The 44,763-nt window shown below is 43.4% G+C and carries 44 protein-coding genes (1 of these 44 only partly in view); 11 read left to right on the forward strand and 33 right to left on the reverse strand.

Annotated features, from left to right (window positions below; genetic code table 11):
- The 7 genes from rho to AC623_RS18590 form a co-directional block, all read right to left on the reverse strand.
- Positions 1-821: the 5' portion of a transcription termination factor Rho gene (gene rho / locus AC623_RS18565; RefSeq protein ID WP_049665330.1), read on the reverse strand. It extends 463 nt beyond the left edge of the window; 821 of the gene's 1,284 nt are visible here — the first part of the coding sequence; its start codon is at positions 819-821; its stop codon lies beyond the left edge, outside the window.
- A gap of 482 nt (positions 822-1,303) precedes the next feature.
- On the reverse strand, positions 1,304-2,269 hold the full coding sequence (gene glpX / locus AC623_RS18570; RefSeq protein ID WP_049665334.1) for a class II fructose-bisphosphatase: 966 nt from the start codon (positions 2,267-2,269) through the stop codon (positions 1,304-1,306).
- 106 nt (positions 2,270-2,375) lie between these two features.
- Positions 2,376-3,662, reverse strand: a complete 1,287-nt coding sequence (locus tag AC623_RS18575) for a UDP-N-acetylglucosamine 1-carboxyvinyltransferase (protein ID WP_049665335.1) — start codon at positions 3,660-3,662, stop codon at positions 2,376-2,378.
- Positions 3,663-3,787: 125 nt separating this feature from the next.
- Positions 3,788-4,435: a fructose-6-phosphate aldolase gene (gene fsa, locus AC623_RS18580; protein ID WP_049665338.1), complete on the reverse strand. Its 648-nt coding sequence runs from the start codon at positions 4,433-4,435 to the stop codon at positions 3,788-3,790.
- A gap of 74 nt (positions 4,436-4,509) precedes the next feature.
- Positions 4,510-4,656: a hypothetical protein gene (locus tag AC623_RS21630; RefSeq protein ID WP_156187086.1), complete on the reverse strand. Its 147-nt coding sequence runs from the start codon at positions 4,654-4,656 to the stop codon at positions 4,510-4,512.
- A 253-nt stretch (positions 4,657-4,909) separates the two neighbouring features.
- On the reverse strand, positions 4,910-5,773 hold the full coding sequence (locus AC623_RS18585; protein ID WP_049665341.1) for a class II fructose-bisphosphate aldolase: 864 nt from the start codon (positions 5,771-5,773) through the stop codon (positions 4,910-4,912).
- Positions 5,774-5,894: 121 nt separating this feature from the next.
- Positions 5,895-6,257 (reverse strand): response regulator, encoded by a 363-nt coding sequence (locus AC623_RS18590; protein ID WP_049665343.1) that lies wholly within the window; start codon positions 6,255-6,257, stop codon positions 5,895-5,897.
- Positions 6,258-6,438: 181 nt separating this feature from the next.
- Here AC623_RS18590 and AC623_RS18595 point away from each other — a divergent pair, with 181 nt between their 5' ends.
- Positions 6,439-6,960, forward strand: coding sequence for a DUF2529 domain-containing protein (locus AC623_RS18595; RefSeq protein ID WP_049665345.1), 522 nt, complete (start codon positions 6,439-6,441; stop codon positions 6,958-6,960).
- Between the two features lie 70 nt (positions 6,961-7,030).
- Here AC623_RS18595 and AC623_RS18600 read toward each other — a convergent pair whose 3' ends face one another.
- The 10 genes from AC623_RS18600 to AC623_RS18645 form a co-directional block, all read right to left on the reverse strand.
- Complete coding sequence (locus AC623_RS18600; protein WP_049665347.1) at positions 7,031-8,629, reverse strand: CTP synthase; 1,599 nt, start codon at positions 8,627-8,629, stop codon at positions 7,031-7,033.
- Positions 8,630-8,822: 193 nt separating this feature from the next.
- Complete coding sequence (gene rpoE, locus AC623_RS18605; protein WP_049665351.1) at positions 8,823-9,368, reverse strand: DNA-directed RNA polymerase subunit delta; 546 nt, start codon at positions 9,366-9,368, stop codon at positions 8,823-8,825.
- A 92-nt stretch (positions 9,369-9,460) separates the two neighbouring features.
- Positions 9,461-9,679 (reverse strand): hypothetical protein, encoded by a 219-nt coding sequence (locus AC623_RS18610; protein ID WP_049665353.1) that lies wholly within the window; start codon positions 9,677-9,679, stop codon positions 9,461-9,463.
- Between the two features lie 213 nt (positions 9,680-9,892).
- Positions 9,893-13,162 (reverse strand): fused isobutyryl-CoA mutase/GTPase IcmF, encoded by a 3,270-nt coding sequence (gene icmF, locus AC623_RS18615; RefSeq protein WP_049665356.1) that lies wholly within the window; start codon positions 13,160-13,162, stop codon positions 9,893-9,895.
- A gap of 12 nt (positions 13,163-13,174) precedes the next feature.
- Complete coding sequence (locus AC623_RS18620; protein ID WP_049665360.1) at positions 13,175-13,813, reverse strand: TetR/AcrR family transcriptional regulator; 639 nt, start codon at positions 13,811-13,813, stop codon at positions 13,175-13,177.
- A 153-nt stretch (positions 13,814-13,966) separates the two neighbouring features.
- Positions 13,967-15,106 carry an acyl-CoA dehydrogenase gene (locus AC623_RS18625; RefSeq protein WP_049665363.1) on the reverse strand — a complete coding sequence of 380 codons (1,140 nt, stop codon included), beginning with the start codon at positions 15,104-15,106 and terminating at the stop codon, positions 13,967-13,969.
- 14 nt (positions 15,107-15,120) lie between these two features.
- Entirely contained in the window at positions 15,121-16,257 is a 1,137-nt protein-coding gene (locus AC623_RS18630; protein ID WP_049665367.1) for an acyl-CoA dehydrogenase, read from the reverse strand.
- A gap of 35 nt (positions 16,258-16,292) precedes the next feature.
- On the reverse strand, positions 16,293-17,144 hold the full coding sequence (locus AC623_RS18635) for a 3-hydroxybutyryl-CoA dehydrogenase (protein ID WP_049665369.1): 852 nt from the start codon (positions 17,142-17,144) through the stop codon (positions 16,293-16,295).
- Between the two features lie 631 nt (positions 17,145-17,775).
- Entirely contained in the window at positions 17,776-18,954 is a 1,179-nt protein-coding gene (locus AC623_RS18640) for an acetyl-CoA C-acetyltransferase (protein WP_049665373.1), read from the reverse strand.
- Between the two features lie 252 nt (positions 18,955-19,206).
- A complete protein-coding gene (locus AC623_RS18645) occupies positions 19,207-21,387 on the reverse strand; it encodes a (Fe-S)-binding protein (RefSeq protein ID WP_082174483.1) in 2,181 nt (726 codons plus the stop codon).
- A gap of 213 nt (positions 21,388-21,600) precedes the next feature.
- Here AC623_RS18645 and AC623_RS18650 point away from each other — a divergent pair, with 213 nt between their 5' ends.
- Positions 21,601-22,794, forward strand: a complete 1,194-nt coding sequence (locus tag AC623_RS18650; RefSeq protein ID WP_049665377.1) for a phospholipase D-like domain-containing protein — start codon at positions 21,601-21,603, stop codon at positions 22,792-22,794.
- 49 nt (positions 22,795-22,843) lie between these two features.
- Here AC623_RS18650 and argS read toward each other — a convergent pair whose 3' ends face one another.
- Both argS and AC623_RS18660 read right to left on the reverse strand, forming a co-directional pair.
- Positions 22,844-24,514, reverse strand: coding sequence for an arginine--tRNA ligase (gene argS, locus AC623_RS18655; RefSeq protein ID WP_049665379.1), 1,671 nt, complete (start codon positions 24,512-24,514; stop codon positions 22,844-22,846).
- 72 nt (positions 24,515-24,586) lie between these two features.
- Positions 24,587-25,030 (reverse strand): DUF1934 domain-containing protein, encoded by a 444-nt coding sequence (locus tag AC623_RS18660; protein ID WP_049665382.1) that lies wholly within the window; start codon positions 25,028-25,030, stop codon positions 24,587-24,589.
- 157 nt (positions 25,031-25,187) lie between these two features.
- On the opposite strand from AC623_RS18660, the gene AC623_RS18665 reads away from it, so the two are divergent.
- A complete protein-coding gene (locus tag AC623_RS18665) occupies positions 25,188-25,529 on the forward strand; it encodes a hypothetical protein (protein ID WP_049665386.1) in 342 nt (113 codons plus the stop codon).
- 72 nt (positions 25,530-25,601) lie between these two features.
- On the opposite strand, the gene speB is transcribed toward AC623_RS18665, so the two are convergent.
- Both speB and speE read right to left on the reverse strand, forming a co-directional pair.
- Complete coding sequence (speB, locus tag AC623_RS18670; protein WP_049665389.1) at positions 25,602-26,489, reverse strand: agmatinase; 888 nt, start codon at positions 26,487-26,489, stop codon at positions 25,602-25,604.
- 31 nt (positions 26,490-26,520) lie between these two features.
- Positions 26,521-27,351: a spermidine synthase gene (speE, locus tag AC623_RS18675; RefSeq protein ID WP_049665392.1), complete on the reverse strand. Its 831-nt coding sequence runs from the start codon at positions 27,349-27,351 to the stop codon at positions 26,521-26,523.
- A gap of 189 nt (positions 27,352-27,540) precedes the next feature.
- On the opposite strand from speE, the gene AC623_RS18680 reads away from it, so the two are divergent.
- Entirely contained in the window at positions 27,541-29,595 is a 2,055-nt protein-coding gene (locus AC623_RS18680; RefSeq protein WP_049665395.1) for a transglycosylase domain-containing protein, read from the forward strand.
- A gap of 188 nt (positions 29,596-29,783) precedes the next feature.
- On the opposite strand, the gene AC623_RS18685 is transcribed toward AC623_RS18680, so the two are convergent.
- Entirely contained in the window at positions 29,784-30,290 is a 507-nt protein-coding gene (locus tag AC623_RS18685) for a YwhD family protein (protein ID WP_049665397.1), read from the reverse strand.
- A 28-nt stretch (positions 30,291-30,318) separates the two neighbouring features.
- On the reverse strand, positions 30,319-30,963 hold the full coding sequence (locus AC623_RS18690; RefSeq protein WP_049665399.1) for a site-2 protease family protein: 645 nt from the start codon (positions 30,961-30,963) through the stop codon (positions 30,319-30,321).
- A gap of 92 nt (positions 30,964-31,055) precedes the next feature.
- Here AC623_RS18690 and AC623_RS18695 point away from each other — a divergent pair, with 92 nt between their 5' ends.
- Positions 31,056-31,274 (forward strand): 2-hydroxymuconate tautomerase, encoded by a 219-nt coding sequence (locus AC623_RS18695; RefSeq protein ID WP_269429941.1) that lies wholly within the window; start codon positions 31,056-31,058, stop codon positions 31,272-31,274.
- Between the two features lie 228 nt (positions 31,275-31,502).
- On the opposite strand, the gene AC623_RS18700 is transcribed toward AC623_RS18695, so the two are convergent.
- The 3 genes from AC623_RS18700 to AC623_RS18710 form a co-directional block, all read right to left on the reverse strand.
- Positions 31,503-32,006, reverse strand: a complete 504-nt coding sequence (locus AC623_RS18700) for a YwgA family protein (protein WP_049665407.1) — start codon at positions 32,004-32,006, stop codon at positions 31,503-31,505.
- A 33-nt stretch (positions 32,007-32,039) separates the two neighbouring features.
- Positions 32,040-33,338: an HD domain-containing protein gene (locus tag AC623_RS18705; protein WP_049665411.1), complete on the reverse strand. Its 1,299-nt coding sequence runs from the start codon at positions 33,336-33,338 to the stop codon at positions 32,040-32,042.
- A 235-nt stretch (positions 33,339-33,573) separates the two neighbouring features.
- Entirely contained in the window at positions 33,574-33,798 is a 225-nt protein-coding gene (locus tag AC623_RS18710; RefSeq protein ID WP_049665414.1) for a DUF1450 domain-containing protein, read from the reverse strand.
- 218 nt (positions 33,799-34,016) lie between these two features.
- Between AC623_RS18710 and AC623_RS18715 the strand changes: the two genes are divergently transcribed.
- Positions 34,017-34,706, forward strand: a complete 690-nt coding sequence (locus AC623_RS18715; protein ID WP_049665417.1) for an RsfA family transcriptional regulator — start codon at positions 34,017-34,019, stop codon at positions 34,704-34,706.
- Positions 34,707-34,839: 133 nt separating this feature from the next.
- On the opposite strand, the gene AC623_RS18720 is transcribed toward AC623_RS18715, so the two are convergent.
- Together AC623_RS18720 and pta are read right to left on the reverse strand one after the other, a co-directional pair.
- Positions 34,840-35,685, reverse strand: coding sequence for a lipoate--protein ligase family protein (locus tag AC623_RS18720; protein WP_049665421.1), 846 nt, complete (start codon positions 35,683-35,685; stop codon positions 34,840-34,842).
- A gap of 331 nt (positions 35,686-36,016) precedes the next feature.
- A complete protein-coding gene (gene pta, locus AC623_RS18725; protein ID WP_049665424.1) occupies positions 36,017-36,997 on the reverse strand; it encodes a phosphate acetyltransferase in 981 nt (326 codons plus the stop codon).
- A 189-nt stretch (positions 36,998-37,186) separates the two neighbouring features.
- On the opposite strand from pta, the gene hemQ reads away from it, so the two are divergent.
- Both hemQ and gerQ read left to right on the forward strand, forming a co-directional pair.
- Complete coding sequence (gene hemQ / locus AC623_RS18730) at positions 37,187-37,933, forward strand: hydrogen peroxide-dependent heme synthase (RefSeq protein WP_049665428.1); 747 nt, start codon at positions 37,187-37,189, stop codon at positions 37,931-37,933.
- Between the two features lie 149 nt (positions 37,934-38,082).
- On the forward strand, positions 38,083-38,523 hold the full coding sequence (gene gerQ, locus AC623_RS18735) for a spore coat protein GerQ (protein ID WP_082174484.1): 441 nt from the start codon (positions 38,083-38,085) through the stop codon (positions 38,521-38,523).
- Positions 38,524-38,567: 44 nt separating this feature from the next.
- Here gerQ and AC623_RS18740 read toward each other — a convergent pair whose 3' ends face one another.
- The 4 genes from AC623_RS18740 to AC623_RS18760 all read right to left on the reverse strand — a co-directional run bounded on the left by AC623_RS18740 (position 38,568) and on the right by AC623_RS18760 (position 41,026).
- Entirely contained in the window at positions 38,568-38,936 is a 369-nt protein-coding gene (locus AC623_RS18740) for a DUF423 domain-containing protein (RefSeq protein WP_049665432.1), read from the reverse strand.
- Between the two features lie 11 nt (positions 38,937-38,947).
- Positions 38,948-39,235 (reverse strand): YwdI family protein, encoded by a 288-nt coding sequence (locus AC623_RS18745; protein WP_049665435.1) that lies wholly within the window; start codon positions 39,233-39,235, stop codon positions 38,948-38,950.
- A 317-nt stretch (positions 39,236-39,552) separates the two neighbouring features.
- Positions 39,553-40,233: a uracil-DNA glycosylase gene (locus AC623_RS18755; RefSeq protein WP_049665442.1), complete on the reverse strand. Its 681-nt coding sequence runs from the start codon at positions 40,231-40,233 to the stop codon at positions 39,553-39,555.
- 70 nt (positions 40,234-40,303) lie between these two features.
- On the reverse strand, positions 40,304-41,026 hold the full coding sequence (locus AC623_RS18760) for a DUF4230 domain-containing protein (RefSeq protein WP_049665445.1): 723 nt from the start codon (positions 41,024-41,026) through the stop codon (positions 40,304-40,306).
- Positions 41,027-41,163: 137 nt separating this feature from the next.
- Between AC623_RS18760 and pdxK the strand changes: the two genes are divergently transcribed.
- The 3 genes from pdxK to bshB2 all read left to right on the forward strand — a co-directional run bounded on the left by pdxK (position 41,164) and on the right by bshB2 (position 43,158).
- Positions 41,164-41,973 (forward strand): pyridoxine/pyridoxal/pyridoxamine kinase, encoded by an 810-nt coding sequence (pdxK, locus tag AC623_RS18765; RefSeq protein WP_049665448.1) that lies wholly within the window; start codon positions 41,164-41,166, stop codon positions 41,971-41,973.
- A 108-nt stretch (positions 41,974-42,081) separates the two neighbouring features.
- Entirely contained in the window at positions 42,082-42,432 is a 351-nt protein-coding gene (locus tag AC623_RS18770; protein ID WP_049665450.1) for a YojF family protein, read from the forward strand.
- Positions 42,433-42,456: 24 nt separating this feature from the next.
- Positions 42,457-43,158 carry a bacillithiol biosynthesis deacetylase BshB2 gene (gene bshB2 / locus AC623_RS18775; protein ID WP_049665452.1) on the forward strand — a complete coding sequence of 234 codons (702 nt, stop codon included), beginning with the start codon at positions 42,457-42,459 and terminating at the stop codon, positions 43,156-43,158.
- A 110-nt stretch (positions 43,159-43,268) separates the two neighbouring features.
- Here the strand turns inward: bshB2 and ilvA are convergent, their stop codons facing one another.
- A complete protein-coding gene (gene ilvA, locus AC623_RS18780; protein ID WP_049665457.1) occupies positions 43,269-44,528 on the reverse strand; it encodes a threonine ammonia-lyase IlvA in 1,260 nt (419 codons plus the stop codon).
- Positions 44,529-44,763 lie beyond the last annotated feature (235 nt).

Here is a 44,763-nt window from a genome sequence, read left to right on the forward strand (position 1 = left end):
TTGTAAGCCCGGGCAAGCCGTGTAATACTATCCATTAAAATAATCACATCACGCTTATGTTCAACGAGGCGCATCGCACGCTCAAGCACAAGCTCTGCTACTTTAATATGATTTTCAGGCACTTCATCAAATGTCGAGCTAATCACTTCTGCCTGAACAGACCGCTCAATATCTGTTACTTCTTCTGGACGCTCATCAATAAGCAGTACGATCAACTCTGCTTCTGGATGATTAGCCGTAATAGAATTAGCAATTTCTTTTAATAAAATTGTTTTTCCTGCTTTCGGCGGTGCAACAATCAACCCCCGCTGCCCAAAGCCAACAGGTGAGATTAAGTCCATTATTCTTGTGGAAAGATTTTTTGGATTCGTTTCAAGCTTAATTTGGCGATCCGGATATAAAGGAGTCAGTGCTGGGAAGTGGACACGCTCTTTAGCAGATTCAGGATCATCTCCATTTACCGCTTCGACGTGCAGGAGGCCGTAGTAACGCTCATTTTCCTTTGGAGGGCGTACTTTACCCGATACTTTATCACCGTTTCTCAAGTCAAACCGGCGAATTTGTGAAGCAGAGATATAAATATCCTCAGAGCTTGGTGAGTAATTGATCGGTCTTAAAAAGCCAAAGCCTTCGGACTGAATAATCTCAAGAACTCCTTCCATGAAAAAGAAGCCCTGTTCCTCGGCACGCGCTTTTAAAATAGCAAAAATCAATTCTTTCTTCGTCAATTTGCTGTAATAGGAAATCTTATATGTGCGCGCTAGCTCATAAAGTTCCTTCAGTTTTAAATTCTCTAAATAAGAAATTGTTAGTTCTTCCATTTCCGCACCACACTTTTATTTAATTCTCATCCTACGAAATAAGATGAGCCATTCATTCTTCATCTAGTTATGCCTGATTGAGGCTTGTATATGAAGCTGGTCTGTAATGTAAGCAACGCTTTAAGATCGCTGTATTAAAGAACCAGTCTGCTTTTCTCTTGTCCAGCTGCAGCGGCCAGCCCGTACGGCGGTTTCGGTCTCTCTGTCAGAGTCAGAGAACGACTCCTTGTCGAGACCTCCAACCTCCTATCGGGCTAATCGGGACGCTTCCGCTTTTCGTTAAAATAATATCTATTGTAACCGCTTATGATAGTTGTGGCAATAATTGAATAAAAAAGAGGGAGTCTTGCATGGGTACATGATTTCCGAGCGTGATTGAGAGTGGCGTTGAAAAACAGCAAAAGCAGGCTGACGAGCCGGTTATCCCCGGCGCAGGCCCGCTCTATGCTGTTGAATATATTACATAAAAATTGTATCCCTTATTAAGGCTTCATAACCAAGTTTGGCTTCTTTTCTAAGCTATGACTGCCATCAATAAAGCGAACCGTACCAGATTTTGCTCTCATAACGACAGAATGGGTCTGTCCATGTGAACCTTTAAACTGAACACCGCGCAGCAATTCACCGTCTGTTACACCCGTTGCTGCAAAAATAGCATCATCACCGCGTACAAGGTCTTCCATACGAAGCACTTGTTTCACATCGATCCCCATTTTTTCACAACGTTTAATTTCAGCTTCATTTTGCGGCAGTAATCTTCCTTGAATTTCCCCGCCAAGGCATTTTAAAGCAACGGCTGAAATGACCCCCTCAGGAGCGCCTCCAGAACCGAACAAAATATCAACGCCTGTCTGGTCAAAAGCAGTATTGATGGCTGCTGCTACGTCACCGTCTTCGATTAATTTAATACGGGCACCTGCTTCACGGAGCTGAGCGATGATTTCTTCGTGGCGTGGACGGTTTAATACGGTTGCAACCACATCTTGAATGTCTTTGTTTTTCGCTTTTGCAACGGCCTTTAAATTATCAAGAACGGACGCATTAATATCGATTTGTCCGACCGCTTCAGGGCCTACTGCGATTTTATCCATATACATGTCCGGAGCGTGCAGGAGGTTGCCATGGTCTGCTACAGCAAGAACAGCTAGTGCATTCCATCCTCCTGATGCCACAATATTTGTACCTTCTAATGGATCAACTGCAATATCCACTAGCGGGCCATGACCTGTGCCGAGTTTTTCACCAATGTAGAGCATTGGCGCTTCATCCATTTCGCCTTCCCCGATGACAACTGTTCCTCTCATTGGAATCGTGTCGAACACATCACGCATAGCAGTAGTGGCGGCATCATCCGCTTCTATTTTCTGTCCTCTTCCCATCCAGCGTGCAGAAGATAAGGCGGCTGCTTCCGTTACACGGACAAGCTCCATTGATAAACTTCTTTCCATTTTATGTTTTCCTCCCGTATTAGAGCTACAATTTAAAAGTCTTATAAGTATAACCTATTTAACATATATATTGTAACACATTAGAGAGGAAATGAGGCGTAATAATTCAACCACTTTTGATTTGGCCAATATCTTCCTCTGAAAGGCCTTCGCGCCAAAGGTCTGCACCGAGAAGACGGAGCTTTTCCACGAGCATGCTGTATCCTCTATCAATATGCTCAAGCCCTGTTACTTCGGTTAATCCTTCTGCCATTAGGCCGGCGATGACAAGAGCAGCCCCTGCTCGCAAATCACTTGCTTTTACTTTCGCGCCCTGGAGCCGGACCGGACCGTTAATAACAGCCGATCGCCCTTCCACCTTCATGATGGCATTCATTCTTCTTAATTCATCAATATGCTTAAAGCGAGCCGAATAAATCGTATCTGTCACAATAGAAGAGCCTTCTGCTTTTGTTAACAGTGAAGTAAACGGCTGCTGCAGGTCTGTCGGGAATCCTGGATAGACAAGTGTTTTAACGTCTACCGCTTTCAATTTCTCTGCTTTGCCGACAAAAATTTTGTCATCCCCAATTTCTACTGGCACGTTCATTTCTCGCAGTTTAGCTGTCAACGACTCTAAATGAAGAGGAATCACATTATCAATCACAATGCCATCTCCTGCTGCTGCTGCTAAAATCATAAACGTTCCTGCTTCGATTCGATCCGGAATGATGGTATGACGACAGCCATCCAGCTTGTCCACACCTTCAATGCGAATGATATCTGTGCCGGCGCCTTTAATCTTGGCGCCCATGTTATTTAATAATGTAGCCACATCGATAATTTCAGGTTCTTTCGCGGCATTTTCAATCACCGTTTGCCCTTTTGCCTTCACGGCAGCTAGCATAATATTAATCGTGGCACCAACACTGACAACATCTAAGTAGATTCTTGCTCCCCGGAGCTCATTCGCTCGCAGGTAAATAGCTCCCTGCTCATTAGTTACCTCAGCTCCAAGCGCCTCAAATCCCTTAATATGCTGATCAATGGGCCGTGGTCCTAAATGGCAGCCCCCTGGCAAGCCGATGACCGCTTTTTTGAACTTCCCAAGCATCGCTCCCATTAAATAATAGGAAGCGCGAAGCTTTTTCACTTTGCCGTTTGGCAGAGGCATCGCCACCATGCTTGTCGGATCAACAACCATTTCGCCATCTCTAAAGGTGACTCTGCCTCCAATTTCCTCGAGCAGTCCTTTGAGTATATGAATATCGGAAATATCGGGCATCCCTTCAATTGTTACCGGAGATTCCGCTAAAATAGTAGCCGGCACTAAAGCAACTGCGCTATTTTTAGCTCCATCTACCTTAATCGTACCTCTTAGCGGACGACCTCCCACAATTTTCAGCTTTTCCATTTTCTGCTCCCTTCTTTCACGCACTGGCTAAGCATCGAAAAAGAATTATCTCATGATATGCTGATAGCTGTTTTTATTAGTTTTATTTTATCCCAACTGAGTCAAAACATGTAAAAAAAGAGGAATTATTTTACTTGACGTTTATCCCAATCAGCTAAAAATGCTTCAATTCCCTTATCTGTTAGAGGATGATTGAACATTTGCTTTAATACTTTAAATGGCACTGTTGAAATATGAGCACCACGTAAAGCAGCATCTGTAATATGCTGTGGATGACGGATTGATGCTGCAATGATCTCTGTTTCAATACCGTGGATAGCAAAGATAGAAGCGATGGTTTCAATCAGATCTAATCCATTATGGCCAATGTCATCAAGACGCCCTAAAAACGGTGAAACATAAGAAGCGCCCGCTCTTGCTGCTAGCAAAGCCTGATTCGCACTAAAAATTAACGTTACATTCGTTTTAATCCCTTCTTTAGAGAAAACAGAAACCGCTTTTAACCCCTCTGGTGTCATCGGCACTTTCACCGTAATATTTGGTGCAATCTTGGCTAATTCGCGTCCTTCTTTAATCATTCCTTCTGCATCAAGTGCAATTACTTCAGCGCTAACCGAATCACTTACTAAATTAGTAATTTCCTTTAAACGCTCATGAAAAGGCACAGATTCTTTTGCCACTAAAGATGGGTTTGTCGTAACACCTGATAAAATACCCCAAGAATGAGCTTCCTTAATTTCTGTCATATTCGCTGTATCGATAAATAATTTCATTATAGTTCTCTCCTTTTATTAGATGGCCACTTCTGCTTTTGTATTGTCTAGCTTCGTTTCCTTGGAACTCGAGGTCATAAGTTGATCCGGCTATGTGACTGAAAAACGCCACTTCGCCGGCCCATCTTATGCTTGTCGGAGCAAACCGGACGCTTCCGCTTTTCTTGTCCAGCTGCTGCGGCCAGCCCGTACGGCGGTTTCGGTCTCTCTGCCGGAGTCAAAGAACGACTCCTTGTCGAGTCCTCCAACCTCCTATCGGGCTAATCAGGCCGCCTCCGCTTTTCTTTTGTCCAGCTGCTGGCGCTAGCACGTACGCTGATTTCGCTCCCTCTGTCGAAGTCTGAAAAACGGCTTCTCGTCGAGAGCTCCAATCCGCTATCGTGCTGAACAAGCGCCTTCCGCTTTTCTAAATTTAAACCGCCTTAATTGGATAAGGCGGTTTCTTTTATACATCTTTATAAAATAAATAAGCTTTTACGCTTTTCCAGATGAACCGAACTCACGCATTTTTCCTTTAACTGTTTCTTTAATCGTTTCACGTGCAGGTCCTAGGTATTTACGCGGATCATAGAGGTCTGGTTTTTCAGCGAGGACCTCGCGCACTGTCTTAGCTGATGCTATTTGGTTTTCTGTGTTTACATTGATTTTAGCTGTTCCAAGTGAGATCGCACGTTGAATGTCTTTTGTTGGAATGCCGGTACCTCCGTGAAGCACGAGTGGAACGCCCGTTAAGTTCATGACTTCTTCCATGCGGTCAAAGCCTAATTTAGGTTCACCTTTATATGGACCATGAACAGAACCGAGGGCTGGAGCGAAGCAATCCACACCTGTTTCACGAACCAATTGGTCACACTCTGATGGAATCGCATAAGCTGCTTCTGCGTCTTCCACAACCAAATCGTCTTCTTGTCCACCAATGCGGCCAAGCTCTGCTTCAACCGATACACCGTGGATGTGCGCAAGCTCTACAACCTTCTTTGTTAAGGCAATGTTTTGCTCTAATGGATGATGTGAACCATCGATCATAACAGATGTGAAACCTGCCTGAATCGCTTTTGCGCACATTTCAAAGCTAGAACCATGATCGAGATGAATCGCAACCGGTACTGTTACTTTATACTCTTCCATTAATGCTTTTACCATCTCAACGACGAATTTAAAGCCGCCCATATAACGAGCTGCCCCTTCGGAGACACCAAGAATAACCGGTGATTTTTCCTCTTCTGCTGCTTGCAAAATGGCTTGGGTAAATTCTAGGTTGTTCAAGTTAAATTGCCCAACAGCATACTTTTCTTCTTTTGCTTTATTCAGCATATCAGTCATGGAAACTAAAGGCATAATTATTTTCCTCCTTGATGAACTTAAGTACACATCTTAGTATACACTTACGAATAAATTTACATTTGTATCATACCAAAATAACCGGCCCTTTACCAATGGAAAAGAAGCCGGTTACCCTTTAAGAAACTATATATTCTTTTACTGTTGTCCGGATATCATCAATATCAAACGGTTTAGCAAAGTGCGTCAGCGCACCTAGATCTTTTGCCTTTTGGATCATGTCCAGCTCTCCGTAAGCTGTCATGATAATGACTCGAATGCTTTCGTCTTTCTCTCGCATTCTTTTCAAAATTTCAATGCCATCCATCCCAGGAATTTTCATGTCCAGCAATACTAGATCAGGCGAATGATTGTCAACAATCTCCAAAGCCTGTATTCCGTTTGCTGCTTGAAATGTTTCATACCCCTCTTTTTGAAGCACCTCATTAAGTAAAATACGTATACCGAATTGATCATCTACAATCAGTATTTTCCCACTCAATTGCCTCGCCCCCTCTGCTCTTCATTCTTGTTCTATTATGTATGCGTAAAACAATTGGCTATTTATTCATTTATTATTCTTCTTCGATACTCGAAATTCCTGCCTGCGGAAATAATTTATGACTTTTGCTCCTAAGTGAAAAGACGGGTATAATATAATTCACGATTAAGGAGGACGAACGATGTTAAAAATGTTTACTACTCAATTAAACGGCCTTTTTCAACGAATTACAGATAAAGAAGCCGATCAGATTGAAGATGGTGCCCGCCTTCTTGCACAAGCAGTAGTCGGTGAAGGCCGGATTTACATAAAGGGATTTCAAGAAATGAAAGCGGTCGAGGCAGAAGCCGTGTCTGGCGCCGATTCACTTTCTTCTATCCAGCCGTTCGATTCAGCAGACGCTATCACTCAGAGCGACCGGGTACTTCTCGTCAGCCGCTTCGCCCATGATTCAGAAGCGCTAACTACCGCAGCTGCTCTTGAAGAACGTGGAATTCCCTTCGTAGCTGTAGCTGGCCTTATATTAGAGGAGAAAGATTCCCTTTATGAATTGGCTGATGTATTTATTGATACAAAAGTAACCAAAGGATTGCTTCCTTCTGAAAATGGCGGCCGAACTGGCTTTCCTTCTAGTCTTGCTGCCCTCTATATTTACTTTGCCCTCAAGCTGACAATCGATGAAATCTTGCAAGAACAAGACTAAATAGCTTAAAAAAGAAGCCGTTCTCGAACGATCATTTTACCATGATCGTTTGAGTCGGCTTCTTTTATTCTTATTTATTAGCCAGCGTTGCTTCAATGAAAGCACGGAAAAGCGGCTGTGGACGAGTTGGGCGTGATGTAAATTCTGGATGGAATTGAGCTGCTACAAACCATGGATGATCGGCAAGCTCAATGATTTCCACAAGACGGCCATCTGGACTTGTACCAGAGAAAATAAAGCCTTTTTTCTCCATTACTTCACGGAACTCATTGTTGAACTCGTAACGATGGCGGTGACGTTCATATACCACTTCATCTTGATAAGCTTCATAAGCTTTTGTTCCTTCTTCCAATTTACATGGATATAAACCAAGACGCAGTGTGCCGCCAAGATCTTCTACATCTTTTTGCTCTGGAAGCAAATCAATAACTGGGTATGGCGTTGTTGGGTCAATTTCAGAAGAGTTAGCCCCCTCTAATTGAACAACATTTCTTGCATACTCAATAGAAGCAAGCTGCATACCAAGACAAATACCGAATAACGGAACTTTGTTTTCACGCGCATATTTAATGGCTTCAATTTTACCATCGATACCACGATCTCCAAAGCCGCCTGGAACTAAAATACCATCCGCATCCTTCAAGCGCTCTGCTGTATTTTCAGCTACTAGCTCAGCTGCATTAATCCATTCGATTTCAATATCAGCATCAAATGCATATCCAGCGTGGCGTAAGGCTTCTACAACTGAAATGTAGGCATCTTGTAATTCTACATATTTACCAACAAGAGCGATTTTTGTCTTTTTCGATAAGTTGCGTACTTTATCAACGAGTGCTTTCCAGTCATCCATTTCAGCATCATGGCATTGAAGTTTTAAATGACGGCAGACAAGTTCGTCCATTTTTTGCTCTTGAAGATACAGTGGAACAGCATAAAGAGTATCGGCATCCGCCGCTTCAATAACAGCTTCTGGCGCAATATCACAGAAAAGAGCAAGCTTGTCTTTCATTTCTTGTGAAACCGGAAGCTCTGTACGCACAACGATAATGTTGGGCTGAATACCAAGGCTGCGAAGCTCTTTTACACTGTGCTGTGTCGGTTTTGTTTTCATCTCACCAGCAGCTTTTAAATATGGAATAAGCGTACAGTGGATGTACATAACGTTATCGGAACCGACATCGCTCTTAATTTGACGAATTGCTTCTAAGAACGGTAAAGACTCAATGTCTCCTACTGTTCCGCCGATTTCTGTAATGACAACATCAGCTTTTGTTTCTTTGCCAGCAAGGAGTACGCGGCCTTTGATTTCATTCGTAATATGTGGAATAACCTGAACCGTACCACCTAAGTATTCACCGCGGCGCTCTTTGCGAAGCACCGTTGAATAAATTTTACCTGTTGTGACATTGCTATATTTATTTAAATTAATGTCAATGAAACGCTCATAGTGACCTAAGTCTAAATCCGTTTCTGCTCCATCATCTGTAACGAATACTTCACCGTGCTGATACGGACTCATTGTTCCTGGGTCCACGTTAATGTATGGATCAAACTTTTGGATCGTCACCTTTAATCCGCGGTTTTTCAACAAGCGGCCCAAGGAAGCAGCCGTAATTCCTTTACCTAAAGAAGAAACAACCCCGCCTGTTACAAAAATATATTTAGTCAACTTGAAAAGCCCCCTTCAATCTATTGTTTCTTTTATTAATTAAATAAATACACTCATTTGGGCAAAAAACAAAAACGCCCCAATTACTTAAAAAGTAAAGGGAGCGTTACAAGCATAAATAATGTCTCTTTAAAGAGCCCAAATAAAATACTACAATTTGAAATAAAGGAAGTCAAGAAAAGATTAATTTTCTTTATTTTAAGTCTTCTTCCTCATCATCGTCTAAATCGTATTCATCTTCTTCAGCAAGATCGTCATCAAAATCCTCTTCTTCTTCGTCTTCATCATCGATCTCATCTAAGTCGTCAAGATCATCCACTTCGTCATCCAACTCGTCAAGATCATCTTCTTCAAAGTCAAGATCATCCTCAAGCTCGTCCACTTCATCCAGTTCTTCTTCGTCAAAATCCGGTTCTTCGACTGTAGATTTTTTCGCCTTTTTCTTTTTCGCTTTTACTGCTGGCGCTGCTTCTTCTTCTAATTGGTCAACCGGATACCAAGCACGTAAGCCCCAACGATTTTCTCCAAACGTAATAAACCGGCCGTCAATATTTAGGTCGGTATAAAACTGAACCATCCGTGCTTTTAATTCAGCGTCGCTCAACTCTTGATGCTGCTGGATTTGATTAAGTATTTCCTGGAATGCTATCGGCTCTTTGCTTTCTTTTAAAAGAGCATAAGCAATTTCAATAAAGGACATTTCCTTCAGTTCTTCTTTAGACAGTTCCTTTAACTTCACGTCCGCACTTCCCTTCTCTATTTACGCACTCTATGAGAGTGAAAAAGGTCATATTCACCATTATAAACATTGACGCTTTCATTATGCCATATTTATGTAACGATTTCCGCTTTTTTTTTGCGCACTTTTTTCGAGACTGCTTCTGGAGAAGGCCTTTTACCTTCTCTCATCTTTCTTAGCTCAATAAAAGTCCGGTAAAAAAGAAAAAAAGATAGCAGGAGAAAGGCAACGGCTCCGAGCTGGATTTGATAAAGCCAACTAGCAGCAAGCGTATATACGCCAAGCAATATACAATTTAAAATTTGCTTCATCCTTTATCCCCGCCTTTTACCTTTCCTTATTGTATACTTTTTTCCAATCATTATAAAAGAAAAATCGCGATTAGCATGTTAAAAAACTTCACATGAAAATTGTACAAGGCAGTTCTATTTCTTTACCGTACCCTTTATTTTACAATTATAATCTTTTTATGTGAAAAAAATACCGTGAAAGAGAGGATTCGCTTCTTCCACGGCTGCTTTAGGTTACATATTTCTTCTGTACTGTCCACCTACCTCATAGAGAGCCGTCGTAATTTGACCAAGGCTGGCAACTTTTACTGTTTTCATCAGTTCAGCAAAAATATTTCCACCGTTGACAGCTGTTTCTTTTAAACGTTTCAACGCTTTTTCAGCCTCTTGTTCATACTTTTTCTGAAAAGAGCGCAATTCGTTAATTTGATGTTCTTTTTCTTCTTTTGTAGCCCTCGCCAATTCCATGCTATTGATTTCTTCTTCAGATGGCGGATTTGGGTTCAAGTAGGTATTCACACCAATGATGGGCAGTTCCCCTGTATGCTTCAGCATTTCATAGTACATCGACTCTTCCTGGATTTTCCCGCGCTGATATTGCGTTTCCATCGCACCGAGCACACCGCCCCTGTCATCTAAGCGTTCAAACTCCTGTAATACTGCTTCTTCGACAAGGTCGGTTAACTCTTCAATAATGAAGGAGCCTTGTAGCGGATTTTCATTTTTAGACAAGCCATGCTCCTTCGTAATAATGAGCTGGATCGCCATTGCCCGACGGACAGATTCCTCGGTCGGGGTTGTAATAGCTTCATCATAAGCATTTGTATGAAGTGAATTACAATTGTCCTGCAGTGCCATGAGCGCCTGCAATGTCGTCCGGATATCGTTGAAGTCAATTTCTTGAGCGTGAAGAGAGCGGCCTGATGTCTGGATATGATACTTGAGCTTCTGAGAGCGCTCATTTGCCCCATATTTCTCACGCATAGCCACTGCCCAAATTCTCCGTGCTACACGGCCAATTACCGTATACTCTGGGTCAAGACCGTTTGAGAAAAAGAAAGATAAGTTCGGGGCAAAATCGTCGATCGCCATGCCGCGGCTTAAATAATACTCGACGTACGTAAAACCGTTCGCCAAGGTGAAGGCGAGCTGAGAAATTGGATTAGCACCAGCTTCCGCAATATGATAACCAGAAATGGAAACGGAATAGTAATTACGAACGGAGTGATCAATAAAATATTGCTGAATATCTCCCATCATCCGCAAAGCAAACTCCGTAGAGAAAATACACGTATTCTGCCCTTGATCCTCTTTTAAAATATCAGCCTGCACCGTTCCCCTAACCGTCTTTAACGTTTGGGCACGTACATCAGTAAATTCTTCGACAGAGAGGATACGGCCAAGCTCCTCCTCTTTCTTCTTTACCTGCTGATCAATCGCCGTATTCATAAACATCGCCAAAATAATCGGCGCTGGACCATTAATCGTCATGGAAACAGATGTAGAGGGATGACATAGATCAAAACCGGCATATAGCTTTTTCATGTCTTCCAACGTACACATACTGACTCCGCTTTCGCCGACTTTTCCATAAATGTCTGGCCGGTAATCCGGATCTTCTCCATACAAGGTCACAGAATCAAAGGCGGTACTTAACCGTTTTGCTTCATCATCTTTGGATAAGTAATGAAAGCGGCGGTTTGTTCTTTCTGGTGTCCCCTCTCCAGCAAACTGCCGTTTCGGATCTTCTCCTTTTCGTTTAAATGGAAAAACGCCAGCCGTATATGGGAAGAAGCCTGGTCTGTTTTCTTTATAAACCCAGCGGAGAATCTCTCCATAATCAACAAACTTCGGCAAAACGACCTTTGGAATTTTAAGGCCTGATAAGCTCGTTGTCGTCAGCTCTGTCACGATTTCCTTATCGCGGATTTTCGTGACATACTCGGAAGCAGCGTACTGTTCTCTTAACTCTTTCCATCCAGCGAGGATCTTTTTCGATTCAGTCGTTAGCTGCTCTTCAATTGCTGCTTTATATGTTTCAAGCGGTCGGATTACCTCTTCACCAGCATCGTTGGCTTTAGCCTCTGTCAACGCTCCTTCAAGCTGAAACAACCGGCGGGCAAGGTGCTCCTGCTCCTCTGCCTTCTTGTGATAACCGCGCACCGTTTCCGTAATCTCTCTTAAATAGTAACGACGATCATTTGGAATGATCACGTTTTGCTTTTCTACATCCACTTCTTTGCTGAAGGATACTTGCCAATCGGTACCAGCTCTTTCATTAATTTTTTCTACGAGTGCAGCGAATAAAGCATTCGTGCCTTGATCATTAAACTGGCTGGCAATCGTTCCGTATACCGGCATTTTTTCTAGCGGTTCATCAAATAAATTGCGGCTGCGCTGATATTGCTTTTGTACTTGGCGCTTGGCGTCCTCGGAGCCTTTTCTTTCAAATTTATTAATAACAATTAAGTCAGCATAATCAATCATATCGATTTTTTCAAGTTGTGTTGGCGCCCCAAATTCACTTGTCATAACATACATCGACAAATCGGAAATTTCAGTAATCTCAGCATCCCCTTGCCCGATTCCGCTCGTCTCTACAACTACTAAATCATAACCGGCTGCCTTTACGACACTAATAGCATCTTTAATCGCCAGCGAAAGCTCAGAACGGGAATTGCGGGTAGCGAGACTGCGCATAAACACCCGCTCAGAAAAAATCGCATTCATTCGAATACGGTCACCCAGCAGTGCACCGCCTGTTTTTTGTTTTGTTGGATCAACCGACAGAATAGCAATTCTCTTGTTGGACAATTCGTTGAGAAAGCGGCGGATCAGTTCATCTGTCAGAGAACTTTTTCCTGCACCGCCGGTACCTGTAATCCCAATAACAGGTGCTTCATTGCCTAAAGACTGAATTTGCTCGAACGCCGCAGCGGCTTCTGCTTTTTCTTCTTGACTGGCGTCTACCTGATTCTCCGCTAATGAGATCAGCCTCGACACGGCTGTAACATCCCCATTTGGCAGCTTGCTAATTTCTTCTCCAATACTGCCCGATACAGTGGAAAAATCACATTCTTCCAGCATGATATTAATCATGCCCTGTAAGCCGTTAAGCCGTCCGTCCTCCGGCGAAAAGACCCGGGCAATACCGTAATCATGCAGCTCTTTTATTTCCCGCGGAATGATCACTCCGCCTCCGCCTCCATAAATACGGATATGCGGACAGCCTTTTTCCTTTAATAAGTCATACATGTATTTAAAGTATTCAACGTGACCGCCTTGATAAGAGGAAATGGCAATCCCCTGTACATCTTCCTGAATCGCCGCATTCACCACTTCTTCTACTGATCGATTATGCCCCAGATGAATTACTTCTGCACCGCTTGCCTGCAAAATACGTCGCATAATATTAATCGATGCGTCGTGCCCATCAAAAAGACTGGAAGCTGTCACAAAACGAATATGATGCTTCGGTTTATAAACCTCCACTGTCTGACTCATTATTTCTCCCCCTTATTGTTTCACTTTGTAGCCATTAATGCCTGAAAACAATAAATCTATCTGCAGCTCGATATAATCATCAATCGTAAAGTTTTTTTGCAGCGCCCAACGGCGGAATCCCCACATTTGTCCTTGTACAAAAATATCTTGAGCAAGCATGTGAATCTTTCGTTCTTCCATATCAAGCTCTCCGTTTTCCACGCATCGGTAAACTAACCTTTCAAACATGCTGACCATATCCATTTCTTTTCTTAGCACATATGGCAAGGCATCTTTTGACAGCGATTTTGCTTCCTGATACATGACTAATACTTCATCCTGCATATCATCTACCACTTTAAAATAATAACTAATGCCGAGCTTTAGACTCTCTAACGTCCCCGCTTCTAAGTCCATTCGCTCCAAACGGTCTTTTACCTGATCGTAAATACTATCGCATACAAGATAGAGAACATCTTCCTTCGTACGAATATATTCATAGAGAGTACCGATACTAAACCCTGCTGCTTTGGCAATTTCTCTCGTTGTCGTTCGGTGAAATCCTTTTTGTTTAAAAAGCTGGACAGCCCCCTTAATCATCTCGGAGCGCCTTTTTTCGATTAGCTGTTCATCTTTTACAGATGCATGTACTTTCCTCTTGTCAGCCTTCAATGTTATCAACCGCCTTTAACAAATACATAACGAGAGCAGAGGGATGGAACTTCCCTTCATCTGCTCCCGAATTTGTTTTTACTTTCAGTCTAATTTATTGCTTTAGACCTACTGCTCAACATTATAACTGATTTTTTCTAATTTAAACTTTCTTTATTTTGTTAACATTCGTGAAATAACTAATCGTTGAATTTCCTGTGTACCTTCATAAATTTGCGTAATCTTAGCGTCACGCATATAGCGCTCAACAGGATAATCTTTCGTGTAGCCATATCCGCCGAAGATCTGTACAGCTTCTGTCGTCACTTTCATGGCGGTATCACCAGCCATAAGCTTCGACATCGCCGACTCTTTTCCATATGGCAAATTGTTTGACTCAAGCCAGGCCGCCTGATAAGTAAGCAGCCGGGATGCTTCAATCGCCGTTGCCATATCAGCTAACTTAAAGGAAATTCCCTGATTTGCTGCGATTGGTTTGCCAAACTGCTTGCGCTCTTTGGCATATTCAATCGATGCGTCCAGTGCTCCTTGTGCAATACCGACAGCCTGAGCAGCGATGCCGTTACGGCCGCCGTCCAACGTCATCATCGCAACCTTAAAGCCGTCGCCCTCTGAACCGAGAACATTCTCCTTGGGTACCCGGCAATCTTCAAAAACAATTTCTGTCGTTGGAGATGAGCGGATTCCTAGTTTCTTCTCTTTCTTGCCAACAGAGAAGCCCGGAAAGTCTTTCTCTACAATAAAAGCTGTTGTGCCTCGCTGTTTAGAAGCTGGATCCGTTAAAGCAAATACGATGTAAATATCGGCAATGCCGCCATTTGTAATAAAAATCTTCGAACCATTTAAAATATATTCATCGCCCTCTAAGCGAGCTGTTGTTTTCATCCCGCCTGCGTCAGAACCAGAACCTGGCTCTGTTAATCCATAGGCACCAATTTTCTCGCCCTGCGCCATTGGCTTTAAGTACTTTTGCTTTTGTTCTTCTGTACCAAACTTGTAAACTGGCCAACCAGCAAGTGATGTATGGGCGGAAAGAGTGACACCTGTAGATGCACAAACGCGTGACAATTCTTCGACAGCAATGCAGTACGCTAAGTAGTCACTGCCAATACCTCCGTACTCTTCGGGCCAAGGGATACCTGTTAATCCGAGCTCCGCCATTTTGCGAAAAATCTCCATATCAAAACGCTCTTCTTCGTCGCGTTCTGCTGCTGTTGGCTCGACTTCGTTTTTAGCAAAGTCCCTTACCATTTTGCGAATCATTTCATGTTCTTCTGTTAGTTGGAAGTTCATTTTATTCCCCGCCTTTACTTGATTAGCTGTTTGCTAATGACAATTCTTTGAATTTCACTCGTACCTTCATAAATTTCCGTTACTTTGGCATCGCGGAAAAATCGCTCTACCGCGTATTCTTTCGTGTACCCATAGCCTCCGTGTACTTGAACAGCTTCGATTGCCGTATCCACTGCTGTCTTGGAGGCGTACAGTTTTGCCATGGAAGCTTCTTTTCCACAAGGCTTCCCTTTTGACCGCAAATCAGCAGCCCGATAAACAAGCAGCCTAGCCGCTTCTACACTTGTCGCCATATCCGCAAGCTTAAAAGCGAGCCCTTGTTGAGCTGCAATCGGCTTACCAAACTGTTTGCGTTCTTGCGCATATTGCGCAGCTTCTTTTAATGCTGCTTCGGCGATCCCCAGCGCCTGTGCAGCAATTCCAATACGACCAGCATCAAGATTAGCCATCGCAATTTTAAACCCTTCTCCTTCACTGCCAAGCAGCTGCGATGCTGGTACTTTCATATCTTCAAAGGTCAATTGCACGGTACGAGAACCGTAAAGGCCCATTTTATGTTCGTCTTTGCCAATAATCAGACCTGGCGTATCTTTTTCCACAATAAAGGCTGAGATGCCCTTTGAACCTTCTGCCGGGTTAGTCGAAGCAAAGACGATATATGTATCCGCTTCTCCCCCGTTCGTGATAAAAACCTTTGAACCATTTATCGTATAATAATCCCCTTGTTTGGCCGCTTTTGTTTTTAAATTAGCTGCATCCGATCCAGCGCCCGGTTCGGTTAAGCAAAAGGCGCCCAAGTATTCTCCTGACGCTAACTTTGGTACATATTTTTGTTTTTGCTCCTCGGTGCCAAAATATAGAATTGGATTTGTTCCAACAGATGTGTGAACAGATAAAATGACTCCAACTGTGGCACTGACTTTTGACAGCTCATTGATTGCGATAATATAAGATATAAAGTCCATCCCACTGCCGCCATATTCCTCGGGAATGGTGATCCCCATTAAGCCCAGTTCAGCCATCTTCTTGATCAATTCACGAGGAAATTCTCCTTTTTCCATTCGCTCAACAAACGGCGCGATTTCACCTTCTGCAAAATCTCTTACCATCTTCCTCATCATCTGCTGCTCTTCTGAAAATCGCAATTCCATATTTTCTTCCTCCTGTTGTTTTTAAATTACACGCTTTAGTCGTATGTGTAGAAGCCGCGCCCTGTCTTTTTGCCGAGCCAGCCAGCCTTTACATACTTGCGAAGCAGCGGGCATGGACGATATTTGTCATCACCAAACCCATCATGAAGCGTTTCCATGATGTACAAGCACGTATCAAGGCCGATAAAATCAGCCAGTGTCAGCGGACCCATCGGATGGTTCATGCCAAGCTTCATGACTTCATCAATCGCTTCTTTTGTTGCGACTCCTTCATACAGCGTATAAATTGCTTCATTGATCATTGGCATTAACACCCGGTTTGCTACAAAGCCCGGAAAATCATTTACTTCAACAGGCACTTTTGAAAGAGTATGCGTGATTTCTTCGATTGTTTGATAGACCTCGTCTGCTGTAGCCAGACCGCGGATAATCTCGACAAGCTTCATCACCGGCACCGGGTTCATAAAATGCATACCGATGACTTTTTCCGGTCGATTCGTGGCGGCCGCAATTTCGGTAATAGGCAATGATGAGGTATTGGTTGCTAAAATCGTATGAGCTGGTGTAATTCTATCCAAATGGGAAAAGATTTTGCACTTCACATCCATGTTTTCGACTGCTGCTTCAATAACAAGGTCTACATCCTGTGCATCTTGTAAATTAGTTGATTTTGCAATTCTCTGGAGGATTTCTGCTTTTTCGCCATCTGTGAGACGTTCCTTTTGTACTTGGCGAGAGAGATTTTTCTCAATAACTCCGAGTCCACGTCCAACCAGCTCATCTTTTAAGTCATTCAACAACACTTCATAGCCAGCCTGAGCACATACTTGAGCAATGCCCGAACCCATTTGTCCAGCTCCGATTACCATCAGCTTTTTTACTTCCATCTTTTCCCCTCCTATTTTGATTTCAAGATTATCCCCAATGATTTTTCTTTCTATCGCCTGGTGTTTTCCGCTTCGACGCACACGATGTGCTAGTGAGGGCGTTGCGACACGATGTCGCGCCTTTAGCCGTCGTTCCTCTTTTGTCCAGCTTCGCCTTCTTGCCCCTCGAGGTCATAAGCCGATCTGGCTGTGTGGCTGAAAAACGCCACTTCGCCAGTTCGTCTTATGCTTGCCGGGGCAGTACAGTCGGCTCCGCTTTTCTTATTTGTCTAGCTGCAGACACTAGCCCGTACGGCGGTTTCGGTCTCCCTGTCGGAGTCAAAGAGCGACTCCTTGTCGAGCCCTCCAACCTCCTATCGGGCTAATCAGGCCGCTTCCGCTTTTCTTTTGTCTAGCTGCAGACGCTAGGGCGTACGGCGGTTTCGAAATTTCTATTGGAGTCAAAGAACGACTCCTATAGAAATTCCTCCAACCTCCTATCACCCTGAGCAAGCGGCTTCCGCTTTTCCTTTTTGTCTAGCTGCAGCAGCCAGCCCGTACGGTGGTTTCGGTCTCTCTGTCGGAGTCAAAGAGCGACTCCTTGTCGAGCCCTCCAACCTCCTATCGGGCTAATCAGGCCGCTTCCGCTTTTCTATACCTCAATCATGATGGCGTCGCCTTGGCCGCTTCCGCTGCAGATGGCTGCGATGCCGATGCCTCCGCCTCTTCTTTTTAGTTCGTAGGCGAGTGTTAAAATAATTCTTACGCCGCTGGCACCGATTGGGTGGCCAAGAGCAATGGCTCCACCGTTGACGTTGACCTTTTCAGGATCGAGATCGGCAATTTTGCCGCTTGCCAGTGCTACGGCAGCGAAGGCTTCATTCACTTCAAAGAGATCAATATCCTTTAGGGATTTGCCTGTCTTTTTCAGTATTTCATTAATTACTAGTCCTGGAGTTTGCGGGAACTTGCTCGCTTCTACCGCTACTTCAGCATGGCCAATCACTGTAGCGAGCGGCTGTTTCCCTTCTTTTGCTGCCCGTTCATCACTCATCAACACTAGTGCACCAGCTCCATCATTGATGCCAGGGGCATTGCCAGCTGTAATCGTTCCGTCTTTGCCAAATGCCGGGCGCAGCTTCGCTAGTACCTCTTTTTTTGTATCTTTACGAGGGGCTTCATCCTGCTCTACTAGGACAGGATCGCCTTTTCGCTGAGGCACTTCAACCGCGACAATTTCTTCAGCCAAACGGCCCTCTTCCATAGCAGCAATTGCTTTTTCATGGCTGCGTACGGCCCACTCATCCTGTTCTTCTCTAGACAAGTCAAACTCTTCCGCTGTTTCATTTCCGTAATTGCCCATGTGAACGCCGGTAAAGCTGCACGACAATCCGTCATGAATCATCAAATCCACCATCGATGCATCACCCATTCGCATGCCCCAACGCCCTTTAGGAAGGGCATAAGGAACATTGGACATTGATTCCATGCCGCCGGCCACAATGACCTCTTCATCACCTGCGCGGATAATTTGGTCAGCAAGTGTTACACTGCGCAAACCGGAGGCGCACACTTTATTGATCGTTTCAGTTTTTACTTCCCAAGGGATTCCCGCTTCTCTCGCTGCCTGTCTTGAAGGAATCTGTCCCTGCCCTGCTTGAAGAACATTGCCAAAAATCACTTCATCGACTTGTTCCGGACTAACACCTGCACGCTTTAACGCCTCTTTAATGGCTATTCCCCCAAGCTGTGAAGCTGATAAAGCACTTAATGCTCCTCCAAATTTGCCAAAAGGCGTACGGGCTCCATCAATAATTACTGTTTTTACCATGATTACTTCCCCCTTTGTTTCATTTTAAAGAAACCGCTTTCAGATCTTGACTGAACGCTCGCTCAAAACTTGGCCTTAAGAAAAGGGAAACATCTCCCTTTTTTACCTCTTATATTCTTTTATTTTAAAGTAAATGAGGAAAAAATCCAACGAAAATGATGAATATTCAAAAAACAAACAAGAGGAAGTTTCCCTCTCTGCTTCGAGAGGAAAACCACCCTTTTAAAATACCGTCAGGCTAATTCCGCTGCTTTATTTTTCCGCTTGTGCGTCAGCAGCAGTTTCGGCAACAACCGCTTTTCGCTGCTCCTCAGCCGGATCTTTATCCGGAAGCTGCTCCGTTTTCTGTGGCCCGATAACCGCTTTCTCCAGAAGTTCTGCTACGTCATACGTTGCAACCGTTTCCTCTACTTCCTTCGCTTTTGTGCCGTCAGAAAGCATCGTCAAGCAGTACGGGCAGCCCGAACTAATCACAGATGGATTCACTGCTAGCGCCTGCTCTGTCCGCGCTACATTAATCCGGTGGCCAGTGTCTTCTTCCATCCACATCAGCCCGCCGCCAGCACCACAACACATCCCGTCCTGACGCTTCCGGGCCATTTCAACAAGCTTTACACCGGGTATTGCCTTCAAGATTTCTCGCGGCGGATCGTAAACATCATTGTAGCGACCGAGATAACATGAATCATGGAACGTGATCGTTTCATTGACGGCGTGCATTGGCTTCAATCGGCCTTCCTTCACAAGCTGATCTAACAGCTCCGTATGGTGGTAGACTTCGGCCTTAAAGCCCATGGCCGGATATTCGTTTTTAAAAATATTATACGCATGCGGATCAATCGTCACGATTTTCTTTACATCGTTTTTCTCAAATTCAGCGATATTAGCTGTAGCCAGCTCCTGGAACAAAAATTCATTGCCGAGGCGGCGCGGTGTATCACCGGAGTTTTTCTCTTTGTTGCCTAAAATCGCAAATTTCACGCCCGCTTCATTTAACAATCTCGCAAAAGAAAGGGCAATTTTCTGGCTGCGGTTATCGAACGCTCCCATTGATCCGACCCATAACAGGTACTCAAACTCTTCGCCCGCTTTTTTCATTTCTTTGACGGTCGGTACGTGAACATCCTCACGCAGCTCCCGCCAGTTTTCTTTCTCTTTTCTGTTCAGTCCCCACGGATTGCCTTGGCGCTCAATGCTTTGCATCGCCCGTTGTGCTTCCGGGTCCATCTTTCCTTCTGTTAACACAAGGTAGCGGCGCAGATCAATAATTTTATCGACATGCTCGTTCATGACTGGGCACTGGTCTTCACAATTGCGGCATGTCGTACACGCCCAGATCTCTTCTTCGGTGATGACCTCTCCAATCAAGCTTGGATGATACAGCTCAGCCGCCGCTTCTGCACTGCCGGCAAGAGCTAATTGGTTTCCCTGTGTGTTCGCAAAGGCAAACGCCGGCACCCATGGCTGTTTGGATGTCACGGCTGCTCCTGTGTTTGTTAAATGATCGCGCAGCTTAACGATTAAATCCATCGGCGAGAGCATTTTCCCTGTTCCCGTGGCCGGACACATATTCGTACAGCGGCCGCACTCCACGCAAGCATAAAAATCAATCATTTGCAGCTGGTTAAAGTCTTGAATTTTCCCGACGCCAAATGATTCCTGTGTTTCATCCTCAAAATCAATCGGCTTCAGCGTGCCCGGACGGTCCAAACGATGAAAATACGTATTGACCGGACCAAAAATTAAGTGCGCATGCTTTGACTGTGGTACATACACAAGGAAAGTAAGCAAGACGATCAAATGCACCCACCAGGATACGTAGAAAAACGCAATGGCAGCCTTTGTGCCGATCCCTGCCAAAATAACGGCTACAGCAGAGGCAACCGGCTCTAAGCCCATCCAGTGGACATCGGCTCCTTCATGCCAAATTAAATCCATGCCGTTGCCGATTAAGACGGACAGCATTAACAGGCCGATAAAAATTAATACAAGCCCGTTTTTCCAGCCGCGCTTTAAACGCACGAGCTTTTCAACATAACGGCGATAAAATGCCCAGACCACGGCCACAAGAATCATTAGCGTGACGATCTCTTGGAAAAACTTGAACCCGCCGTACAGCGGACCGAGCGGCAGGTGTGCTCCCGGCACGATGCCTTTAATAATAAAGTCAATCGCTCCTAGTTGTACAAGCAGGAAACCATAGAAAAACATCACGTGAATGGCCCCGCTTTTTTTGTCCTTGAGCAGCTTTTTCTGTCCAAACACAAATACCCAGATTTTCTCCATCCGCTTCTTCACATCATTATCAAACTCTTGTTTCTTGCCCAGCTGAATGTATTCATAACGGGTCTTTAATAAATAAACAAATAAATACACTCCGTAAGCGATTACAAAAGCAGTTGCAATTAAGTTGATCCATAACAAACCATTCATGACTTTCCCTACACTCCTTTCTAAGATCGCTGCATTTTGCTCCTTTGTTAAAACAGTATCACTATTCAGAATGTTTATATCTTTATTATATTATGAATGAGCATTCAGTCAACCTATAATTAAAATATTTTTTCAGTCATTCCTATGAGAGTCTTTGTTTCTTTTTGGGAAGCCTAGAAATAATGCTGCTTCGTTTAAGGAGGAAAAAGATTCATGAGGATATTTTTCTGGCTGGCTTTTTTTGCTTCATGGCTTGGGCTGGATCTTTACTTTGGTCAGAAAACTGCAGAAAAACAATCCCCTGAACGGGTGTATCCGAAGAGAAAAGGGAAGATTGATTTTTTTTGCAGCGGTCCTGAATTTTTTAAACAATTTTTTCACGATATCCAAAATGCCCAAAAACGCGTGTACTGTCTTTTTTATATTGTAAAAGATGATAGTGTGACCCGGGATTTTTTTCATTTATTGAAAGAGAAAGCAAGGAGCGGTGTAGAAGTGCACCTACTTATGGATTGGCATGGCAGCTTAAAAGTGAAAAAGCAGGATGTGAATGATCTAAAACGGTCAGGAGTCAAAGTCGGCTTCTTTGGAAAACCACGTCTTCCTTATTTCTTTTTTTCTCTACAGCAGCGAAACCACCGGAAAATTACTGTCATTGACAGTACAATTGCTTATCTTGGCGGCTTTAATATCGGTTTAGAATACGTGAATAAGAGTAAGGACCCTAAGCTTTCTCCATGGAGAGACTACCATCTGCGCTTTTATGGCGGCAGTGCCGTTGACTTAGAAGCAGAATTTATTGCTGACTGGAATCAAGAAGGACGCTCTTTTCTGCAGCAACCAAAAAAAGCCCCTGAACATGAAAACGGAGTAGAACATGCTATTTATCCCTCTGTAAACGGAAATCTTGAGAAAAAACTAATAAAAATGATTAGCAGTGCCCAACGCTCCATTTTCATTGGGACACCTTATTTCATACCGACAAAACCTGTATTTGACCAGTTGCTTCATGCATTAGCACGTGGTGTCCATGTCACTGTTCTCATCCCTAGACATGAGGATCATGCACTCGTGCAGGAAGCGGCTTCTCCTTTTTTAAATAAAATGCTTCTCTTTCCAAATGCTCACATCCTATCGTTCACGAACGGGTTCTATCATGCAAAGATTATTATCTTTGATGACGAAATATGCGACATCGGCACAGCCAATTTCGATGCAAGAAGTCAGAGGATCAATTTTGAATGCAATTGCTTTATTTATAGTTCAGCCTTCATTGAGCAAATTCGGCCATTTTTGGAGGAAGACATCAAAAATAGCCAGCTGCCTTCTACATCAGAGCTGTATCCTACTACTCTCGCTGGAAAAATAAAAACAAAAGCTGCTCACTTAGTAAAAGGCTTCTTGTAATAGACAAAAAGCTTGCGCTGAAACTTAACCGTTTCAGCGCAAGCTTTTTTTACATTTTTTCAGGTGCAGATACGCCGATAAGCTGCAGAGCATTTTTTAATGTAACCTGTACAGCTTTTACTAACGCAAGACGCGCTTCTGATAACTGTGTATTATTTGGATCTAATACTTTTTCTGCATTGTAGAAGCTATGGAATGCAGCAGATAGTTCTTGTATATAGTTCGCGATCCGGTGCGGGATGCGTTTTTCAGCAGCCTCTGCCACCACTTGAGGGAAATCGCCAATCTTCTTCAGTAAGTCGATCTCTTTTTCGGCGCTAATCAGAGATAAATCTGCTTCTTTGTTAATCGTGATACCTTGCTCTTCTCCTTGACGCAAAATACTGCTAATGCGAGCATGTGCATATTGAGCATAATACACCGGGTTTTCATTTGATTCAGACACAGCAAGGTCAAGATCGAAGTCCATATGAGTATCGCCGCTTCTCATGGCAAAGAAATAACGAACAGCATCTAACCCTACTTCTTCAACAAGCTCCCGCATCGTCACGGCTTTACCAGTCCGCTTGCTCATTTTCATCTTCTCGCCATTTTTATAAAGGTGAACGAGCTGGATAATTTCTACTTCTAAGTTAGCCGGATCATAACCAAGCGCTTCTACTGCCGCTTTCATCCGCGGAATGTAGCCATGATGGTCAGCGCCCCAAATGTTAATAACCTTTTTAAAGCCGCGTTCAAATTTATCCTTATGATAAGCAATGTCCGGTGTTAAATACGTATACGTGCCGTCATTTTTGACAAGAACGCGGTCTTTATCGTCCCCGAACGCAGTAGATCGGAACCAAACTGCCCCGTCTTCTTCGTAAATATGGCCTTTTTCACGCAAAGCAGCGAGTGCTTCATCGATTTTTCCATTTTTATAAAGAGATGTTTCTGAATACCATACATTAAATGGAACACGAAAATTTTCTAAATCCGTTTTCAGCTTCTCCATTTCGTATTTTAACCCATATTCTCTAAACGCTTCGTAGCGCTCTTCTTCCGACATAGAAACGAACTTGTCTCCAAACTCATCGGCTAATTTTTGGCCAATGCCCACGATATCTTTTCCGTGGTAACCATCCTCTGGCATTTCTTTCTCTTGACCGAGTGCTTGGAAGTAACGGGCTTCGACAGATAGCGCTAAATTATGAATCTGGTTGCCGGCATCGTTAATGTAATATTCTCTCGTTACGTCGTAACCAGCTTTTTCAAGCACGTTACATAAGGAATCCCCAACAGCTGCGCCCCGAGCATGACCAAGGTGCAGATCTCCTGTCGGATTAGCCGAAACAAACTCTACTTGGATCTTCTCATTGTTGCCGGTATTTGTTTTTCCGTAATCGGTGCCTTCCTCTAGTACAACTGGGATTAGATCCGTTAAATATGCATTATTCATATAAAAATTAATAAAACCAGGGCCAGCGATTTCAATTTTCTCAATGGAAGCTTTAGACGGATCAAAATTGGCGATCATCTCTTCGGCGATCGCACGAGGAGCTTTCTTCGCTACACGAGCTAGCTGCATCGCCATATTAGTCGAATAATCGCCATGCGCCTTTTCCTTTGGCGTCTCTAGCACAACAGCCGGAATTTCCTCCTCTTGAGCTAGCCCCGCCTTCAAAACAGCCGCCTTTATTTCCGACCGTAAATCCTCCTGTACCTTCTCTGCTATATTCATTAAATATATACCTCCTTATGGTTTAGGGTCAGTTCCCCGCTCTGCTAATGCGGTGAAGCGTTAAAATTTCCTTTATACACTTTCAAATTTGAGTTCCATTGTATAAGCTCCGACTGCCGTCCCTTGCATCAGCAGGTGGTAGTCTAGCTGGAGCGTTCCTTCGAGTTGTGATTCACTGTATGTATGGCTGTGCGACAGCTTATTTGTTTTGGTTAACATAGCCAATGTGCCGTGCGGGCTCGTATAGGAGCCATTCATCGGCTCTTTCTCGTTAAATGGAAGTCTCATCTTTACGGCTCCGCTGCGCAAGATTACGGCTCCTTTATCAGAAAACTTCACGACCGTTTGAATCGTGCCTTCTTCTTGAACCTCAGTATATTTCAGGAAGTAAGAACCGTTTTTTTCCTGAAACTCTCCAGAGAGCATAAGTTCAAACATCTCTCTTTCTCCTTCATGCTCAATGCTCGTCGTTAAATGGATATTGACAGGAACAGGTGCTTGTAAATCCTTGGCCAAGCTGTTCACATCCTTTTAAAATTTCTCCTTATAACTTATTAAGTATAAAAATGTTTATATAAAAATGCAATGGACATCATGGAAATTTCAATTGCGAAAGGATTAAATGCCCCCTCCCTGTGGTACATCAATAGAAAAAGGGATTGGAGCTGTTAACATGGAAGAAGTGAAAAGAGTATATTACGTAGACCCCGCCAGTAAGGAAGTCTTGCCTACTGCTGAAGGGCAAGGCAATTTCAGAATAGAAGCCACTGATCAAGAAGCAGCTTTTATCAGAAGAATTTTTGAAGAAGAATACAACGCTGAACTGGAAACGTTCGTTCGCGCTCATGTTCCCTATCTCGATTACTCTTACAAAGAAAAGAATGACCATTATGACCGGGCACTTATCGCCATTTACGGTTTAATTTATAAGTTTGGCGACGAAGAAGCTAGACGTCATATTGATGAGATGGGCATCTTGAATGAATATCGTTTAAATGAAAAAAAGGATTTCTAAATAAAGCAATCACCCGGCATAACAACTGCCGGGTGATTTTTAATAAGGTGTTCTATACACTTAAGAAGCTTCTTACTTTTCCTTGTTTACCAATCCCCAGCCGAGCAGCATCTCACGGAGCAGTTTGGAAGCTGTGTTAGCTGTCTGTTCGGAAGGATCATAAATCGGTGCTACCTCTACAAGATCGCCGCCGACAACCTTCACTTCTGAATGAGCAATCGCATGAATAGAGGCAAGCAGCTCTTTCGACGTAATGCCGCCCGCATCCACTGTTCCTGTACCAGGCGCATGAGCTGGATCAAGAACGTCAATGTCAATCGTTACATACACTGGCCGGCCAGCGAGCTTCGGTAAAATTTCTTTTAACGGCTCGAGCACTTCAAACTTAGAGATATGCATTCCGTTCTCTTTAGCCCAGTGAAACTCTTCTTTCATACCAGAGCGAATACCAAAAGAGTAAACATTTTCAGGGCCAATCAACTCAGCAATTTTTCTAATTGGTGTCGAGTGAGAAAGTGGTTCCCCTTCATACTCTGTGCGAAGATCGGTATGGGCATCCATATGAATAATCGCCAAGTCAGGATACTTTTTCGCTACCGCCTTCATCACTGGCCAGGAAACAAGATGCTCTCCCCCCATGCCGAGCGGAAACTTTCCGTCTGCCAGCAAACCGTCAATGTAATCCTCAATTAAATCCAAACTTTTTGCTGCGTTACCGAATGGGAGCGGAATGTCACCAGCATCAAAGTAATTAATTTCTTCTAACTCACGGTCCAGATAGGGGCTGTATTCCTCGAGACCAATTGATACTTCGCGAATGCGTCCCGGACCAAAACGAGAACCCGGGCGATAGCTAACTGTCCAATCCATTGGCATGCCGTATAACACGACCTGGCTTTTCTCATAGTCCTGCTGAGCACCGATAAAGATATTGCCTGAATAGGCTTCATCAAAACGCATAACTTTCCCACCTTTTTATCAAAATAGCCGTTTACTCTGTTAAATCTTTTACGAATTTCGGTAAAACGAAGGCTGCTTTGTGCAATTCTTTCGTATAATATTTTGTTTCAATATCGTGGAAATGCCCATCGCTTACTTCTAATGGATCATATTTTTTTGAGCCAATTGTAAATGTCCACATACCACTTGGATAAGTTGGGATATTGGCCGTATATAGGCGCGTAATTGGGAAAATTTCCTTTACATCGCGCTGTACTTCACGAATCAAGTCCGCTTTAAACCAAGGGTTGTCTGTTTGAGCAACGAAAATACCGTCTTCTTTCAATGCTTTCGCAATGCCAGCATAGAACCCTTTTGTGAATAAGTTTGCAGCCGGACCGACCGGTTCCGTTGAATCTACCATGATCACATCATATTCGTTTTCACTTTTGGCGATATGCATGAAACCGTCATCGACACGTACATCGACACGCTCGTTATCTAGTTCTCCAGCAATTTCAGGCAAGAATTTCTTTGAATACTCGATTACTTTGCCATCGATATCAACGAGTGTTGCTTTTTTCACTTCTGGATGCTTCAACACTTCACGGATTACCCCGCCGTCGCCACCGCCGACAACTAAAACATTCTCTGGATTCGGATGAGTAAATAATGGTACGTGTGCTACCATTTCATGATAAACAAATTCATCTTTTTGAGAAGTCATGACCATGCCATCTAAAAATAGCATATTGCCCCACTCTTCTGTTTCAGCCATCTCCAAGTATTGGAAGTCTGTCTGTTCTGTATGAAGAGTACGCTTAATTTTCATTGTAATTCCAAAGTTTTCCGTCTGTTTTTCTGTATACCAAAGTCCGCTCATTTCATCTCTTCCTTTCTGCAATAAATGCTTTCCAATTGCACTGAAAAAAGTATAGTGGAATCCTGCAAAAATTCAAGCTATTTTTTTGACTTCGTCCTCTTATATGAAAATATCCCCCTTTTATGTTTAAAAATTCGGAAGTTTTTTCATACTATTCCTAATTATTCTTTTTAAGGCAGGTAACCTTATATGACAGTCATTACCCTGTCAGGCTATCGTAAAACAGTTAAATGGATACGCGCAGGATTGTTTCTCGGTTTTTTTGCTGCGATGGGCTTGTTACTGCTCATCGGAGCCGGATTTTTATACATGAAGCTACTTGGCGAACCAAAAGTAGCCGTTCCTCAGTCTACGCTTTATTTTGCGGCAGATGGACAAGTGATTGGTGAAAGCCATGCTGGTGAAAAACGATATTGGGTCGCTCTTGATGAAGTATCCCCCTATCTTGTGGAAGCCACTCTCGCTGTGGAGGATAAGAAATTTTTTGAGCATCATGGTTTTGATTTCAAACGGATGGCTGGTGCTGCCGTTGCCGATTTAAAAGCGATGGCAAAAGTACAAGGGGCTAGTACGATTACCCAGCAATACGCTCGTAATCTTTATCTTTCCCATGATAAAACATGGAAGCGGAAAGTATCAGAGGCTATCTATACAATGCGAATTGAAATGAACTACACGAAGGAACAGATTTTAGAAGGTTATTTAAATACCATTTATTATGGACATGGAGCTTATGGTATTGAGGCTGCGAGCCAATTTTATTTTGGAAAAAAAGCAGCTGCTCTCACCCTGGCAGAAGCGAGTATGCTCGCTGGCATTCCAAAAGGGCCATCCATTTATTCACCGCTCTCCTCATTATCGAAAGCAAAAGAGCGGCAGAGAGTCATTTTAATGGAAATGGAAGAGAGCGGCGTGATTACACCTAAACAGCGCCAGGTGGCCATGGCCGACAAACTTCGCATTACTGGCGAACATTTGCACACAGACTCAGAAACAGCTCCGTATTTTCGACAAGCGGTCCAGCAAGTACTCGCTCAGAAGCTTGGTGTAGATGAACAGACGATCGCGCTTGGCGGATTGCGTGTATACACTACATTGAATCGAGAGCATCAATACATTGCCGAAAAGACTATAAAAAAAGTGATTGCCCAAGACTCTGATATACAGCCGGCGTTTGTTTCTATTGAACCCAAAACCCATTTCGTTACAGCTCTTGCTGGAGGCAAGGACTTCAATCAAAGCCCTTATAACCGGGCGACCCAAGCGATTCGACAGCCGGGGTCAACCTTCAAACCATTTTTATATTACGCAGCATTGGAAAATGGCTATACCCCAGCTACCCAGTTAAAAAGCGAAAAGACCGCTTTCCGGTATGACAATGGCCAAAAAGTATACAGGCCAAGCAACTTTAACCACCGCTATGCTGACGCCGATGTCACGATGGAGCAAGCGCTGGCTGTTTCCGATAACATTTATGCTGTTAAGACACATTTATTTCTAAAGCCCGACACACTCGTTAAAACAGCTGAACGTTTTGGCATTTCTACCCCGTTAAAGCCGCTCCCTTCACTAGCACTGGGTACGTCAGGTGTTCGTGTTCTTGAAATGGTGAATGCCTATGCGACAATAGCAAACGGCGGAAAATACGAAGAGCCTGTTTTTATCCAACGAGTGGAAAATGCGCACGGAGAGGTGATTTATGAACACCAACCAGAAAGTGAACAACGGTTTGATAAAAAACAAACAGCCGTGTTAACCCACATGATGACGGGCATGTTTGATAAAAACTTAAGCAGCTATGCAAATGTAACCGGTGCTTCCCTCGCTCCGAAGATGACACGCCCTTATGCCGGAAAGTCAGGATCTACCACTTATGATTATTGGATGATTGGGTTTACCCCCCAGCTAGCTGCTGGGATATGGACCGGATATGACGATGGAACAGAAATAAAAAAAGCGGATGATAAGCATTATGCTAAAGACATTTGGTTTGATTTTATGGAGGATGTCCACAGAGGGAAACGAGTCAAAAAATTCCCAAAACCGAAAGGCGTAACAGCTGTTAAAGTTAATCCCGGAAACGGAAAAATTGCTAGTGAGCATTGCCCTGTAACGAGAACGATGTACTTTATAGAAGGAACCGAACCAGAAGAATACTGTACGGACCATTTGCCAAAAGAAGAAAAAACAAAAGAAAAGAAAAAAGAAGAAAATTGGATTAAACGCTTATTTCCTCTTTTGTAAACAGCCTGATATGACTAAACAAACAAGGAAAAACCCCGGGTGTGCGGCCCGGGGTTTTTCCTTGTCCTAGCTTATGCAATTTATGCATTACTTCAAGTTTACTTTCTTTCTAGTTATTGGGCAAGATGTGAACATCATTTTCAAAAAACGTTCAAAGATTGTTCACTAAAAAGGGAATAAAAGGATAGTTATTCCGCTAAGCCTTCTTTTAGCTCTGATGAAGAGTTCTCCCACATGTCCGCATTGTGGTTTTGCAGAAAGTCTTTTAACACTTTCTTCGAAGGAGCATCCATGTGGTCGACGATAATATGCCCTTTTAATGACTTATCCATACGGTTTACATGCTCTGGGAGCGACTTGTAACCACGGCGTTTCTCACGATTTACGGTTAGTTCACACGCGGTAACCCCTGTGTAAAAAGGACCGTTTTCTCCCTGATCTACTGTTACCCATACGAGCCAGTATGGTTTAGCGCCTTCTGGCACCTCCTGTTTAGCAGGAAGAAACTTAATGCCTTTCTCAACAGCGCTGCGGGCATGCATAGCGCCCACATCAATGAAAGCCTCTTTTTCCTCTACATCAATAAAGACGGGAGATACGTTCTCTAAAGAAAGTGCCCCTTTTCCAAAGCCTTTATGACCATCTGTTGGGTCGTTTTTAATAATATTAAAGCCAACCTTTTTCTTTTTCTCCATGAGATAGTCTCCTTCCTTTTAGCTAGCATCAACCAAACAATACCATAAAAATCGTGTTAAATCCTTGAATCACTGAAGGCAGCACAAAGCTGAAAATCGGCTGGATCGTGTATTGGTAAAGCGGCGTAATGACAATAATTAGAAAAATGAGCGTTCCGTATTGCTCGTATTGTGTTAATTTGACACGGACAGATGACGGCACTAAGTCCTCGATAATTCGGTAGCCGTCAAGCGGCGGCAACGGCAGCAGATTAAATACGAATAAGACCACATTTAACCAAACCATCATATTGAGCAGGTCAATAAAAAATGGAGGCAGCCCAGCGCCTACAGAAAAAAATAAAATACCATAAGCAATGGCCGCAATTAAGAAATTGCTGAGCGGTCCAGCAACCGAAACTAAGATTCCCGCAAGCCGCGGGTTCTGAAAGTTTCGGCGGTCAACCGGCACAGGCCGCGCCCAGCCAAAGCCAGCAATCAGTATTAAGATAGTGCCGATCGGATCAAGGTGATGAACAGGATTAAGCGTTAGCCGCCCTTGGTTCTTCGCCGTATCGTCACCGAATTTATAAGCAACATACGCATGGGCAAACTCGTGGAAAGTGAATGCCACAATAAGCGTGATGACAACAAACGGCAATTCTGATAGTGAAAAAGCTAAAAATCGGTCCAAATGTTAAACCCCTTTATTTTATTTTGTAAAGATTTTCATGCTTGATATATTGCTTGTCCCCTTTGAAAAGCATACAATTTGGTTGTATCATCATTGAACCATATGGAGAGGAGCCAAGAAATATGCCTTATGTAACTGTAAAAATGCTAGAGGGCCGCACAGAAGAGCAGAAAAAGGCGCTTGCTGAAAAAGTAACAGCCGCTGTAACAGAAACGACTGGTGCCCCTGCTGAAAAAGTAGTCGTCTTCATTGAAGAAATGTCAAAAAATCATTATGCCGTTGCCGGTAAAAGATTAAGCGACGAAGATTAATTTTTTACTCGATTGATAGGGCCCGCCTCAGAGCGGGCCTTATCATTGTCTAGCTGCGCCTCCTTGCCCCTCGAGGTCATAAGCCGACCTGGCTGTGTGGCTGAAGAGCACCACTTCGCCATTTCGTCTTATGCTTGTCGGGGCAGAGCAGTCGGCTCCGCTTCGACACACACGATGTGCTAGTGAGGGCGTTGCGACACGATGTCACGCCTTTAGCCGTCGTTCCTCTTACTGCAGCTGCATTTTCAGTTGTTCGATGTAGCCATACGCTTCTTGGATTTCTTCTTCGGTGTAGCGCTGTTTTCTTTTTAACGTGAAGATTTTTTCGGTCACTTCTTCACGTGTTAGTGTATCAAAATAAAGAACGGTTGATACCAATTCAAGGAAACGGGCGCTTTGGCTGTTCATCTCGACGACGGTCTCTTTTAAATGCGGTATATCTACTTCCGTGTGCTTAAGAAAAGCTTCTCCTTCTTCCGTAAGCGTGTAGCGATATTGATAATAACCGCCTTTTTTCTCGCGTACTTCATCGATAAATTCCATATTGCACAACTCTTCCACACGGAGAGTCAACTCTTCTGAATAAGGACCATAAAAGTGGAACTCGAATTTTTCTTGAAAAGGAAAGGAAATTTTCTTCGCAATGTAGATGATCTTTTGTAGTTTTTTCCGCCCAATGACTTCTCCGCAGGCCGCAAAGACCCCCATTAATTTTGCATGCTCTTTTAACAACTTTTCTCAACTCCTACTGTATCATTCCCGGCGTCATATTTCTAAAATGGATCGTATTTGCCGTTTAATATTGCGTTTTGACGACTCGTCATTTAACAAATCGGCAGGAAAATATAATTTATGGTCTGTTCGTCTTTTACCTGAAATTGCGTCCACAATATCGGACTCTCGTGACAGTTCACGCAGTTCTCCGTTGTTCATCAATAAATAAATAGGCAGCCGCTCTTCTTCCTCTCCCGGCCGATAAAAATCGTATGGCAGGTCAGAAGAGGAATCAAATACAAGATAATATTCCGGGTCGATGCCAGCTTTTTTAAACAGCGCTTCCAATTCACTATGCTTGCGGTACTCTTTGGCAGGATCAAACTCTACATACTTAAACAAATCGCGATTGACAAACCGGCGGCATAAGTCGCTTAAAATCGGATCTTTTTCTTCCTGCCAAACTTGAAAGTAATACAACATAACAGATTCATCGAGCTTTAAGTAGTCTGCAAGATTATATTGCTCTTGAAAAATAGAGTGAAAATGCAACGGGGCATATGTAAATGGGTAACTTTGTTGATTTAATTCTTTGGCCCGGTGCAGGATCTTTGTCAACAGGACTTCTGCACTCCGCGTGACCGGATGGAAATAAACTTGCCAGTACATTTGATAGCGGCTCATAATATAATCTTCGACTGCATGCATTCCGCTTTGTTTGAACACAACCTGGTCCTCGCGCGGGCGCATTACACGCAGCAAGCGCTCCATATCAAAGTGGCCATAGCTGACCCCCGTAAAGTACGCATCACGCTGTAAATAATCCATACGGTCTGCATCAATCTGGCTTGAAATTAAACTAACAACCAGCTTGTTTTCATGCGTTTTTCCAATTACTTCCGCTACATGCTTAGGGAAGCTTTTGTCTACTCTGGATAAAACAGCATTTACTTCCGTTTCTCCGAGAATAATTTCTTTCGTAAACGCCTCGTGGTCCAATTGGAATACTTTTTCAAACGAATGTGAAAATGGCCCGTGTCCAACATCATGCAAAAGAGCGGCGCATAATGAAAGCAAACGGTCTTCTTTGTTCCATTCCGGCCGTTCAGCAAATACGTCGTCCACAATACGCCTAACAATTTCATAGACACCGAGTGAGTGTGTAAAGCGGCTATGTTCCGCTCCATGAAATGTTAAATAGGTTGTTCCGAGCTGGCGAATGCGGCGCAGACGCTGGAACTCCTTTGTACCGATTAAATCCCAGATCACTAAATCGCGAACGTGGATATAACGGTGAACAGGGTCTTTAAACACTTTTTCTTCTTTTAGTTTGCTTTTTGAGTATTCCATTTTGTCCCCCCATTCGTCCTCATTCATGTTTTTTATTATAACGGAAAAATTATGAAGATAGGAGGAAGAAACAGCCCTCCTTCTGCATATAGTGAAATAAAGGGGGAACCGTCTGTTCTCTTTGTCGAAGAAATACCGGTAGAATGCAGAATTCATAGAATTGCTCTCCGTTTCTAGGACCGGCATTTCTTAAACAAAAAATCACCTTATCCAATGTCCGGCAGGTGATTCATCTTTATTTCTTTAGCTTCTTCTCTACTTTTTCCATGAGTTCTTCTTCTGTTAAAGCCGCAACCGGCCGGTTATTGACGAAAGTAAATGTTTTTTTACGGCCAGGTCCGCAGTAAGACTGACAGGCCACATCAATTTTTGCTTCCGGGTCAATCTTTTTCAGCCTTGGCACAAGAGTTTTCAAGTTAACTGCCTGACAATCATCGCAAACTCGAAATTCGTTTGCCATCTATATACAATCCTTTCTCAAATAAGGTTAAGCTAAACGGTATTTTACATCGAAAAAAAATTGTTGGCAAGCACCCGGATCGCCATCCTGCCCTCTGTGTGCCGGTTAAACAGGGAAACTAGCAGAAAAAAATTATTTTTTAATATTGGTATAAATCTAACGTATTTGGATCATCCTGTCAGTAATTAAACTTTTATTAAAACAAGGAGTTGACTGTAATGAAAAACAGACAAGATGCATGGTCAGAGGAAAATGACCTTTTGCTCGCCGAAACAGTGCTGCGCCATGTGCGCGAAGGAAGTACGCAACTAAATGCGTTCGAAGAAGTCGGAGACCAGTTAAACCGGACATCCGCCGCCTGCGGTTTCCGCTGGAATGCGGTCGTTCGCCATCAATATGAAAAGGCGCTGGCGCTTGCTAAAAAACAGCGCAAACAACGAAATAGACTGCTTGGAAAAGAGCAGGGCGGCAAGAAAAAGCTATTATACCAGCCTCCGGTTCCTTCTATTGAAGAAGTAGAAGCGATGTCTTTGCCGCTTCCTAATGATATAGAAGTAGAAACAGAACAGCTGCCATATAGAGCGTCTTCGACTCAAGAAGACATGTCGATGGAAAAAGTGATTGCCTTTTTACAAACCCTTTCTAGCTCCACTTACCAGTCAGACCGGTTAAAACAAGAGAATGCAAGATTAAAACAAGAGGTAGAACAATTAACAAAAGAGAAAGCGTCTCTGGAAGAAACCGTCCATGAACTCGAGCAAAACTCAATCACGATGCAAGAAGACTATGAAACACTAATAAAAATTATGAACCGCGCCAGAAAGCTCGTTCTCTTTGATGAAGAAGAGCCTAGTTCTACCGCTTTTAAAATGGATCGCAATGGAAATTTAGAAAAGCTGGCTGAATAAGCAGAGGTGTCCCGAGAGCTTCGTCTTTCGGACACCTTCTTTTTTGTTGCATGCTAATCTTTGAATTTATAAGCAGACAGAAAGAGTGTATGTGCAAAAATTTTTAAATATGCCCTGTCTGCTTAGATTCCCATTAAGCTTCTCTAGTCAAAGCTTTTTCATTGCGCTCGGTGACACGCTCTAAATACCCTTGATACAGTTCAATCTCTTCTCCATGCAAAGAGCTGGCATACAGACGTCCTGCGTATTGATGGAGCGTATTTAAAAATCGCATCATGACATCTTGAATAGTGAGTTCACAGCCTAGCAATTCAGATAGTGACGCCATCACTTCCGGCTGAATATCAGGATAGTCCCACTTTGTTCTTTCTGCTTTTTTGGCAGTCTCGTAAAATTGGCGAATCATCGCAGCCCTTTCTGAGCCACTGCCGCTTACACACAAATAAATCTGAACAGCTACCCCACGGCGGATACGCCGTTGGGAAATACCTGCAAACTTTTTTCCCTCAATGCTTAAATCATAGCTTCCTGGACAATAAGATCCTACAATCTCATAAGCATGAATTTGTACAGGAAAGTCAGAAAACATTTGTCTAATCAATAAATACATTGCTTCATAGCCGCGGTCGATATCGATCCCTTTTTCTGTGTCGGGAAAAATAAGCGATAAATTGAGCACACCTTCATCAAGTGCTACCGCAAGCCCTCCTGAATTTCGAACGATTGTTTTGAGGCCGGCTTCCCGTAAAAGCTGAACTCCTTCCTGTAAAAAAGGCAGCTTTGTATCCTGAATGCCGAGCACCACGGTATTGTGATGAACCCATGCCCGAGCGGTCGGCGGGCTAACCCCCGCACCGACCGATGTACATAATGTATCATCAGCAGCAAACGACTGAAGCGCGCTAAATATCGGACCTAAGCTTGACTGGTCAATCAAACGCCATTCCGGCTGCTTCAGTAATTGTAATGATTCGTTCATAGTGTGTTCTCCTTTAATAGTAACATTAAAAAAACCGGCAGCAGCCGGTTACAGGCTATTGATACGCGCTCAATCAGCCTGGTCATGTTTTTACTAAAATTTATTCATGCGAACAAATCGTTTTGATTTAAAAGTTATAGATAAAGTCTATTTTTATATTATCAGGCTGGTTGAAAACGCTTATCTTTTGAGGCACGAAGCCTGGCGAGGAGCGGAGTGACCATCCGGGTCATGAGCACCGCAACCAGGCGAGCAACGAAGAAAGCGAGCGTTTGTCACCAGACTCGATTAAATCGTTTTGACTTTACTTTACCGAGAATGGCCATTTATTTCAACCATTATTAAGTGACTGAGCTGCAGTAATTAATGCCAGCTTGTACACATCTTCCTCGCTGCAACCGCGGGAAAGATCATTAACTGGCGCATTCAGCCCTTGCAAAATCGGACCGACAGCTTCAAAATTGCCAAGTCGCTGTGCAATTTTATAACCAATGTTTCCGGCCTCAAGACTCGGAAAAATAAAGACATTGGCATCTCCTTGGATTATAGAATCTGGTGCCTTCTTCTTTGCAACCGACGGAACAAACGCGGCATCAAATTGAAACTCTCCATCAATCGTTAATTCTGGCGCTCTTTCTTTCGCTATCTGGAGCGCTCCTTCCACTTTTTCTGTTTCTGGGGACTTGGCCGATCCTTTCGTTGAGAAGCTGAGCATGGCTACACGCGGGTCCATATCAAACATTTCTGCCGTTTTAGCGCTTTCGATCGCTATTTCCGCTAAGTCATTACTGTCTGGAGCAATATTGATGGCACAATCAGCAAAGACATACTTCTCTTCCCCGCGCACCATAATGAATACGCCCGATGTCTTTTTTACGCCTTGTTTTGTTTTAATAATTTGCAAAGCGGGACGGACTGTATCAGCTGTAGAATGAGCCGCACCGCTTACAAGGCCTTGTGCATACCCTTGGTAGACAAGCATCGTGCCAAAATAGTTCTCGTCCATTAAAATGCTCTGTGCTTCTTCCTCTGTCGCCTTGCCTTTTCGGCGTTCAACAAATGCTTGCACCAGTTCATTAAGACGGCTATCGTTGGCCGGGTCGACAATCTCGACTCCTTCTAGACCAACTTGCAGCTGAGCAGCTTTTTGCTGAATTTCTTGTTCGCTGCCAATAATAATAGGCACCACTAACTCTTCTTTCCCCAACCGGCTGGCAGCTCCTAGAATGCGTTCATCCAGCCCTTCTGGAAAAACAATTTTCACCTTTTGTCCGGAAAGCTTATTCTTTAAACCTGTAAATAAATCACTCATCCCATTCCCTCCTTGCCTTTTCATATATTCAGCATACCGTCTATAAGCCAGATTTTAAATAATAAAGTACCGCCTTTTCATCATTCCCCTCTCTCTTTGTGTTCACACACCCGTCAAAGCACTTTTGTGGATTGCTTGTGAATGTGTGTTATATTAGTAACGAAAACATTTACATAGGGAGTGGATAACATGAGTGAAGCAGCAAAAACGATTGATGGCTGGTATTGTCTTCATGATTTTCGCCTAATTGATTGGACAACGTGGAAGATGCTTTCAAGCGATGACCGTCAAACAGCTATTTATGAATTTCAGCAATTTCTTAATAAGCTAAACACCGTTCATGAGGCGAAAGAAGGCAGTCATGCTTTTTATAGCATCGTTGGCCAAAAAGCTGATTTTATGCTAATGATTCTTCGCCCAACAATGGAAGAGTTGAATGCCATTGAAACAGAATTCAACAAGCTGAAAATTGCTGAGTTCACGATTCCAGGCTATTCTTACGTATCCGTTGTCGAGCTAAGCAACTACTTAGCCGGCGATGAAGATCCGTATCAAAATCCGCAAATCCGTGCACGTTTATATCCTGAGCTTCCTAAAGCAAAGCATGTTTGCTTCTACCCAATGGACAAGCGCCGTCAGGGAGAAGACAACTGGTACATGCTTCCGATGGAAGAACGCGGTAAGCTTATGCGCAGCCACGGCATGATCGGCCGCCAGTATGCTGGAAAAGTGAAGCAAATCATTACTGGTTCTGTTGGTTTCGATGATTACGAATGGGGCGTTACGCTCTTTGCCGATGATGTACTCCAATTTAAGAAACTCGTTTATGAAATGCGTTTTGACGAAGTAAGTGCCCGTTACGGCGAATTCGGCACATTCTTTGTCGGTAACCTGCTTAATGATTCCAAGCTAGAGCAAATGCTGCAAATCAACTAAAAAACCATTTAAAGCCTTTCTATTTTACAGAAAGGCTTTTTATTTTGTCATGAAACTTAAATTTTCACATACACATTAATTGACAATCGATTTGAAAATCCATTCGTTCAAGGAGGGTTCCTGTGAGTCCATCAACTGCTAGTCCATATATGTATAGTATGCCCGCCCAGTATTACCAGCCATATCCGATGTATACAACTCCTTCTGCTGGGACAATGCCTTCTACTGGCACAGTCCCCACAGCTTCACAAGGCGGAAGCCTCAACGTACCAGGCATGCTGCCTTCAGAACAGTCTTATATTGAAAATATTTTGCGGCTTAACCGCGGAAAATTAGCAACCGTCTATACAACTTTCGAAAACAACCGTGAATGGAACGCAAAAGTCTTCAAAGGCATTATCGAAGCCGCGGGCCGTGATCATTTGATCTTAAGTGATCCACAAACTGGAAGACGTTACTTACTGCCGATGGTAACAGTTGATTATGTCACATTTGACGAGCCAATCGAATATACTTACCCGATCGGTACGGGTGCTGGGACTGGTGCGGGAGCAGGCGGAGGATCGCTTGCTACCTACCCGTCGAGATAAGGAATAAAAGCTGCTCTTCATTGTTATGAAGAGCAGCTTTTACATTAAAATTTTATAGCGGCTAAAACAAGCAACACCCAAGCGGCGAGGAAAGCAACTCCGCCAATTGGCGTAATGGCCCCCAACACTTTTATTCCTGATAAAGTAAGGGCATACAAACTGCCTGAGAAAATAACGGTTCCGATCAACATCATCCATCCAGACCAGTTCAATAAAGAACTAGACGGGAATTGTCCCATAAGAATACCTACTAAAATCATTCCTGAAGCGTGAAACATTTGATACTGGACACCAGTTTTCCAAATCTCCAAATACTTCGGTTCTACTTTTCCTTCTAAACCATGAGCGCCGAATGCACCGAGCGCCACCGATAAAAAGGCATTGATTGCCCCAATGATAATAAATAGTTTCATGCTCTTTCTCCTTAAAAATCGAATATAGAATCGCCATTCGCTCCATCGTCTGTTTGGAGCTTTTCTGAACGGTTTAAAGCGGGCTGTGCCGGCTGCACCACTCTCGGCTGGATTGGCTGGATTTCAGATAAGCCAGCCCCTATTCCCGGCTTATCTGATTCATCTAGCAGCATGTCACACAACGTTCGAACAGTATAGATATGCTGTTTCATTGTACCGCTTTTTTCAGCAAGCCGTGCCTGTCGTATTTCTTCTTCTATTTTATTTAAAACGGATAAATGGGAAATGTTTATATTCATGCACCTCCTGCTACTTTTTCCCGGGCTTTTGTGCAAATTGATAGCATGGGTGTCCAGAAGTTTTTAAAACAACCGCTGATGGCAGCTGGTTTGACTTAAAGCCATATGCGCGGCAGCCACGCGGGCTCTTTTGATCCCATGTTACAAAAAAGTGTCTGCACTGAAAACAATTCACTTTTTCCATTTTGCCCGCTCACTCCCCTTCTGCCCTCCATTTTAACAAATTTTGCTGGGACAGCATAAGGATTCTTTTTGACAATAGCGAAGACTGTCTATTAATGGCGTTGTTTCACGTGAAACAACGGAAATTGACGAATTTATGCGTCTTTTATTTCCCAGGTAATCGGCTTTTCCCCAAATTGCTTCAAGCACTCATTTGCTTTTGAAAACGGCTTGCTTCCAAAGAATCCTCTTGAAGCTGACAAGGGGCTCGGATGCGGCGCTTGAATAATGCAATGCTTTTGCTGGTCAATCAGCGCTAGCTTCTTCTGAGCCGGCTTGCCCCAAAGAATAAAGACCACCGGCTCTTCTCGGCTGCTAATCAAGGAGATAATTCGGTCTGTTAGCTTCTCCCATCCTTTTCCCTGGTGAGAGTGGGCCTCGCCTTTCCGGACAGTAAGTACGGTATTTAATAAGAGTACCCCCTGCTTCGCCCATGGCACTAAATAGCCGTTATGCGGAATAGGACAACCTAAATCGTTATGCAGCTCTTTAAAAATATTTCGGAGCGAAGGCGGCAGCGGCACATCCGGTTTAACAGAGAAACTCAGTCCGTGAGCCTGCCCTGGACCGTGATAGGGATCCTGCCCAAGGATAACAACCTTTACATCCTTAAAAGCTGTATAATGAAGTGCATTAAAAATGTCGTTCATATCAGGATAAATCGTTTTTGTGGCATACTCCTCTTTTAAAAATTCACGAAGCTCTTTATAATAAGGCTTCTCGAATTCGTCCTCTAGCAGCTCTGCCCAATCATTTTGCAGTATTTTCTTTGCCATCAAACATTCCTCCTCACACGTGTTAAGAAATAAAAGTAAATAACTATTTTAGTTTGACAATAACCTCTTACTAGCCTGAAATCTTTACAGTAGCTTTATACCCGACATGCTCAAAAAACTGCTCCAACGATTGCACAGCATTTTTTTCAGCTGTCTGGAGCAACCCCTGCTTAATGGCTTCTTCCTCGATCAGCTGTTTAGCTTTATCAGCGAGCGCATATCCTTCCTTCCAGTCTACCTTTCCTCGGAAAAGACCCTCCACCGAAAACATTTTCACTTGATCTGTAAGAAGAGCCGGTTCTTGTAAAATTCCCGCCTTTGGTATGTGAATTTCAACCGTTTTCTTTTTCTCGTCTACTTTAACATCTGCTTTGGACACCTTGCTTAAATCAACACCTGCTAGCACTTTACCTGGAATAATGAGAAGCACCTTCCGCTTTGTACCAGGCACATCGATGCCAATCTCCTGACCAAAAATCTTATTATCTTCCTGTTCAATGACTGCTTTTGTATACGCTTCAGCTGTTGCTAACGAATTTAGTCCCTTAATCTGTTCCACAAAAGCAGCTGGTTCCTGCTGCTTAGATCCGGTGTATAAGGAGATGACTCCCGATGTTCCAAGCACAAACAGCAATAAAATAAAAGAAGCAAGCAGCCACTTGGCAATCTTGCCAGTTCTGACAGCTGGCACTCTTCCCGCCGTTGCAGCAGAGGCTGTCTCTTCTTGTCCAGCTTTTAGCTCCTTTAAGATTGATTCCACCTGCTCTAGCTTCTCTCTTTCCCTGCGGTCCATTTCACCCCTCCTCTATTCATCTATTACCCCCATCTTAACAGTGACGCACTCCAAAAGGCTTGTACAAAGCGTTTTATTTTTTTAAAATGGTAATAGCAACTTATATCGCTTTATATTTAAAGGGGGATTTTTACAGCATGGAAATGAAAAAGGTATTAACCATCGCAGGATCAGATACAAGCGGCGGCGCCGGCATTCAAGCAGACTTGAAAACATTCCAGGAACACGGTGTTTATGGAATGACAGCGCTGACAACCATCGTTACAATGGACCCGGACAATCACTGGAGCCACGGTGTTCATCCGCTATCTATTGATACGCTAGAAGCCCAATTAAAAACAGCTATGTCTGTCGGTATTGATGCTGTAAAAACAGGAATGCTTGCTACTGCCGAAATTATCGAAGTAGCAGGAAAGCATATTAAAGCAAATGGGTTGGATAAAGTTGTTATTGACCCAGTTATGGTATGTAAAGGCGAAGATGAAGTGTTAAACCCGGAAGCACCGGTTGCTATGCGTGAATTTTTATTGCCGATTGCGACAGTCGTAACACCAAACTTATTCGAAGCAGGACAACTATCAGAGCTCGGACCCATCCGCACAGTTGATCAAATGAAAGAAGCAGCTAAGAAGATCCATGAATTAGGGGCAAAAAACGTCGTTGTTAAGGGCGGCAAACAGCTAGAGCATGACAAAGCTGTCGATGTATTCTATGATGGCAGCGAGTTTACTGTCCTCGAGGCAGAAAAAGTAGCCACTAGTTATAACCATGGGGCTGGCTGTACGTTCGCGGCTGCGATTACAGCAAACCTGGCAAAAGGACAAGATGTAAAAACAGCAGTATCTAATGCGAAAGACTTTGTCAGCGCAGCAATCCGTCACGGTTTCAAATTAAATCAATACGTCGGCCCAGTTATGCATGGCGCTTTTAACCAAATCCGAAACTAACCGATGAGCCATCCTTTTTATAAGGATGGCCTTTTAGGCTCTTTTTTCGCAATCCCTAGTTATTTCTTGTAAAATATTCAGTACAGGCGCTTATGGAGGTGGATGAACGTGGAGCCAATTATTACCGCAAAAGTTCAAGAATCAATTGATAGTTTCGCCAATCAAGAAGTATACATTCATCTAGAAACAACGAACGGAGCGTATGCCTCTCACTTTGACGAAAAGTTTTTTTCAGCAGGTGCCTATATACGCAATGCTAAAATTAGCTATGAACATGGAAAAATCGTTGGAGAAGGACCATACCGTGTTGGCTTAAAGCTTGCAATTGGCTGGGTATACGCTGAAGGATTAACCCATTTTGGTTTTGATGAAAAAGGCAGGCTGCTGCTGGCTGGACATGGTTTTGATGGAAAGCTCGCGGTTGCTTTGCAAATAGGCAAGGAACCGTTTAAGTATTGAGTTAAAGGAAGGTGATTCTCCGCCATGTTAACGGAAATAGAAAAAGAAGAGCAAGTTCTTGTCATTTTCCCGCATCCTGATGACGAAGCATTCGGTGTGTCCGGCACGATCGCTACACATAGAAAAAGAGGCACACCTGTTACATATGCCTGTCTGACGCTTGGAGAAATGGGAAGAAATCTTGGAAATCCGCCATTTGCTACCCGGGAATCGCTGCCGGAGATCCGCAAGGCAGAATTAAAAAATGCAGCCGAAGCCCTCGACATTCAAGATTTACGCATGATGGGACTGCGTGATAAGACATTGGAATTTGAAGACGACCGCAAAATGGCTGACCTTGTTTCCGGCTTAATTGCTGAACTAAAGCCGTCTCTTGTCATTAGTTTTTATCCAGGCTTCGCTGTCCACCCCGATCATGAAGCAACCGCGCGTGCTGTTATCCGTGCTGTTCGCCGGCTTCCAGAAGAAGGACGGCCAAAGCTGCACCTTGTCGCTTTTGCCAACAACACAGATGCAGATCTAGGAGCACCCGATCTCGTCTATGACATCTCAGATGTATTTGAACAAAAAATGGCTGCTTTACGAGCCCACATTTCTCAAACGGCCTGGATGTTAAAAGAAATGGAAAAGCTCCTTCATCAAAAAGATGAAACAACCGTCCAGCGTATTATGTTCGAACGCTTTTGGAATTACCGCTGGGACGATGACAAAGTAAGCGAATTATAAACAACACCTCCAGCTATAAGCTGGAGGTGTTGTTTGTTTCGCTGGTTCTTCACGCCCTATCAATCCCTAAAAAAACACGCCAGCCTTGGATTCGGCTGGCGTGTGGCCTATTAAATTAACAAGTTGAATAAGAATGGATCGTTATTAATTTCGATGTATGGGAAGCCTTTTTGCTGCATCCGTTCGATGAGCGGCAAATAGTCTGCTTTTGATTTTAATTCAATTCCGACTAATACAGGTCCCTCATCGCGATTTGTGCGTTTTGTGTATTCAAAACGTGTAATATCATCATGCTCGCCAAGAACTTCGTGCATAAATTCGCGTAAAGCGCCGGCACGTTGTGGAAAGTTCACGATGAAATAATGTTTCATGCCTTCATAAATGAGCGAGCGTTCCTTAATTTCCTGCATGCGATCGATGTCATTATTGCCGCCGCTAATAACGCACACAACATTTTTCCCCTTAATCTCATTCTTGTAAAAATCAAGGGCCGCGATAGATAAGGCACCAGCTGGTTCTGCTATAATTGCATTCTCATTGTAAAGATTTAAGATCGTTGTACATACTTTTCCTTCCGGCACAACAACGATATCATCCAGTACTTCGCGGCATACTTCCATTGTTAAATGACCGACTTGCTTAACTGCTGCGCCATCTACGAAAGGGTCAATGGATTCAAGGGCCACTACTTTGTCCTGCGCCAATGACGTTTTCATACCTGCCGCGCCCTCTGGTTCTACGCCGATCACATGGGTATGCGGACTGATGCTTTTCAGGTAAGAACCGACCCCTGCTGCTAATCCCCCGCCCCCAATGGAACAAAAAACGAAGTCAATCGGCTGAGGAGCCTCGTTCATAATCTCTACTCCTACTGTCCCCTGGCCAGCGATTGTAAGATAGGCGTCGAACGGGTGGACGAATACCATCCCTTCTTTCGTGCAGTACTCCATGGCGGCTTCATACGAATCGTCGAATGTATCACCTGTTAAGATCACTTCTACATTCTCGCCTCCAAATAATTTCACTTGGGAAATTTTTTGTCTTGGTGTTGTAGACGGCATGAAGATGACGCCTTTAATATTTAACTGGTTACAAGAAAAAGCAACCCCTTGCGCATGGTTGCCGGCGCTTGCGCAGACAACTCCTTTAGCTCGTTCTTCGGCAGGCAGATTGTAAATAAAGTTGTACGCACCGCGCAATTTAAATGAGCGAACGACCTGCAGATCTTCTCTCTTTAAGAAGATATTACACCCATAACGTGCTGAAAGCAGTTCATTTTTTTGAAGCGGTGTCTTGATAACGACGTCTTTTAATGTTTGATTTGCCACTACGATGTCTTCTACTTTTATTTTTGTTAAGGCTTTACTCACATTTTTCCCCTTCTTTAATTGAATTTTAAGAATTATTTTAACATACCTCTTCGGGACATGGAGAAAAAATCCCGATATTTCTTTAAATTTTCTTATTTCAGTTATTTTAACATAGATTTCTCTTTTGTCTCTCAATGGAAATTTTTTATTTAACTTTGAACAAAAAAATATAAAAAAACTCTTTTGACTTTCACATTTTTTGTATATTTAGAAATCTTTATTTTTAAATTAAATA

It is taken from the genome of Bacillus sp. FJAT-27231 (assembly GCF_001183975.1).
Taxonomy (GTDB): Bacteria; Bacillota; Bacilli; order Bacillales; family Domibacillaceae; genus Pseudobacillus; species Pseudobacillus wudalianchiensis.

What these genes read in the sequence shown, in the direction of transcription:
- AC623_RS18685 (WP_049665397.1), bottom strand. Translation starts at nt 30,290, where the DNA reads ATGGAGAAAAAGAAAAAGGTTGGCTTTAATATTATTAAAAACGACCCA.
- AC623_RS18625 (WP_049665363.1), bottom strand. Translation starts at nt 15,106, where the DNA reads ATGAACTTCCAACTAACAGAAGAACATGAAATGATTCGCAAAATGGTA.
- fsa (WP_049665338.1), bottom strand. Translation starts at nt 4,435, where the DNA reads ATGAAATTATTTATCGATACAGCGAATATGACAGAAATTAAGGAAGCT.
- glpX (WP_049665334.1), bottom strand. Translation starts at nt 2,269, where the DNA reads ATGGAAAGAAGTTTATCAATGGAGCTTGTCCGTGTAACGGAAGCAGCC.
- AC623_RS18645 (WP_082174483.1), bottom strand. Translation starts at nt 21,387, where the DNA reads ATGAATGGTTTGTTATGGATCAACTTAATTGCAACTGCTTTTGTAATC.
- speE (WP_049665392.1), bottom strand. Translation starts at nt 27,351, where the DNA reads ATGAGCGGACTTTGGTATACAGAAAAACAGACGGAAAACTTTGGAATT.
- pta (WP_049665424.1), bottom strand. Translation starts at nt 36,997, where the DNA reads ATGAGTGATTTATTTACAGGTTTAAAGAATAAGCTTTCCGGACAAAAG.
- bshB2 (WP_049665452.1), top strand. Translation starts at nt 42,457, where the DNA reads ATGTTAACGGAAATAGAAAAAGAAGAGCAAGTTCTTGTCATTTTCCCG.
- AC623_RS18640 (WP_049665373.1), bottom strand. Translation starts at nt 18,954, where the DNA reads ATGGTAAAAACAGTAATTATTGATGGAGCCCGTACGCCTTTTGGCAAA.
- AC623_RS18715 (WP_049665417.1), top strand. Translation starts at nt 34,017, where the DNA reads ATGAAAAACAGACAAGATGCATGGTCAGAGGAAAATGACCTTTTGCTC.
- argS (WP_049665379.1), bottom strand. Translation starts at nt 24,514, where the DNA reads ATGAATATAGCAGAGAAGGTACAGGAGGATTTACGGTCGGAAATAAAG.
- icmF (WP_049665356.1), bottom strand. Translation starts at nt 13,162, where the DNA reads ATGAGTCAGACAGTGGAGGTTTATAAACCGAAGCATCATATTCGTTTT.
- gerQ (WP_082174484.1), top strand. Translation starts at nt 38,083, where the DNA reads ATGTATAGTATGCCCGCCCAGTATTACCAGCCATATCCGATGTATACA.
- AC623_RS18680 (WP_049665395.1), top strand. Translation starts at nt 27,541, where the DNA reads ATGACAGTCATTACCCTGTCAGGCTATCGTAAAACAGTTAAATGGATA.
- AC623_RS18705 (WP_049665411.1), bottom strand. Translation starts at nt 33,338, where the DNA reads ATGGAATACTCAAAAAGCAAACTAAAAGAAGAAAAAGTGTTTAAAGAC.
- AC623_RS18755 (WP_049665442.1), bottom strand. Translation starts at nt 40,233, where the DNA reads ATGGCAAAGAAAATACTGCAAAATGATTGGGCAGAGCTGCTAGAGGAC.
- AC623_RS18740 (WP_049665432.1), bottom strand. Translation starts at nt 38,936, where the DNA reads ATGAAACTATTTATTATCATTGGGGCAATCAATGCCTTTTTATCGGTG.
- AC623_RS18720 (WP_049665421.1), bottom strand. Translation starts at nt 35,685, where the DNA reads ATGAACGAATCATTACAATTACTGAAGCAGCCGGAATGGCGTTTGATT.
- speB (WP_049665389.1), bottom strand. Translation starts at nt 26,489, where the DNA reads ATGCGTTTTGATGAAGCCTATTCAGGCAATATCTTTATCGGTGCTCAG.
- AC623_RS18745 (WP_049665435.1), bottom strand. Translation starts at nt 39,235, where the DNA reads ATGAATATAAACATTTCCCATTTATCCGTTTTAAATAAAATAGAAGAA.
- AC623_RS18665 (WP_049665386.1), top strand. Translation starts at nt 25,188, where the DNA reads ATGGAAGAAGTGAAAAGAGTATATTACGTAGACCCCGCCAGTAAGGAA.
- AC623_RS18760 (WP_049665445.1), bottom strand. Translation starts at nt 41,026, where the DNA reads ATGGACCGCAGGGAAAGAGAGAAGCTAGAGCAGGTGGAATCAATCTTA.
- pdxK (WP_049665448.1), top strand. Translation starts at nt 41,164, where the DNA reads ATGGAAATGAAAAAGGTATTAACCATCGCAGGATCAGATACAAGCGGC.
- AC623_RS18650 (WP_049665377.1), top strand. Translation starts at nt 21,601, where the DNA reads ATGAGGATATTTTTCTGGCTGGCTTTTTTTGCTTCATGGCTTGGGCTG.
- AC623_RS18575 (WP_049665335.1), bottom strand. Translation starts at nt 3,662, where the DNA reads ATGGAAAAGCTGAAAATTGTGGGAGGTCGTCCGCTAAGAGGTACGATT.
- AC623_RS18585 (WP_049665341.1), bottom strand. Translation starts at nt 5,773, where the DNA reads ATGCCTTTAGTTTCCATGACTGATATGCTGAATAAAGCAAAAGAAGAA.
- AC623_RS18630 (WP_049665367.1), bottom strand. Translation starts at nt 16,257, where the DNA reads ATGGAATTGCGATTTTCAGAAGAGCAGCAGATGATGAGGAAGATGGTA.
- AC623_RS18610 (WP_049665353.1), bottom strand. Translation starts at nt 9,679, where the DNA reads ATGAAGCAAATTTTAAATTGTATATTGCTTGGCGTATATACGCTTGCT.
- hemQ (WP_049665428.1), top strand. Translation starts at nt 37,187, where the DNA reads ATGAGTGAAGCAGCAAAAACGATTGATGGCTGGTATTGTCTTCATGAT.
- AC623_RS18595 (WP_049665345.1), top strand. Translation starts at nt 6,439, where the DNA reads ATGTTAAAAATGTTTACTACTCAATTAAACGGCCTTTTTCAACGAATT.
- AC623_RS18635 (WP_049665369.1), bottom strand. Translation starts at nt 17,144, where the DNA reads ATGGAAGTAAAAAAGCTGATGGTAATCGGAGCTGGACAAATGGGTTCG.
- AC623_RS18710 (WP_049665414.1), bottom strand. Translation starts at nt 33,798, where the DNA reads ATGGCAAACGAATTTCGAGTTTGCGATGATTGTCAGGCAGTTAACTTG.